Genomic DNA, 54,838 nt, shown 5'->3' with positions numbered 1-54,838 from the left:
CAGCGCCGCCAATGCCAGGCCCGCGCCGCTGAAGGCGGCCATGATCAACATAGCCAGCAGCGCCAGGCGCGCGCCCTGTTTCCAGTGGCGCAGGGCCGCAGTCATGCCGTCGCGGTCGGCCAGAAACAGCGCGCGCGTTTCGATACGGGCCGCCAGGTCGCCGCCGGCCTGGCGGGCGTGGCGGTTGGCCTCCTGGTCTTCCAGGGGGCCGGCATGTTCCTCGCGCAGGCGTACCGCTTCGGTGAGCCAGCGTTTGTCCAGTGGCGTTGGTCCAGTCACAAGGTCTTCCATTGCACAGGTCAGGGCAGAAGCATAACCCACGGCGGGTTTGCTATCCTCGCTGGCATGACTAGCACACTCCCCCTCAGCCTGATCGCGGCCCTCGCCGAGAACCGCGTGATTGGCATCGACAACTCCATGCCCTGGCACCTGCCGGGGGATTTCAAGTACTTCAAGGCCACGACCCTGGGCAAGCCGATCATCATGGGGCGCAAGACCTGGGACTCGCTGGGCCGGCCTTTGCCGGGGCGGCTGAATATCGTGGTCAGCCGCCAGCCGGGGCTGACGCTTGCCGGTGCCGAGGTGTTCCCCTCGCTGGAGGCGGCGCTGGTGCGGGCCGATCAGTGGGCGCGTGAGCAGGGGGTCGATGAGCTGATGCTGATTGGCGGGGCGCAGCTGTATGGGCAGGCGCTGGAGAAGGGGCTGGTGAGCCGCATGTACCTGACCCGGGTCGAGTTGTCGCCGGAGGGGGATGCGTGGTTCCCTGCGTTTGACGAGGGGCAGTGGCAGCGGGTGAGCAGTCAGCCGCAAGCGCCTGAAGGGGCGGGGCCGGTGTATCACTTCGATGTTTGGGACAAGGTTTGAGATTTTTGGGGGCGCTTTGCGCCCCTATCGCGACGCACAGATAACATTGGTCATTGTGGGAGCGCCCATTGTTCAGATTCGGCGCTGGCCTGTGGGAGCGGCCTTGCGCCGCGAAAGGGGCGCAAAGCGCCCCCAGCGATCTCAGCTATGACTCAGCTCTGCATGCTGGTCACCCGCTAACACGTCCTTGTCAGTCTCTTTCAACAGCTGGCTGGTCACCACCCCGGCCGTCATCGAGCCATTCACGTTCAACGCCGTACGGCCCATGTCGATCAACGGCTCCACCGAAATCAGCAGCGCCACTAGTTCAACCGGCAAGCCCATGGCCGGCAGCACGATCAGCGCGGCGAAGGTCGCACCACCGCCCACCCCGGCAACCCCGGCCGAGCTCAGGGTGACGATGGCGACCAGGGTCGCGATCCACAGCGGGTCGAAGGTGTCGATCCCCACCGCAGGCGCAACCATCACCGCCAGCATCGCCGGGTACAGGCCCGCGCAACCGTTCTGGCCAATGGTGGTGCCGAACGAGGCGCTGAAGCTGGCAATCGACTGCGGCACACCCAGGCGGCGGGTCTGCGCTTCGATATTCAGCGGGATGCTGGCGGCGCTGGAGCGGCTGGTGAAGGCGAAAGTCAGCACCGGCCACACCTTGCGGAAGAAGCGCAGCGGGCTCACGCCGGTCGCCGCCAGGATGGCGGCATGCACCACGAACATCAGCCCCAGGCCGATGTACGACACCACCACGAAGCTACCCAGTTTGAGGATGTCGTCCAGGTTGGAGCTGGCCACCACTTTGGTCATCAAGGCCAGCACGCCATAGGGGGTAAGCTTCATCACCACGCGCACCAGGCGCATGACCCAGGCTTGCAGGGTGTCGATGGCCGACAGGGCGCGCTCGCCCTTCTCGGCATCGTCCTTGATCAGTTGCAGGGCGGCCAGGCCGACGAACACGGCGAAGATCACCACGCTGATGATCGAGGTCGGCTTGGCCCGCGCCAGGTCGCCCACCGGGTTGCTGGGGATGAACGACAACAGCAGTTGCGGGATGTTGAGGTCGGCGACCTTGCCCGCGTAGTCGCTGTGGATCGCTTGCAGCCGCGCGCTTTCCTGCACGCCGGCCACCAGGCCGTCCGCTGTCAGGCCGAACAGGTTGGTCAGGACGATGCCGATCAACGCGGCGATGGCGGTGGTCAGCAGCAGGGTGCCAATGCTGAGCACGCTGATGCGGCCGAGCGAGGAGGCATTGTGCAAGCGGGCCACGGCACTGAGGATCGAGGCGAAGATCAGTGGCATGACGATCATCTGCAGCAGGCCGACGTAGCCGTTGCCGACCAGGTCGAGCCAGGCGATGGTGGCCTTCAGGACCGGGTGGCCAGCGCCATAGAGCGTGTGCAGCACCAGGCCGAACACCACGCCCAGCACCAAGCCCAACAAGACCTTCTTGGCCAGGCTCCAGTCGGTGCGGCGGGTTTGTGCCAGGCCCAGCAGCAGGGCCAGGAATGCCAGCAGGTTAAGAGACAGCGGCAGGTTCATTGAAGCTCCAACAAAAACAGAAGAGGCATCGCCTCTGTGAGCGATTACGAACGGAAATGCTAACAGCCTGAAAACAAACGAATTTATACCCAAATGGAATGTGCTTAGTCGTTTATGGAATAACGACGTGTCGCAAATAGCAATGAACACGGCGTTTCAAGCTGCCTTAACGTCGTTGTCAGGGCTTGCCGGCGCGCAATGTTGGACTAGCGTTTCCCGGTCATTTCAGGAGATTCGCACATGAAGTTCGCTCCGAAAGCGCTCGCCCTCGGCCTGTCCCTGTTGTTCGGTGCCCAAACCTGGGCCACCGAACTCAAGCATTGGCCCGCCGAGGCGGCCAAACAGCTCGACAGCATGATCACCGCCAATGCCAACAAAGGTAACTACGCGGTGTTCGACATGGACAACACCAGTTACCGCTACGACCTTGAAGAGGCCTTGCTGCCGTTCATGGAAAACAAGGGGCTGCTGACCCGCGACAAGCTCGACCCTTCGTTGAAGCTGATTCCGTTCAAGGACACAGCCGAGCACAAGGAAAGCTTGTTCAGTTACTACTACCGCCTGTGCGAAATCGACGACATGGTCTGCTACCCGTGGGTGGCACAGGTGTTCTCGGGCTTTACCCTGAAAGAGCTGAAAGCCCAGGTCGATGCCTTGATGGACTCCGGCAAGCCCGTGCCCAGCACTTATTTTGAGGGTGACCAGGTCAAGGCCATCGAGGTGCAGCCGCCCAAGGTGTTTGCCGGGCAGGCCGAGCTGTTCAACAAGCTGATGGAAAACGGCATCGAGGTGTATGTCATTTCTGCCGCGTCCGAAGAGCTGGTGCGCATGGTCGCGTCCGACCCCAAGTACGGCTACAACGTCAAACCGCAGAACGTCATTGGCGTCAGCCTGTTGCTCAAGGACCGCGCCAACGGTCAACTGACCACGGCGCGCAAGCAGATCAGCGCCGGCACCTATGACCCCAAGGCCAACGAAGGCCTGGAGCTGACGCCGTACCTGTGGACCCCAGCGACCTGGATGGCAGGCAAGCAGGCGGCGATCCTCACCTACATCGACGAGTGGAAAAGACCGGTGCTGGTGGGCGGCGATACGCCGACCAGTGATGGCTACATGCAGTTCCACGGGGTGGATGTGGGCAAGGGGGGCATCCACCTGTGGATAAACCGCAAGGCCAAATACATGGACCAGCTCAACGGCATGATCGCCAAGCACGCCGCAGCACAGGCCAAGGAAGGGCTGCCGGTGACTGCGGACAAAAACTGGGTGATCGTCACGCCGGAGCAGATCCAGTAACAGCGCGCATGTCAGCCGGTGCGGCCGACAATCAAGGTCCGGGCCTCTTGCTGGTCGATGTTCTGCGCCAGCAAGGTCACGGCTTCAAGGGCGCTCGCACGGATGCTGGCGCCTGCAGGGCCAAGCGTCTGTTCGGCCACGATGCTGTGTACCTGGTTGATACCGACGAAGCGGAACCACGCATCGAGGAAGGGTTTTTCCAGGCCAAATGCCTGGTCGGGGGTTTGTGAGTCGGGGCCATAACCTAGCCCGCGGGTGTAGATGGCGACTGCCCGGCGCCCACCCAGCATGCCGTTCAACCCCTGCTCGTCGAAGGTGAACAAAACCCCTTTGTGCGAAATGGCGTCGATCAGGTGCTTGAGTTTGTAGGGGATGCCGAAATTCCACAGCGGTACGCTGAACAATACCGTGTCGGCCCGGTGGAACCGTTTGGCGAGCGTGCTGATCTGCGCCCATGCAGCGTTTTGCGCGGGCGAAAGCGGGGCATCGACAAGCCCTGCGTACTTGGCCGCGAGCAGGTCGCCATCCACTTCGGGAAGCTCGCATTCCCAAGGGTCCAGGCGGTCAACCTCCACGGCTTTGCGCTCAGCCAGCGCCGCCAGGAACACTTCGGCAATCTGAGCGGAAACCGAGCGCTCGCCTCTCGGTGAGGCGCAAACATACAAGACACGTTCAACCACGGGGCTTCTCCTTGGCAGCATTGAGGGCACGTCCCCTGGCGCTTGAGTGCTCAGGAGGGCAGCGCAAAGTCTGATTCAGGATGCTCTGTTATAGAAATGACGTATGCTCGCTGTATTGAGTGCGATAGGTGATCAATCAGTGTTCGATACAGTCCTTCTGCGCAGTTTGCTTGCCGTTGCCGACAGCGGTGGTTTCACGCGTGCCGCCGAGCGGCTGCACCTTACTCAATCGGCGATCAGCGCTCACATTCGTCGGCTTGAGCGCGAAGCCGGGCACAAATTGCTGGAGCGAACGACCCGCTCGGTGAGCCTGACGCCAGCAGGCGCCCGCTTGGCAGGCTATGCCCGCAGCATCCTGGCGCTGCATGACGATGCCCGCGCCAGCTTGGGCGTGGGCCGGCGGGTTTCTGGCATGGTGTCCGTGGGGTTGAGCGAGGAGATGGTCAAAGCGCCGATCATCGATTGCCTGCGTCGATTCTCGGTGACGCACCCTGATGCAGAGGTTGTCCTGAACGTCGGCCTGACCGGGGAGCTGCTCGCACTCATGCAAGCGGGTGCGCTGGATATTGTGCTGGGCAGCCGCTGCGGCGGTGATGAACATGGCGAGGTACTGTGGTCCGAGCCGTTGATCTGGGCGAAAGGGCCGCTTGCGCTGGCCAGCGATGATGCGACCTCAGCCGTACCCTTGGCGGTGTTTTCCGATCAATGCCCGTACCGTGCTGCTGCCATCGAAGCGCTGGCGCGTGCGGGGCGACAGTGGCGCATCGTTTGCCAGAGCCCAAGTGCCGGGGGGCTGATGACCGCCGTCAACGGTGGGCTTGGGGTGACGCCTGTTACCCGCTCATCTGCCCTGGCTGCGGGCCTGCAGGAAGTGACGGCGTTGCCAGCCCTGCCTCACGCGCAATTCGTGCTGTCCTCGACGGCGAAACCGAAGCGCTCGGCTGCTCTGCTGCTGGCGCAATTGCGCCAATCGGCTTCGAGGGGTGAGCTTTGATCCGGCTTTTATCCACAGGCATAAAAAACCGGCGCACAGGGCGCCGGTTTTGCAAACGCTAGAAAGCCTTACAGCCCTTCAAGCATTGCCTTGTTGCGTACCGCACCTTTGTCGGCACTGGTCGCCAGCAGGGCGTAGGCCTTGAGCGCGGTGGTCACTTTGCGCGGGCGCACTTCGACCGGCTTCCAGCCTTTTTTGTCCTGCTCGATGCGGCGCTCGGCCAGCTCTTCGTCGCTGACCAGCAGGTTGATCGACCGGTTGGGGATGTCGATCAATACCTTGTCGCCGTCGCGCACCAGGCCAATGGCGCCGCCAGCAGCGGCTTCCGGCGAAGCGTGGCCGATCGACAGGCCCGAAGTACCGCCCGAGAAGCGGCCGTCGGTGAGCAGGGCGCAGGCCTTGCCCAGGCCCTTGGACTTGAGGTACGAGGTCGGGTAGAGCATCTCTTGCATGCCTGGGCCGCCCTTCGGGCCTTCGTAACGGATGATGACGATATCACCGGCCTTCACTTCGTCGGCGAGGATGCCGCGCACGGCGCTGTCCTGGCTCTCGAAGATCTTCGCGCTGCCTTCGAACACGTGGATCGACTCATCGACACCGGCGGTTTTCACCACGCAGCCGTCGAGGGCGATGTTGCCGTACAGCACGGCCAGGCCGCCCTCTTGCGAGTAGGCGTGCTCGAAGCTGCGGATGCAGCCGTGTTCACGGTCGTCGTCGAGGGTTTCCCAACGGGTCGACTGGCTGAACGCGGTCTGGGTCGGGATACCTGCCGGGCCTGCCTTGAAGAAGGTGTGCACGGCTTCGTCGTCGGTCTGGGTGATGTCCCACTTGGCGATGGCTTCTTCCATGCTGCGGCTGTGCACGGTCGGCAGGTCGGTGTGCAGCAGGCCGCCACGGGCCAGCGAGCCGAGTATGCTGAAGATGCCGCCGGCGCGGTGGACGTCTTCCATGTGGTACTTCTGGATGTTCGGCGCCACCTTGCACAGCTGCGGCACCGTGCGCGACAGGCGATCGATATCACGCAGGTCGAACGCCACCTCGCCTTCCTGGGCCGCAGCCAGCAGGTGCAGGATGGTGTTGGTCGAACCGCCCATGGCGATGTCGAGCATCATGGCGTTTTCGAACGCCTTGAAGTTGGCGATGCTGCGCGGCAGGACCGACTCATCGTTCTCGCCGTAGTAGCGCTTGCACAGTTCGACGATGGTGCGGCCAGCCGTGAGGAACAGCTGCTCGCGGTCAGAGTGGGTGGCCAGGGTCGAGCCGTTGCCCGGCAGGGCCAGGCCAAGTGCTTCGGTCAGGCAGTTCATCGAGTTGGCGGTGAACATGCCGGAGCACGAACCACACGTCGGGCAGGCGCTGCGCTCGTACTCGGCGACTTTCTCGTCGGAGGCCGAGGAGTCGGCGGCGATGACCATCGCATCGACCAGGTCCAGGCCGTGGCTGGCCAGCTTGGTCTTGCCGGCTTCCATCGGGCCGCCGGAGACGAAGATCACCGGGATGTTCAGGCGCAGGGCGGCCATCAACATGCCGGGGGTGATCTTGTCGCAGTTGGAGATACAGACGATGGCGTCGGCGCAGTGGGCGTTGACCATGTATTCCACGGCGTCGGCGATGATCTCGCGGCTCGGCAGCGAGTACAGCATGCCGTCGTGGCCCATGGCGATGCCGTCATCGACCGCGATGGTGTTGAATTCCTTGGCCACGCCACCGGCGCGCTCGATCTCACGGGCAACCAGTTGGCCCAGGTCCTTCAGGTGCACGTGGCCCGGGACGAACTGGGTGAACGAGTTGGCGATGGCGATGATTGGTTTCTTGAAATCTTCGTCCTTCATCCCGGTGGCGCGCCACAGGGCACGAGCGCCCGCCATGTTGCGGCCTTGGGTGGAAGTCTTGGAACGATAATCAGGCATGAAGCACTCCTGGCGGCTTAATCAGGTCACAAAAAGGGGAGTGAGCTTCTCTTGGTCCTATGCGCCTTAGGCCGGTTGCCACTGGCACGGATGGGGCCGAAGACACCACGGGATCGCCGCGTGCTCGACCAGAGCTCATAAACCCGCCGGGGATGACTGGCGATGAATAGCCCGATTCTACACCGCTGGCGCGGCGAGGGAATGGCGATGTGTCTGGGCGGTGGCGTTGGCCTAATGGCCGGTAGTTTGTAGGACGCTTCCGAAACGTCGGTCCAAGGGCTGACCTGCCCGCCCAAGCTGACTATGATCCGCCCGCCGCATGTGCGGCTTCACGAGATACACCCTCAATGGACCTTCCCAGTTTCAGTTCAAACCGAACTCGCAAATTGGCACTGAGCGCGTCGTCGCCAGGGCTTCCGAAGGCTTGAGCCCGCGTGGCTGAGGTGTGCGGGTGCCTGCGTCGGCGCCTGGAGAACCTCATGCAGCACACTTCCGATACCCTCGTTTCACCTCTCGACCTGCGCCAGGCTGCCCAGGCCCGTCGTGACGACCTGCTTCACCCGCAAGGCTACCGCGAAGGCACGGCCGGTTACCTGATGACCAGCGAATACTCGTGCCTGGATGCCGGCCTCAGCGCAAGCCAGGCCATCGACATGCTGCGCCGCGAGGCTGCCGATGCCGAAACCATCTATCAGTCTTATGTACTCGACGAGCAGCGCAACCTGCGCGGTACGTTGTCCCTGCGCGAGCTGATCCTGGCCGCCCCCGAGGCGCCGATCGAGCAGATCATGGTGCACAAGGTCATCTGCGTTTGCACCACGACCCGCCAGGAAGAAGTGGCCCGCCTGATCCGCGAGCACGACCTGCTGGCCGTGCCGGTGCTGGACGAGGTTGGGCGATTGGTGGGCCTGGTGACGTGCGACGATGCACTGGATGTGGTGGTCGATGAGGCCACCGAGGACTTCCACAAGGGCGCCTCCATCACCAACCACGTGGGCAACCTTAGGGATGCCACCGTCAGCCTGCTGTACCGCAAACGGGTGCTGTGGCTGGTGCTGCTGGTGTTCGGCAACCTGTTCTCGGGGGCTGGCATCGCGGCGTTCGAAGAGACCATTGCCGCGCATATCGTGCTGGTGTTCTTCCTGCCGCTGTTGGTGGACAGCGGTGGCAATGCCGGGGCTCAGTCGGCGACCTTGATGGTGCGGGGCCTGGCGACGGGCGAGGTGGCCATGCGTGACTGGCTGCGGATGCTGGGGCGTGAGTGCGGGGTTGCGCTGGCGCTGGGGGCGACCATGGCGGTGGCGGTGGCATCGCTGGGGGCACTGCGGGGTGGGATGGACATTGCCCTGATCGTGGCCAGCAGCATGCTGGTGATCGTGTTGCTGGGCAGCCTGATCGGCATGAGCCTGCCGTTCATGTTCACCAAGCTCAAGCTCGACCCGGCGACGGCCAGTGGCCCGCTGGTGACCTCGATCGCCGATGCGGCGGGGGTGCTGGTGTATTTCGGGATTGCTTCGTATGTGCTGGATATCTGAGGTGCCGTTTGGGGCTGCTTTGCAGCCCATCGCGGGCAAGCCCGCTCCTACAGGGGTCGGGTACCTGTGTAGGAGCGGCCTTGTGTCGCGATGGGCTGCGCAGCAGCCCCGGCATTCTTAATCAGCTGTTAGGCAGCAACCGGCAGGTAATGCTCTTGATGTAGCGGGTTTCGGCGATGGCCGGGTGCACCGGGTGGTCCGGGCCCTGGCCGCCGCGCTCGAGCAGCTGCAGGTTGCGGTCCAGGTGGCGGGCGCTGGTCAGCAGGATGTTGTTCAGGTCATCCTCGGGCAGGTGCATGGAGCACGAGGCGCTGACCAGAATGCCGTCCTTGTTGAGCATGCGCATGGCCTGTTCGTTGAGGCGACGGTAGGCCGCTTCGCCGTTTTTCAGGTCTTTCTTGCGCTTGATGAACGCGGGTGGGTCGGCAATGATCACGTCAAAGCGCTCTTCGGCGGCCTTCAGCTCACGCAGCGCTTCAAATACGTCGCCTTCGATGCAGGTCAGTTTCTCGCTGATACCGTTGAGCGCGGCATTGCGCTCAACGCCGTCCAGGGCGAAGCCCGACGCATCGACACAGAACACTTCGCTGGCGCCAAATGCGCCGGCCTGCACACCCCAGCCACCGATGTAGCTGAACAGGTCGAGCACGCGCTTGCCTTTGACGTAGGGGGCCAGGCGCGCACGGTTCATGCGGTGGTCATAGAACCAGCCAGTCTTCTGGCCTTCGCGTACCGGGGCTTCAAACTTGACGCCGTTTTCTTCCAGCGGGACCCAGTCCGGCACTTCGCCGTAGACGGTTTCGACGTAGCGCTGCAGGCCTTCGGCATCACGCGCGGCGGAATCGTTCTTGAACAGGATGCCGCTTGGCTTGAGCACCTGGACCAGGGCGGCGATCACGTCGTCCTTGTGCAGCTCCATGGTCGCCGAGGCCAGCTGAACCACGAGGATGTCGAAGAAGCGATCGACCACCAGGCCTGGCAGCAGGTCGGAGTCGCCGTAGACCAGGCGGTAGCACGGCTTGTCGAACAGGCGCTCACGCAGCGACAGGGCGACGTTGAGGCGGTGCACCAGCAGCGATTTGTCCAGCGGCAGCTTGATGTCGCGCGACAGCAGGCGGGCGCAGATCAGGTTGTTCGGGCTCAGTGCCACGATACCCAGCGGCTTGCCGTTGGCGGCTTCGAGAATCGCCTGCTGGCCGGCCTGAAAGCCTTGCAGCGGGGTCGTGGCGACGTCGACTTCATTGCTGTAGACCCACAGGTGGCCGGCGCGCAGGCGGCGGTCGGCATTGGCTTTGAGGCGAAGGCTGGGCAGGGACATGACGTCGCTCCGGGAAAAAAGAGCGGGAGTATACCGTGTTGGCCCTGTGTTCGGGGTCAGGCGCGACAAAGTGCTGGCCAGGCCTAAAGCTAGACGATCCGGTGTTAGAATTCGCTGTCCTCAACGAGTGTGTACGCATGTCCCAAGAACTCAGCGCCGAACAGATCCAGCAAGCCTTGCAAGGCATCACCATCCCGCCGCAACCGCAGATCATGGTCGACCTGCAGTTCGAGCAGTACATGCCTGACCCGGACCTGGAAACCATCGCCAAGCTGATTTCCCAAGACCCAGGCTTGTCCGGCGCGTTGCTCAAACTGGTCAACTCCCCGCATTTTGGCCTTTCCAACAAGATCGGCTCGATCCAGCGCGCGGTGAACCTGTTGGGCAGCCGTTCGATCATCAACCTGATCAACGCCCAGTCGATCAAAGGCGAAATGAGCGACGAAACCATCGTCACCCTGAACCGCTTCTGGGACACCGCGCAGGACGTGGCAATGACCTGCCTGACCCTGGCCAAGCGTACCGGGATGCAGTTGGCCGACGAGGCGTACACCCTTGGCTTGTTCCATGATTGTGGCGTGCCGCTGATGCTCAAGCGCTTCCCCAACTACATGGACGTGCTGGAAGAAGCTTATGCCAAGGCCGACGGCGAAACGCGGGTGGTCGATACGGAAAACCGTGCGTTCAATACCAACCACTCGGTGGTGGGCTATTTCACCGCCAAGTCCTGGCGCCTGCCCGAGCACCTGACGGGGGCCATCGCCAACCACCACAACGCCTTGGCCGTGTTCCGCGACGAGTCTTCACGCAATACCCAGAGCCAGTTGAAGAACCTGCTGGCGGTGCTGAAGATGGCCGAGCACATCTGCGCGTCCTACCGTGTGTTGGGCAGCCAGAGTGTCGACCACGAATGGGAAGTGGTGGGGCCACTGGTGCTCGACTACATTGGCTTGTCGGACTACGACTTCGAAAACCTCAAACAGAACATCCGAGAGCTGGGCGGGCACTGACACATGCCGGAACTACCCGAAGTAGAAACCACCCGGCGGGGTATCGCACCCCATCTGGTAGGCCAGCGGGTCAGCCGCGTGGTGGTGCGTGACCGGCGCCTGCGCTGGCCAATCCCCGAAGACCTGGATGTGCGGTTGTCGGGGCAGCGTATCGTTAGCGTCGAGCGGCGCGCCAAGTACCTGTTGATCAATGCCGAGGTCGGCACCTTGATCAGCCACCTGGGCATGTCGGGTAACTTGCGCCTGGTCGAATTGGGCCTGCCGGCGGCCAAGCACGAGCACGTCGATATCGAGCTGGAATCGGGGCTGATGCTGCGCTACACCGACCCGCGCCGTTTCGGCGCCATGCTCTGGAGCCTCGACCCGCTCAACCACGAGTTATTGCTGCGTCTGGGGCCAGAACCGTTGACCGACCTGTTTGATGGCGACCGCCTGTTTCAGCTGTCGCGCGGGCGCTCGATGGCGGTCAAACCGTTCATCATGGATAACGCGATAGTGGTGGGGGTAGGCAACATCTACGCCACCGAAGCATTGTTTGCTGCCGGGATTGACCCACGCCGGGAGGCGGGCGGTATTTCGCGGGCGCGGTACCTGAAGCTGGCCATCGAGATCAAACGGGTGCTGGCGGCGGCCATCGAGCAGGGCGGCACGACCTTGCGCGACTTCATTGGCGGGGATGGGCAGCCGGGGTACTTCCAGCAGGAGTTGTTCGTCTACGGGCGGGGTGGGATGCCGTGCAAGCTGTGTGGCACGCCCTTGCGCGAGGTGAAGCTTGGCCAGCGGGCAAGCGTGTTCTGCCCGCGCTGCCAGCGCTGAGTCTGGGGCCGTTTGGCGGCCCATTCGCGGGGCAAGCCCGCTCCCACAGGATCTAGCAGGCTCTAGACAGCTTACAAGCGGCCCAATCTGTGGGAGCGGGCTTGTCCCGCGAACAAGGGCGCAGCCCTTGCAATTATTCAGTCCTTGCCAGTAATCCGACGGTATTTGGCCATCAGCTGTTCTTCGCTTTCCGGGTGCGCTTCATCCAGTGGGATGCAGTCGACCGGGCAGACCTGCTGGCACTGCGGCTCGTCGTAGTGGCCCACGCACTGGGTGCACAGGTTAGGGTCGATCACGTAGATCTCTTCGCCTTGAGAGATGGCCTCGTTCGGGCACTCGGGTTCGCAGACGTCGCAGTTGATGCAATCGTCGGTGATGATCAGGGACATGGGGACTCCGGCCGGGGCTCACCGCCCGGGCATGTTCAACGCTGTGGGCACAATTGTGCCGCATTCGCGCCCGCAGTGCACGCGGGCGCGATAATCAGGCGTGCAGGCTTACTTCTTGAACCGTTCGGTCAGCGCCTCTGCCACCACGGGGTGGACGAATTTGCTGATATCGCCGCCCAAGGCGGCGATTTCCCGGACCAACGTCGAGGAAATGAACGAATAGCGCTCCGACGGCGTCAGGAACAGGCTCTCGACATCGGGGGCCAGTTGCCGGTTCATGTTCGCCAGCTGGAACTCGTACTCGAAGTCGGAGACCGCGCGCAGGCCACGCAGGAAGACGTTGGCGCCCTGTTCCTTGGCAAAGTGCGCCAAAAGGGAAGAGAAGCCGATGACTTCGACATTGGGCAGGTGCTTGGTGACCTCACGCGCCAGCGCCACCCGTTGTTCCAGCGGGAACAGGGGGTTTTTCTTGGGGCTGGCCGCCACTGCGATAATCACATGGTCGAACAGCCGCGAGGCGCGCTCGACCAAGTCGCCATGGCCTTTGGTAATGGGGTCGAAAGTACCCGGGTACAACACTCGGTTCATCGCGTCATCCTGGCTGGAGTGCGTTGGGGAGTCGGATGGTAGCGCAGCGATAGCGCCCGGCCAAGTCGTGCGGCCGGCTGATGGCACTATAGACAGTGGGTGCATTCGTTGTCATGCGTTGTGTGCCAGGCGGGCAATCAGGGCATCGGTGAGCTTGGCGCTGATGGCGTACACCGACAATTGCGGGTTGGCGCCGATGCTGGTGGGGAACAGCGAGCCGTCGTGAATCGACAGGTTTGCCAACTGGTGATGCTGGCCCAGGCTGTTGCACACCGCCTGTCGTGGGTCTTCGCCCAGGGCGCAGCCCCCCATCACGTGGGCGCTGCCCAGGCGCGTGCGGAATAGCGCCAGGGGCAGCTCGTCGATCATCGTCAGGGCTTCGCCCAGGTTGTTGGCGTAGCGGGCATCGCTATGCACCGGCAAGACCCGCTCGGCCCCGGCGGCGAACTGGATCTGCGCCATGCTGCGGTAGGCGCGGCGCAAACCGTCGCGCAGGTAGTCATTGACCGGGTAATCCAGCACGGGTGAGCCATCGCCCCGCAGCTCGACCGCGCCACCCTGGCTTTCAGGGTGGAAGCCGTCGCGCAGCAACGCCAGCATCACGTGGGTATGCGGCAGCTCGGCCATGCGCTGGGCATTCTCGTTGCCGTAGCCACCCAACAGGGTGCTGGCCAGGGCGGGGTGCAGGGGCGGCACTTCAAGCTTGTAACCGATTGGGCCGTCGGTACCGCCGAGCCATTGGAAGTGGTCGCTGTAGATGGACTGCGGGGCACCGTAGTAGGGGTCGATGCGCGTGTTGAAACGTGCCGCGCTGAAGTTGACCAGGTGCAGGAAGGTGCGTTTGCCCAGGCGAGCGTGCGGGTCGGGGGCGTTGGAACGCAGCAACAGGGCAGGGCTGTTGATACCGCCCCCAGCGAGAATGTAGTGGCGGGCGCGCACGCTGATCTGCCTGCCGGTGGGGTTTATCCCGTGGGCATCCAGGGCAGTGCACTGCAACTGGGCGATCCGCTCGCCGTTGTGCTCGAAGCGCATCGCACGCGCTAGGTAGAGCAGCTCGCCGCCCTGGTCGAGGGTGGCCGGAATGCTGGTCACCAGCATCGATTGCTTGGCGTTGACAGGGCAGCCCATGCCGCAATAACCAAGGTTCCGACAATCGCGCACGTTGCGCGGTATCACCGCCCAACGATAGCCGAGCTGTTCGCAGCCACGGCGCAGCACCTCGTTGTTGGCGTTGGGCGGCAAGGCCCAAGGGCTGATGCCCAGCTGCTGTTCGATGCGCTCGAACCAAGGGCGTAGCGCATCGGTGTCCAAGCCGGTGACCCGGTGCTCCTTGGCCCAATGGGCCAGGGTCTGTGGCGGCGTGCGAAAGCTCGAGGTCCAGTTGACCAGCGTGGTACCGCCCACGGCGCGGCCCTGCAGGATGGTGATGGCGCCATCCTTGCTCATCCGCCCCAGGCCCTCCTGGTAGAGGCTGGCGTAGGCCTCGCTTTCCAGCAGGTGGAAGTCGCTGCTGGTCTTCAGGGGGCCTTCTTCGATCAGCAGTACTTTGAACCCGGCGGCGCTGAGCAACTGGGCACTGGTGGCGCCGCCGGCACCGCTGCCGATCACGGCGATATCGGCCTGCAGGGTCAGGTCTTGCGCCAGGCGCGAGCCATCGTGGGTGATCCAGCCGCGTTCGAGGCCTTGGCGAAATGGGTCGATTACAGGCATTGGCGATGCTCTTGTTGTCGTCAGATCTTCGGTGGCCCTGGGTAGCCGCAGGCGGCCCAGGCTTCCGGGCGTTCATACCAGGCCATCTGCAGCAGTTGCAGCAACGAGGCGTGCCCCATGCGCAGCAGGTTCATCGAACTGTCCTGCCAGCGCTGCAGAAACGCGCTGATCTGCTCGCTGCTGGCCTGCTGCCAGGCGCCCCAGATGCCGGTCAGCGGGCCCCGAGTCAGTGGCAGGCTGAGCACGTCGAACAGTTGCCGGGTGAGTTTGAGCATTTCTGGCGACAACGCCGCCAGCTTGTGATCGAGGCTGTGCAGCACCAGCGCATCGACGGCCTGGGTGCCGGCAAGCACCACTGGGATCAGCGCACTCAACAGTGGCAGGTCGTCATTGCGCAACGCCTGGTAGCCGGGCGCGGCCGACTGTGCCGTGCAGCCGACGAGGCTGGTGGTGGCGAGGAAGGCGCTGGCGCCCAGGCTGAAGCGGAGCAAGTCGCGGCGCTGCATGGGCCTGGGCTCAGCGGATGAACAGCTTGTAGACCAGGCGCTGCAAGGCCTTGCCGTACGGTGGGTAGATCAGGCGTGCGGCGTTCAGGCGCTGTTTGGCCAGCACGGCCTTGGCTTTGCTGAAGGTCAGAAAACCCTCGTGGCCGTGGTAGTGGCCCATGCCGGAAGGCCCGATGCCGCCAAAGGGCAGGTCGTCCTGTGCGACATGCAGCAGGGTGTCGTTCAGGCACACACCGCCGCAATGGCTGTGACGCAGCACGTGTTCCTGCTCTGCGCGGTCGTAGCCGAAGTAGTAAAGGGCCAGTGGGCGAGGGCGCTGGTTGATGTGGGCCAATGCCTGGTCGAGGCTGTCGTAGGGCACCAGCGGCAGCAGTGGGCCGAAGATTTCGTCCTGCATCACCTGCATCTGGTCGTTCACGTCCAGCAGCAGGTGAGGGGGCAGGCGTCGGCCTTGGCGTGGCTCGCCTGGGTACAGGTCGAGCACCTGGGCGCCTTGGTCGCGGGCGTCGTCCAGCAGGTGCTGCAGGCGCTGCAACTGCCGCGGGTTGATGATGGCGGTGTAGTCGGGGTTGTCGGCGATACGCGGGAACATGCGGTGGACGGCGGACTGGTAAGCGTCACTGAAGGCTCCCAGCCGCTCGCGCGGCACCAGTACGTAGTCGGGGGCAACGCAGGTCTGGCCGGCGTTCAGGGTCTTGCCGAAGGCGATACGTTCGGCTGCGCTGTGCAGAGGCACACTGGCCGAGACGATGGCCGGGGATTTGCCGCCCAGCTCCAGGGTGACCGGGGTCAGGTTGTGCGCTGCGGCCAGCATGACCTGGCGGCCCACGCTGGTTGCCCCGGTGAACAGCAGATGGTCGAACGGAAGGCGGGCAAAGGCCTGGCCAACCTCGACCTCACCCAGCACCACGCTGACCAGGTCCTCAGGGAACACCCGCTCCAGCAACTGTTTGAGCACCTGGGCGCTGGCGGGCGTTGCTTCGCTGAGCTTGAGCATGACCCGGTTGCCTGCCGCCAGGGCACAGGTTAGCGGGCCGATGGCGAGCAACAGCGGGTAGTTCCACGGCACGATGATGCCGACCACGCCCAACGGCTGATAGCGCACCTGCGCGCTGGCGGGCTGGAAGGCCAGGCCGACGCGGCGCCGGCTGGCGCGCATCCAGCGTTGCACGTGCTTTTCGGCGTGGCGCAGGCCCTGAACGGAGGGCAGCAGTTCCGCCAGCAGGGTCTCATCGGCGCTGCGCCCGTCAAAGTCCTGGTCGATGGCTTCTATGAGCCGCGCCTGGTCCGCCAGCAATGCCTCGCGCAGGCTCTTCAGCCACTGTCTGCGCTGGGCGGCCGGGGGCGCGGGATTGCCAGCAAATGCCAGGCGTTGGGCGGCGAACCTCGCCGTCAGGTCGAGGTCGCAATGCACAGGAGACACGTCAACGGGCGAGGTCATATCGGCTCGAATCCGGGCAGGGAATCCCTAGAGCCTATACTCTAATCCGAACGATCGTGCGAATTTTTCCGTGGCGTCGAGCGGTGCATTCCACACCAGATACGCCGTAAGATGACCCTTTGACCAAGGCCCGCAAACTGGGAGCTGAGCATGGCCCCGCGCATGAAGACCCGAGAGCGCATCGTGCAGAACAGCCTGGAGCTGTTCAACCAGCAGGGCGAGCGTAGCGTCAGTACCAACCACATTGCCGCGCACATGGAGATCTCGCCCGGCAACCTGTATTACCACTTCCCCAACAAGCAGGCGATCATCGCCCTGTTGTTCAGCCAGTACGAAGAGCTGGTGGACAGCTTCTTGCGCCCGCCTCAAGGGCGCTGCGCAACCGTGGAAGACAAACGTTTTTACCTCAAGGCCCTGCTCGCGGCGATGTGGAACTACCGCTTTCTGCACCGCGACCTGGAGCACCTGCTGGACAGCGACCCCGAGCTGGCCGCCCGTTACCGGCGCTTTTCCGAACGCTGCCTGCGTCAGGGCCAGGCGATTTACCGTGGCTTCGTCGATGCTGGGATCCTGGCCATGGCGCCGGCGCAGATCGAATCGCTGACCATCAACGCCTGGATCGTGCTGACGTCATGGGTGCGTTTTCTCAGCACCACGCGTGAGCATTCCGCGCACCTGGGTGAAGAAGCCTTCAAGCGCGGCGTCTATCAGGTACTGGTGCTGGAGCTCGGCTTCGTCACCGCAGGCGCGCGCAGTGCCGTGGACGCGCTGTGTCAGGAATTTCATGTACCGTTCAATCAGGCCCTGGAACTGTAAACCAGGGTACGAGTGCTATCGATCAGGAGATTGTCATGCCCCTTGCGCAATTGATCACCCCGCAACAGCTGGCCGAGCGTCTGGACTCGCCCGACCTGGTGATTCTCGACTGCCGCTTTGCCCTTGAGGATGTGGATTATGGCCAGCGCAGCTATGCCGATGGGCATATTGCCGGGGCGCACTTCGCTGACCTGGAGCGCGACCTCAGTGGCCCGGTCAGCAAGGGACGTACCGGGCGCCACCCTTTGCCCGATGCGGGGCGGCTGGTCGAGCGCCTGCGTGAGTGGGGGCTGGACAATGACAGCGACGTGGTGCTTTACGACGATGGCCCTGGCGCCTTTGCTGCCCGTGCCTGGTGGTTGCTGGCCTGGCTGGGCAAGCGCAGTGGCGTATCGATTCTCGATGGCGGGCTCAAGGCATGGCATGCAGCGCACCTGCCGCTGAGCCTGGACCCGCCGCCCCGCCGCGAGGGCACTTTCAGCGGTGAGCCGGACGCTAAGCTACTGATTGATGCCGAACACCTGGCCAAGCACCTGGGCGATGCTGAACTGACGTTGATCGATGCCCGGGCCTTGCCGCGTTTTCGTGGCGAAGTCGAGCCGATCGACCCGGTCGCCGGGCATATTCCTGGCGCACAGTGCGCGGCGTTCACCGATAACCTGGGTGCCGACGGGCGTTTTCTGCCGGCCGACGCACTCAAGCAACGGTTCGCCGAAAAGCTGGCCGGGCGCTCGCCGGAGCAGTTGGTGGCCTATTGTGGGTCGGGCGTGACCGCTTGCCACAATCTGTTTGCCCTGGCACTGGCGGGCTATCCGCTGGGGCGTTTGTATGCCGGGTCGTGGAGCGAGTGGATCAATAACCCAGCGCATGGGGTGGCTACCGGGGATTGATCCGGGCCGCTGCTAAAGGCCTTCTAGCAGCCACTGCGGAATCCGCCGTTCCAGGTAATACCCCGGATTGCGCAGGCTGCCATCGACAAAGCCCACATGGCCACCGCGGTTGTGCAATTCAAACTGCGTCTGCGCTGCCAGTTCACTGGCCAAGGGCACGCTGTGGCTGGAGACGAAGGGGTCATCGCTGGCATGGATGATTAATGTCGGCGTGCGGTTTTCGCCCAGGAAGTAGCGGCTTGATGAGCGGCGGTAGTAATCGTGCGCATCGTTGAAACCGTTGAGCGGCGCGGTGACCTTGCCGTCGAAGTCCCAGAAGGTGCGCAGCCTGGTCAGTGGCCCCAGCCGTTCGAGTGCCGCCAGCCGCTCATGCTCGCCCTTGTCATGGAAGTGACGCTGCTTGAGCTGCACATAGGCCAGCATCTCGCGCATGAAATGTGCCTGGTAGACCTTCGAAAACCCCTGGCCGATACGGTCGGCACACTGGTCCAGCCGGAACGGCACCGACACCGCGACCGCAGCTTCCAGCTGGCTGGCCGAGCCGCTTTCGCCCAGGTACTTGAGCAACACATTGCCACCCAGCGAATAACCCACTGCGTAAAGCGGCGCCAATGGGCGCTGGGCGCGCAGGTGCGCGACGATTTCGGCCAGGTCCTCGCTGGCACCGGAGTGGTAGCTGCGCGGCAGCAGGTTCGGCTCGCCCGAACAACCGCGCCAATTCACCGCCACACTGGCCCAGCCGCGTCCTTGCAAGGCTTGCTGCAGGCCTTTGACGTAGGGCGAGTGGGAGGAACCGGTCAGCCCATGCAGTACCAGCACCAGCGGTGCATCCGGTTGGTGCGGGTCGTGCCAGTCGAGGTCGATGAAATCGCCATCGGCCAGCCACAGCCGCTCGCGGTCGCGCTGCAGTTCAGGCAACTTGCGCCAGAGTGGGCCCCACAAGGTTTGAAGATGGGGGTTGGACAGGCCGACGGCCGGGCGGAAAGTGGCAGTGAGACTGGGCATGCTGGGCGACTCGTGATGTGCCTGCCTAGAGTGCCATGAAACGCTGCCGCTGTACCTGCGCTATTGGTCGATGGCTGGCAGCGGCTGCTGATCGACACGTGGGCCGACACTGACAAGCACCTTGCGTGTGAGGTCGAACCTGCGTTGCATGACTTCGCGGACCCCCTCTGGGGTCAGGGCGGTCAGGCGATCGATGTAGGTATTTAGATGGTCATCCGGTTGTCGCTGATGGGTGTTTTGGGTGAGCAGCGTGGCCAGGCTGTTGTTTTGGGCAACATCGCGCAGCAGCTGGCCTGCCAGCTGTTGGCGGGCCAGTTGCAGCTCGGCTTCTGTCGGCCCCTGGTGGATGAAGTCGCCAAGCACCGTCGCGACCAGGTCCTGGGAGCCGGTTACGTGCTGCGGGGCAATCTCCCATTCGATCGCGAACAGCCCTCCTGCACTCAGGGGGACCAATTGACTGCGGATGTCGTAGGTAAGCCCTCGGCGTTGACGCAGCTCTTTCATCAAGCGGGAGTCCAACCCCGAGCCCAGCACTTCACTGGCCAGTACCAGGGCAAGGAACTCGGGGTTGTTGGCCGGTACATTCATTGGCAGCGCCAGAAGGATCGTGTTGCTCGCCCCGGCCTGCTCGACGTTGATCGTCGTACCCGTTGTTTCAGGCGCGGCCGGCAAGTCAGCGGCGGCCCAGCCTTGAGGCAGTGCCTGGCTGATACGCTGGGCAATGCCCTGCGCCTCTCTGCGCGACAGGTCGCCGACAATGACCATTTCCAGGTTGTTGGCGGAGTAGGCGCGTTGATGAAACGCTTTCAGGTCGTCGGTCGTGACTGCATCGAGTGCCTGCTCTGTGCTGCCCTGTGGGTGGCCATAGGGATGACCGCTGAACAGGTGATGATAGGCCTCGCTGCGCGCCCTGAGTACCGACAGGCTGGCGCGGGATGCCTCATGCAGCACTAGCTGGCGTTTGATCTTCTCCAGCATGGCGTTGTGAAAGGCCGGCTTTGCGACGAGCTCGGTAAATAGATCGATGGCAGGGTCGAGCAATGCCTGGGCGCTCAGACTGCGCAGGCTCAGGGTCGTGTGCTCACGGCGTATTTGCCTTTCGACCACCGTACCTAGCCGCTCCAGACGCTCGGCATGCTCGATCGCATCAAAACGCTGGCTGCCCTCGTCGAGCATGTACAGCGTGAGGGCGGCCAGGCTGGGCGGGTCACTTAGGGCGGTGCCTGCCTTGAAGCGCAGCTTCACATCGACGATAGGCAGGCCGCGAGCTTCGACGAACTTAACGCCTGAGCCAGCGTCGGTTCTCCAGGCGTGCACCGGCGTCTTGATGGCTTCGAAATGGTCAAGCTCCAGACCTTGGGCAGATACCAGGCCGCCGTAAATGCTGTTAGCCGCCAGAGGGGCCAATACGTTATCAGTCATGTTCGCGCTCCTGGTTGTGCATGAAGGTGATCGCCACGCGGGATGCTGTCAGGTAGTCACGTGCGGCTCGGCGAATGTCCTCGCTGGTCACGGCTACGATGGCTTCTCGGTCATCATCCAGCACGATGGGGTCCAGGCCGCAGACGGCCTGCCTGCCGATGGCATTGGCCTGTTCCGCGATGTCGTCCTGTGCAAACAATTGCCTGGCCAGCAGGCGTGCCTTGGCGCGCTGCAACTCGTCGTTGCTGGGTAATGTCTGGCTAAAGGCTTCTATCTCTGACATTAACCTGTTGGCTGCGGCCTCGGGCGCGACAAGCGCGCTGCAGTAGGCATAGACGGTTAGCAGGCTGTCGCCACGCCGATACGGCTCGTAGGTTGACTTCAGGGCTTGCAGTACCTGCTCATCTATCAGCAGCCGGCGTTGCAGCTTGGCGGCCTGGCCTTCGGTAAGCAGGTCGGGCAGCAGCCGAAATGCGTGGGCCTGGGTAGTGGAGGTGGCGGTGCGTTGGCTGGGCAGGTTGAAGCTGAGGATCACACCAGGCCTGAGGCCCGGCAGGCGCAATATTTGCGTGCGCCGCTCCAACTTGGGGTCTTCGATGGGCGTTTGCCGGGGCGGCAGGCGACGGGCGGGGATGGCAGTGAAATGTCGCGTCATCAGTTCCTGCAGTCGTTGCAGATCGATATCGCCGGCGACTGAAAGGGTGGCGTTATTGGGGTGATACCAGGTCTGGTACCAGGTGCGGGCCGCCGCTGGCGTCATGTGCTGGAGATCGCTTTTGTGGCCGATAACCGGCGTGGCATAGCGGCTGCAGCCATGGGCCAGTAACTGGTGCTTTTCCAGCGCCAGCGCCCAGGCGTTGTTGTCGACATCCGCGCGGCGCTCGGCCATGACCACCGCCAACTCGCGGGCGAACGGTGCATCGCTCAGGGTTGCAGTGGCCATGGTGTCAGCCATGGCTTCCAGGGCGATCTCCAGCCGGCTGGCTGGCAAGGTCAGTGGAAAGACCGTGGCATCTTCTTGGGTGAATGCATTCGGGTCACCGCCGAGGCGGGTCATCAGGGTCGAATATTGCCCGCTGGCGAGTTTGCTGCTGCCTTCGAACAGCAGATGCTCCAGGGCATGGGAAAGGCCTGTGTGGCCGTCAGGTTCGTAGCTCGAACCTACGTGATACCACAATTGCACGCTGACCAGAGGGGCTCGGTGGTCTTCGCGCAGGTAGACGCGCAGGCCATTGGCGAGGGAGAAGAACTGTACCGAAGGTGGGTGCTCGGTCATGGCTGAAGTGCTCCTGCAAAAATCGAAGGAGCAGCTTCAGTCAGAGGCCAGGTGCGTGTGCGGTAACTAAATAGGCCAACGCTTTACGCTGGCCTGACGCCAGGCGGTCAGCCTCGTTGCCAAAGTGCGTAATACACCTGCCCGGTCTTTTTCTCCCGGTGCAGGCGCCAGTTCCCCGGCATTTGCATGGCCGATGGCGCGGTCTCGCTTTCGGTGTAGACCCACGCCTGCTCGCGCAGCCATTGGTTTTGTTCCAGCAGGTTGCAGGTGTTGGCCAGCAGGTCCTGATGGAAGGGTGGGTCGAGGAACACGACGTCGAACTGCTGCTTGGCCGGGTTTTGCAGGTAACGCAGGGCGTCGGTCTGCAGGATCTGCCCGCGCGGGCAGCGCAGCAGCTCAAGGTTGTCCTTGAGGTTACTGATGGCGGCGGGGTTGCTGTCCAGTGCCACGGCGTCTTCGGCGCCGCGCGACAAGGCTTCGAGCACCAGGGCGCCGCTGCCGGTGAAGGCGTCCAGCACTCGGGCGCCTTCGATGTAGGGCGCGAGCCAGTTGAACAGGGTTTCGCGCACGCGATCAGGCGTTGGCCGCAGGCCGTCGCCTTCAGGCACCGCCAGGCGACGGCTGCGCCACTCGCCGGCGATGATGCGCAGGTGGCCCTGGCCCTTGCTTTGGCCCGTTTGAGGGCGGGCGGGAGGGGTGGATCTTGGCATTAGTGCTCCGGTACGCCGAGCGGTTGCTCGGCGGGCTTGTCAGTGGGGGCTGGCAGCGGCTTTTGCGGCACGTTCGGGCCAGCGGTGACGATGACCAGTTTATCGGCTGACAGGTGTTTGTTCATGGCGGCTTTGACCTGTTCGACGGTGAGGGCCTGGGACTGTTGCATGAAGTCCTCAAGCCAGGTCAGCGGCAGGTTGTAGAAGCCAATGGCGCCCAGTTGGCCGACGATGCTGGCGTTGCTGGCATTGGACAGCGGGAAGCTGCCGGCCAGCTCGCGCTTGGCGTCGTCCAGTTCTTGCTGGGTGGGGCCGGTCTTGAGGTAGTCGGCAAGGATGCCCTGGACCAGTTTGAGGGTACCCTCGCTGAGTTCGGCGCGGGTCTGCAGGTTGATCATGAACGGGCCACGCACCTGCATCGGGCTGAACACCGAGTAGACGCCGTAGGTGAGGCCGCGCTTTTCACGCACTTCGCTCATCAGGCGGGTGCCGAAGGCGCCGCCGCCGAGGATCTGGTTACCCAGCGACAGGGCCGGCCAGTCCGGATCCTGACGGTCGATACCCAGCTCGGCCAGCATCAGGTGGGTCTGCTTGGACGGGAAGTCGATGTGGGTCAGGCCCGCCTTGGGTTCAGCGGGCTGGGCCGGTACCGCCAACGCCGGGCCCTTTGGCAGGCCGGCGGATACCTGGGCCGCAATGGCTTCAGCTTCGGCGCGGCTGAGGTCGCCGACCAGGGCGATGACCGCGTTGCCGGCTGTGTATGCCTTGGCGTGGAAGGCGCGCAGCTGTGCCAGGGTGATGCCGTTGATGCTTTCGGCGGTGCCGTCGCTCGGGTGGGCGTAGGGGTGGTCGCCGTAGAGCTTGCCGAACAGGGCCTTGCCAGCGATCTTGCCGGGGTTCTGCTTGTCGTATTCGAAGCCGGCCAGCATCTGGTTCTTGATGCGTTTGAGGGCGTCTTCGGGGAAGGTCGGCTTGCCTGCTACCTCGGCGAACAGCTTGAGCGCCGGTTCGCGCTTGTCCTTGGTGCTCAGGCTACGCAGCGACGCCACGGCCATGTCGCGGTAGGAACCGTTGCCGAAGTCCGCGCCCAGGCCTTCGAAGCCTTCGGCAATGGCGGTTACGTCCTTGCCGGCCACGCCCTCGTTGAGCATGGCGTTGGTCAGGGCGGCCAGGCCTGGCGTGCCGCTGTCCTGGCTGCTACCGGCGGCGAAGGTGACGCGCAGGTCGAACATCGGCAGCTCACGGGCTTCGACGAACAGCACCCGGGCGCCTTCGGCGGTGGTCCAGTTCTGGATGTTCAGTTGGCGCCGGCTGGGCGCCTTGCCATCCAGCTCAGCCAGGGACTGCAGGGTATTGGCCGGGCGGGCTGCATTGCTGTCGGCTTTGACCGCGTTGTCGGCGAGGGCCGGGGCCGCCAGCACCGTCGCCAGCGCCAGGGCGCGGATGCCCGTAGCCAGCAGGGTGTGGCGTGGTGCGCTGCGATCACTCATGAGCGGACTCCTCGGGCAGTACATGGGCAACGCTCAGGCGTTCGCGGGTGAAATAGGTGCGCGCAGCGTTCTGGATGTCTTGCGGGGTCACGCGCTTGAGCTCGTCCAGCTCGCTGTCGATCAGCTTCCAGGACAGGCCCACGGTCTCCAATTGGCCGATGGTGGTGGCCTGGCTGCTGATGGAGTCGCGGTCGTAGACCAGGCCGGCGATCACCTGAGCGCGTACGCGTTCGAGCTCTTCGGCGCTGGGTGGCGTGGTCTTGAGCTCTTCCAGCAGTTGCCAGATGCCCTTTTCCACGTCTGCCAGGGTCTTTTGCTTCTGCACATTCGGCGTGGCCGAGATCAGGAACAGGCTGTCGCCACGGGCGAAGGCGTTGTAGCTGGAGGACGCACCGGCCACCAGCTCCTGGCCGCGTTCCAGGCGTGCCGGCATGCGCGCACTGTAGCCACCGTCAAGCAGGGCCGAGATCAGGCGCAGAGCGTGTACCGTGCTTGGCTCCTTGGCAGTTGCCAGGCCGGGCACGTTGAAGCCGTAGATCAAGCTCGGCAACTGGGTGCGCACGTGCAGGGTCAACTGGCGTTGGCCTGGCTCGGCCACTTCCAGCGGTAACTTGGCGGGCGGGACCGCACGCTTGGGAATGCCGGCGAAGTACTTTTGCGCCAGGCCCTTTACCTCATCGACGGTGACATCGCCGACGACCACCAAGGTGGCGTTGTTGGGTGCATACCAGGATTCATACCAATGGCGCAGTTCCTCGACCTTCATGCGGTCAAGGTCGGCCATCCAGCCGATGGTCGGGGTGTGGTAGCCGCTGGCGGGGTAGGCCATGGCGCGGAACAGCTCGAACGCCTTGGCGTTGGGCTGATCGTCGGTGCGCAGGCGGCGCTCTTCCTTGATAACCTCGATTTCGCGGCTGAATTCGTCGGCGGGCAGGCGCAGGCTGGCGAGGCGGTCGGCCTCCAGTTCCAGGGCCACCGGCAGGCGGTCGCGGGCCAGCACCTGGTAATAGGCCGTGTAGTCGTCGCTGGTGAAGGCGTTTTCTTCGGCGCCCAGGTCCCGCAGGATGCGCGAGGCCTCGCCGGGGCCGATTTTGGCGCTACCTTTGAACATCATGTGTTCAAGGGCGTGGGACAAACCGGTCTGCCCCGGGGTCTCGTAGCTGGAGCCCACCTTGTACCAGATCTGCGAGACCACCACCGGTGCGCGGTGGTCTTCGCGCACGACCACTTTGAGGCCGTTGTCGAGGATGAATTCGTGAGTCGGTTGCACATCGGCGGCGAAGGCCACGAGCGGCAGGCAGAGCGTGCCGAGCAACAGGCCAGCGGCGCGGCGGGCTAGAGCATTCATACGGTGTTTAACCTGTTCGGCGGCCCGCAGGGTTTAGCGTCGGCGGGCCAGGAGGTGCTAGGATACTGATCCGGTTGCCTGGCGACCATGCCTGTCGCCGTTCTGGCCCACAGGACACTAAGACAAAACGTTGCGCATGAACCAGCCGGCTTCAAGATAGTCTGTTCTGCGTATAGAGAATTCCCGATGCGCCATTGCTGGCGCATCGCTACCCTGAGATAGCCGTCCTCCATGTTTGGTTCCAACGACGACAAAAAAGCGCCGGCCGAGTCTGGCGAAAAGAAAGGCCTGTTCAGCTGGTTTCGCAAGAAGCCGCAGCAACCTGTCGCCGAACAGCCGCAAACGCCCGAGCCACAGGCTGAAGAGCCGCTAGCGGCGCAGCCTGCTGTCGAGCAGCCTGTCGCTGCGCCGGTCGAGCCGGTGGCCGTACAAGCCCCTGTTGCTTATGAGCCGCCTGAGCCGGTGCCAGCCGTGGCTGATCATGCGCCCGCTCAGCCTGCCCAGTCCCCTGCGGGCGAGGGCTTGCCTGCGAACGCGCAAGCCGCCGCACCGCAGGTCGAAAGCCCAGCACCGGTGGGGCTAGCCACGCAAGCTTCGGTCATTCACGCCGTAGAGCCGCCTGTCAGCAATTTGGTGCTGCCGGTTGCCGAGGAACCCGTAGCCCTGGTGCCGGACCTTGAGCCCACGGCCCCGCCAGCGATTCCTGAGCGACCAGCGGTCGAGCCCCCAGCGCCCGTGGCAGTCGCACCTCAGCCAGCGCCAGTGGTTGCCGAGCCTGCCCCGGTCGCTGCTCCGGCTCCGGCTCCGGCTCCGGTCGAACCCGAACCCGTTGCCGCGCCGGTCGTCACCGAACAACCCAAGGCCGGCTTCTTCGCCCGCCTCAAACAGGGCCTGTCCAAGACCAGTGCCAGCATCGGCGAAGGCATGGCCAGCCTGTTCCTGGGCAAGAAGGTCATCGACGATGACCTGCTCGACGAGATCGAGACCCGCCTGCTGACCGCCGACGTCGGTGTGGAAGCGACCTCGACCATCGTCCAGAACCTGACCCAGAAGGTCGCCCGCAAGCAGCTGGCCGATGCCGATGCACTGTACAAATCGCTGCAGGAAGAACTGGCCGCACTGTTGCGCCCGGTCGAGCAGCCGCTGAAAGTCCAGGCACAGAACAAACCCTACGTGATCCTGGTGGTCGGCGTGAACGGCGCCGGCAAGACCACCACCATCGGCAAGCTGGCCAAGAAGCTGCAACTGGAAGGCAAGAAGGTCATGCTGGCCGCCGGCGACACCTTCCGTGCCGCAGCGGTGGAACAGTTGCAGGTCTGGGGTGAGCGTAACCAGATCCCGGTCATCGCCCAGCACACCGGTGCCGACTCGGCCTCGGTGATCTTCGATGCCGTGCAGGCCGCCAAGGCCCGTGGCGTGGATGTGCTGATCGCCGATACTGCGGGTCGTCTGCACACCAAGGACAACCTGATGGAAGAGCTGAAGAAGGTTCGCCGGGTCATCGGCAAGCTCGACGCCGATGCGCCTCATGAGGTGCTGCTGGTGCTCGACGCCGGTACCGGCCAGAACGCCATCAGCCAGGCCAAGTACTTTAACCAAAGCGTCGAGCTGACCGGCCTGGCCCTGACCAAGCTGGACGGCACCGCCAAGGGCGGGGTGATCTTCGCCCTGGCCAAGCAGTTCAGCATCCCGATCCGTTTCATCGGTGTCGGTGAGGGTATCGACGACCTGCGCACCTTCGAAGCCGAGCCGTTCGTCAAGGCTCTGTTCGCCGAGCGAGAGCATCCATGATCCGATTCGAACAGGTTGCCAAGCGCTATCCCAATGGCCATGTAGGCTTGCATGAGCTTAGTTTTCGGGCGCGCCGGGGCGAATTCCTGTTCGTCACCGGGCACTCAGGTGCCGGTAAGAGCACCTTGCTGCGTTTGCTGCTGGCCATGGAGCGTCCGACCAGCGGCAAGTTGATGCTGGCAGGGCAGGACTTGGGCCAGATCAGCAATGCGCAGATCCCGTTCTTGCGTCGGCAGATCGGTGTGGTGTTCCAGAACCACCAGTTACTGTTCGACCGCACGGTGTTCAACAACATCGCCTTGCCGCTGCAGATCCTCGGCCTGTCCAAGGCCGAGATCAGCAAGCGCGTGGATTCGGCGCTGGAGCGTGTGTCCCTGGTCGACAAGGGCGAACTGTTCCCGGCGGACCTGTCCACGGGGCAGCAGCAACGGGTTGGTATTGCGCGTGCCATCGTCCACCAGCCAGCCTTATTGCTGGCCGACGAACCCACCGGCAACCTGGACCCGCGCCTGGCCGCAGAGATCATGGGGGTGTTCGAGGACATCAACCGCCTGGGCACAACCGTATTGATCGCCAGCCACGACTTGGCACTGATCGCGCGCATGCGCCATCGCATGCTGACGCTGCAGCGCGGTCGTCTGATCGGCGATGGGGAGGCCGGGCAATGAGCACTACACGTACGCCGAAGGTTTCCGAGCGGGTTGCGCCGAAACCCGCCGATCCGACGCCTGAGAAGAAAAAACGCGACGACGATGATGGCCCGGACTTCCGGACATTGCTGCATGCATGGCTGGAAAGCCACCGGGCGAGCATGGCCGACAGTTTGCGTCGCCTCGGTAAGCAGCCGATCGGCAGCTTCTTCACCTGCCTGGTCATGGCTGTGGCGTTGAGCATGCCCATGGGCCTGTCCTTGCTGTTGAAGAACGTCGAGAAACTCGGCGGCTCCTGGCAGCGCGCCGCGCAGATCTCGCTGTATCTGAAGCTTGACGCGGGCAGCAAGGAAGGCGAGGCCCTGCGCGACGAGATCAAGGGCATGCCTGGGGTGGCTGATGCGTTGTATGTCAGCCGCGACCAGGCACTGGAAGAATTCCAGCAGCAGTCCGGCCTGGGCGAGGCCTTGCGCGAGCTCCCCGAGAACCCGCTGCCTGGTGTGGTGGTGGTGACCCCGACCGAGGTCGACAAGCCCGCGCTGGAGGCCCTGCGTCAGCGCCTGTCGGAACTGCCAAAGGTCGAAGTGGCGCAGCTGGACCTGGTATGGGTCGAGCGCCTGGCGGCGATCCTCAAGCTGGGCGACCGCTTTGTCTTCGGTCTGGCTGTCATGCTGATTTCTGCGCTGCTGTTAGTAATCGGTAACACAATTCGTCTACATATTGAAAACCGTCGTACCGAGATTGAAGTGATCAAGCTGGTAGGCGGCACCGACAGCTACGTGCGCAGGCCTTTCCTGTACATGGGCGCCCTGTATGGCCTGGGCGCAGGGCTGTTGGCCTGGGGTATCCTGGCGTTCGGCCTGAACTGGCTGAACCAGGCGGTTGTCGGGCTTTCCGGGTTGTATGGCAGCAACTTCGCCCTGGGTGGGGTGCCGGCGTCCGATGGTCTGTCGCTCTTGATCGGAGCGGTGCTGTTGGGGTATATCGGTGCATGGATCGCGGTCGCTCGCCATTTGAATGAGCTGGCGCCTCGATAGTTTTTCCCGTGCCAGCATTGACTTTATTACCGTTTTGGGAACTTGTTTACCGGTTTCCGGTCAATGTTGGCAGTGCCCACAAGGCACGAGTCTAGTAAGTCGGAGGTTCTTGAATGACCACATCGTTGCAACCTGCCTATGCCTTGGTACCCGGTGCAAACCTGGAAGCCTATGTGCACACGGTCAACAGCATCCCGCTGCTGACGGTCGAGCAGGAGCGTGATCTGGCCGAGCGTCTCTATTATGAGCAGGATCTTGAGGCCGCTCGGCAAATGGTGATGGCCCACCTGCGTTTCGTTGTACATATCGCTCGTAGCTATGCAGGTTATGGTCTGGCCCAGGCCGACCTGATCCAGGAAGGCAACGTCGGCCTGATGAAGGCCGTCAAACGCTTCAACCCTGAGATGGGTGTGCGCCTGGTGTCCTTTGCCGTGCACTGGATCAAGGCTGAAATCCACGAATTCATCCTGCGCAACTGGCGCATCGTCAAGGTGGCGACCACCAAGGCCCAGCGCAAATTGTTCTTCAATCTGCGCAGCCAGAAGAAGCGTCTGGCCTGGCTGAACAACGATGAAGTTCATCGTGTGGCCGAGAGCCTGGGCGTTGAGCCGCGTGAAGTGCGCGAGATGGAAAGCCGCCTGAGTGGCCAGGACATGGCCTTCGACCCAGCGGCGGAAGCCGACGACGACAGCGCGTTCCAGTCGCCTGCGCATTACCTGGAAGACCACCGCTACGACCCGGCGGTACAGCTTGAGGATGCCGACTGGAGCGACAACTCCACCAGCAACCTGCATGAAGCGCTGCAAGGTCTGGACGAGCGCAGCCGTGACATTCTCTACCAGCGCTGGTTGGCGGAAGAGAAGGCGACGTTGCATGAGCTGGCGGACAAGTACAGCGTTTCGGCTGAGCGTATTCGTCAGTTGGAAAAGAATGCGATGAACAAGGTGAAGGCGCTGATCACAGTGTGATCGAGCCTTAGTTGCATTGAAAAGCCGCTGGCCCGAAGAGGGTTGGCGGCTTTTTTGTTTGAGTTGGCTTTACGGGCTCTTTCGCGGGTAAACCCGCTCCCACAGGATATCGAGGCCCCTGTGGGAGCGGGTTTACCCGCGAAGAGGCCAGTTCAGCTAACGAAAGGCTTAAAGCCTGCGCGAAGCATCCAGCTGCATCAGGTAGCTCGGCCCACCCAACTGGCTCATCTGCCGCCGAATCCACCCGGCCCGACTGGCCACATAGGCGCTGGGCCGGCTGGCGCTCCACTTGATCGGGCTGGGCAACACCGCGGCCAGTTGCGCGGCCTGTTGCCGATTGAGTCGGCTGGCATCGACGCCGAAGTGGTAGCGCGCCGCCGCCTGGGCGCCGAACACGGCATTGCCCCATTCGGCGCTGTTCAGGTAGACCTCAAGGATCCGCTCCTTCGACCAGAACAGCTCGATCAGCGCCGTGAACCAGGCCTCCAGGCCCTTGCGGAACCAGCTGCGCCCCGACCACAGGAACAGGTTCTTGGCCACTTGTTGGGTCAAGGTGCTGGCGCCGCGAATGTTGCCACCGCGTTCGTTATAGGCCAGTGCCGCCTGAATGGCCGGTATATCGAAGCCCCAGTGGTTGGCGAACTTCTGATCCTCACCTGCAATGACCGCGACCTTCAGATCATCGGAGATGTTCTCCCACGGCTCCCAGTCGCGCTGCAGGTCGATCGGCTCGCCACTCACCCAGGACTGGACCTTGCGCTCGACCATCAATGCCGTACCAGGCGGTGGCACCCAGCGAAACACTAGCACCACTACGATGCTGCCGGCAGCGAACCAGAGCAGGGCGCGGGCGAGGCGGCGGATAAGGGATGGCAGCATGTCGATGGCTTGGCCGGACCGGTGGAAGGGGCCATTATACAGACCCGATACAAGGAGTCGTCCCATGCTTCGCAGCTTCCTGATGCTTGCCGCCTTTTTCGGCTTTACCGGTGTGGCCCTTGGCGCATTCGCCGCCCATGGGCTGAAGAACCGTCTTACGGCAGACTACCTGGCCATCTTCCATACCGGTGTGACCTATCAGTTGGTGCATGCCCTGGCGATTTTCGGTGTTGCCGTGCTGGCGGCGCATTTGCCGGGGCGTCTGCTCGGTTGGGCCGGTGGTCTGTTCACACTGGGCATCGTACTGTTCTCCGGTAGCCTGTACCTGCTGACCCTGACGGGCGTGGGCAAGCTTGGCATCATCACGCCCATCGGCGGATTGTGCTTTCTCGGCGGTTGGCTGTGCTTGGGTCTGGCAGCCTGGCGGTTGGGCTGACCGAGCGGTCCACAATCACGACTAATGGCGTGCACCGCCCTTGGGTTAAAGGGTTGTTCGGCGCTAGAATGCGGGCCCCAAAGAACAATGGTGGCCGTGCGCATGCGCATTCAACTGAACGGTGAACCTTACGAACTGCCCGCTGGCGAAAGCGTCGCGGCCCTGCTGACCCGTCTGGAACTGACCGGGCGCCGGGTGGCGGTGGAACTCAACCTGGATATCGTGCCGCGTAGCCAGCACGACAGCACGCTGTTGAACGACGGTGACCAGGTCGAGGTGGTCCACGCCATCGGCGGCGGCTGATAGCGGCTCGGCGGTTCACATGAAAGCCCAGTAACCTTTTCCCGAGGAACAACGATGAGCAACGTTCGTAGCGACAAGCCCTTTACCCTGGCCGGGCGCACTTTCCAATCGCGCCTGCTGGTCGGCACCGGCAAATACCGTGACATGGACGAAACCCGTCTGGCCATCGAGGCCTCGGGTGCCGAGATCGTCACCGTCGCCGTGCGTCGTACCAACATCGGTCAGAACCCGGGCGAGCCGAACCTGCTCGACGTGCTGCCACCCGACCGCTACACCATCCTGCCGAACACTGCGGGCTGCTACGACGCAGTCGAAGCCGTGCGTACCTGCCGCCTGGCCCGCGAGCTGCTGGATGGTCACAATCTGGTCAAGCTGGAAGTTCTGGCCGACCAGAAGACGCTGTTCCCGAACGTAATCGAGACCCTCAAGGCCGCCGAGGTCTTGGTCAAGGACGGTTTCGACGTGATGGTCTACACCAGCGACGACCCGATCATCGCCCGTCAACTGGCCGAAGTAGGCTGCATCGCGGTCATGCCGCTGGCAGGCTTGATCGGCACCGGGCTGGGCATCTGCAACCCCTACAACCTGCAGATCATCCTGGAAGAATCCAAGGTGCCGGTGCTGGTCGATGCCGGTGTGGGTACCGCCTCCGACGCCACCATCGCCATGGAAATGGGCTGCGAGGCAGTGCTGATGAACTCGGCCATCGCCCATGCCCAGCAACCGGTGCTGATGGCCGAAGCCATGAAGCACGCCATTGTGGCAGGTCGCATGGCCTACCTGGCCGGCCGCATGCCGAAGAAACTCTATGCCAGCGCCTCTTCGCCGCTGGATGGTCTGATCAAGTAAGAGCTCCTGATGACTGAATCGCAAGAAACGCCGATCACCGCCGAAGGCGAAGAGCGCCCACACCGCCGTATCAAAAGCTTCGTGATGCGCGCCGGGCGCATGACCGAAGGCCAGCAACGCGGCCTGGACCAGGGTGGGCCACTGTTCATCCTGCCGCTGGCCGACAGCCCGGTGGATTACGACCAGGTGTTCGACCGCTCGGCACCGCGCACGTTGGAGATCGGTTTCGGCATGGGCCACTCCCTGCTGGAGATGGCCGCTGCCGCGCCAGAGCAGGACTTTATCGGTGTCGAAGTGCACCGTCCGGGCGTTGGCGCGCTGCTCAACGGCGTGCTGACCCAAGGGCTGAAGAACCTGCGGGTGTATGACTGCGATGCCATCGAAGTGCTCAACCGCTGCGTGGCCGACAACAGCCTCGACCGTTTGATGCTGTTCTTCCCGGACCCTTGGCACAAGGCGCGCCATCACAAGCGCCGCATCGTGCAGCTGGAGTTCGCAGAGCTGGTACGCCGCAAGCTCAAGCTGGGTGGTGTGTTCCACATGGCGACCGACTGGGAACCGTATGCCGAGTACATGCTGGAAGTGATGAGCGCGGCGCCGGGTTACCGTAACCAGGCGGCGGATGGTGCGTATGTGCCGCGTCCGCTAGAGCGTCCGATCACCAAGTTCGAGCGCCGTGGTGAGCGCTTGGGGCATGGGGTTTGGGATTTGAAGTTCGAGAAGGTGGATTGATTGGTCGCTTGAGCCTTTCGAGCCGAGCCTGCCGAAATGACAGACGAAAAAACCGCCTTGAGAAGGGCGGTTTTTTTATTGAAGCGATCGGACTGAGGATCCATCGCTTCGGGCTTTCACTGAAAGACCCCGTACGATGCAGAGATCATAGGTAGCCCCTGGCGATGCGTCAATGTTCCGAAAGATGTGGCATCACGTGTGTCGGCGTCGTTAAGGGATTTCTGTGGGAGCGACTTTACTCGCGAAGAATGCGACGCGGTGCCTGGCACGGGCTGCGCCCGTGTTCGCGGGTGAACCCGCTCCCACAGAAGTAGTGCAGTGCTGTAGACGTGCGTTACCCCCGCCGATCAGCCACGACGCCGATCAACACCAGCACCACCAGCAGCACCGGTGCCAACGCATAGTTATTGAACTGGCCCAGCCCCTTCACCACCCACGGCGTGGCATAGATCAGCGCTGCACCGCTGCCGATCATCACCAGCAGGGCCATGAACGGCACCCGCAGGGCGCCAGCCAGGCTGCCCAGGCGTTGTTCCACCGTGGCTTTGATATCGGTGCCGAACAGCACCAGCAGGCAGCCTACCAAGGCCAGTGAAATCTCCGACAGGTTACTGCGGCTCCAGCGAGAAGCCGTTGCAAGCAGATCAAGTACCAGATCCATGGGTCATCCTTAGGTCAAGAAATACTGCAGCAGGTCATTGAGGAACAACTGGCCGCGTGGTGTGGCCGCCAATCGATCCGGTTCGACCCGCAAAAGGCCCTTTTGTTCGGCGGCGCGGCGTGCCTCGACCAGTTGCGCCAGCGGCAGGCCGGTGCGCTGGGTAAACAGTTCAGCTTCCACGCCATCGGTTAGGCGCAACGCGTTCATCAGGAACTCAAAAGGCAGCTCGTCGGGTGGCAGCAGCTTCTCACCGGCCTTGAACGGTTTGGCCAGATTGAGGTAGTCCTTGGGCAGGCGGGTTTTCCAGGTACGCAGGATGCGCCCGTCGGCGAAGGTCAGCTTGCCGTGGGCGCCGGCACCGATACCGATGAAATCCCCAAAGCGCCAGTAATTGAGGTTGTGCTTGGCAGCACGGCCTGGCTGGGCATAGGCCGACACTTCGTACTGGCGGTAGCCGTGCTCGGCCATCAGGGTCTGGCCAGCCTCCTGAATGTCCCAGAGGATGTCGTCTTCGGGCAGCTCGGGCGGCTGGTTCCAGAACACCGTGTTGGGCTCCACGGTCAGCTGGTACCAGGACAAATGGGTAGGCCCCAGCGCGATGGCCTGGCGCAAGTCACCCAGCGCGTCGTCCAGCGACTGGTCGGGCAGGCCGTGCATCAAGTCCATGTTGAAGTTGTCGAACCCTGCGGCGCGCGCCATGTCGGCAGCGCGGATCGCTTCGTCGCCATTATGGATACGCCCAAGTGCCTCAAGCTTGGCAGGCTGGAAGCTCTGTACGCCGATGGACAGGCGATTGATGCCTGTTTGCCGGTACGCCTTGAACTTCTCCTGCTCGAACGTGCCTGGGTTGGCCTCCAGGGTGATTTCGATGTCCGGCGCGAACGGGATGCGTTGTTCAACGCCACGCAGCAGTCGGCCAAGGGCGTTGGCGCTGAACAAGCTAGGCGTGCCACCACCAAAGAAGATCGAGCTGATCGGGCGGCCTTGTACGGCGGCCAGCTCCTGGTCGAGGTCGTCCAACAGGGCTGCGACGTAGGCGTCTTCCGGTAGATCAGGCCCGGCGGCGTGGGAGTTGAAGTCGCAGTAAGGGCATTTGCGTACGCACCACGGGATGTGGATGTACAGCGCCAGCGGCGGCAGGCTGGTAAAGCTCGCCGCGCCGGGGGTGGACAACGTTTCGATCATGCCAGGCCCAGGCGTTGACGCAGCAGGACCATGGCGCGGGCGCGGTGGCTGAGCTGGTTCTTGTCGACAGGGGTGAGGTCGGCGCTTGAGCAGTTGCGCTCTGGCACCCAGAACAGTGGGTCGTAGCCAAAGCCGTGCTCGCCGCTGGCCTCGAACATGATGCGCCCGTGCCACAGGCCTTCGCACAGGATCGGCAGCGGATCGTCGGCGTGACGCACCAGCGCGAGCACGCAGACGAACTGCGCACCACGCTCGGCTTCAGGCACGTCTTTCAAGGCGTCGAGCAGTTTGGCGTTGTTTGCCGCATCACCCTTGCCATCGGCATAGCGAGCCGAGTAGATGCCCGGCGCACCGCCGAGGTAATCCACCGCCAGGCCCGAGTCGTCGGCCAGCGCCGGCAGGCCGGAAATGCGCGCGGCATTGCGTGCTTTGAGAATAGCGTTCTCGACGAACGACAGGCCGGTTTCCTCTGGCTCGACCTGGCTGAATTCGCCGATCGAGCGCAGCTGTACGGAGGCGCCAAGCATGGCTTGGAGTTCCTTGAGTTTGCCGGCATTGTGGCTGGCCAATACGAGTTGCTGGAAATTCATCATTCGCCTGGGAACACTTCCTGGTTGAAGCTGAGAGAGTTACTGATGCCACCGGTTTCGATATTCAGGTCGAAGGTCACGGTTTCTGGCTGTTCGATCTTGAACTGGGCGATGTAGTACACCGCGCCCTGTTCAGTGATCTGCTTGAAAGACAGCGGGCTGCTGCGCCCGGTCAGGTCCTTTACCGTGCCGCTGACGACCGCCATGGCCGGCTTGTTGGCCTTGAGCACGGCAATGTTGAGCACGCCTTGATTCTTGCTGCGCACCAGACCGGTGGCCGCGGCCACCTCCGGTGTCAGCATGCTCGACGTGAAAGCGCTGTAGTGTACCGTCACGTCGCCAAACACTTCCTTGCGCTCGGGACGGGCGGCATCGGCAGCCAGTACGGGCAGGGCCAGGCACAGGCTGATCAAGAACAGGGCTAGGCGACGCATGGGGCGATTCCTCCGGTAGGCGTCAGACCGCGAGCTGGTGCTCCTGCAGGCCCGGGCTGCTGACGCGATAGATGCCGATCTCACCTAGAAGATTAGGCCATAGCCGGCCGCCCCACCCATTACGGTGCAAATGGTCGACGGCCAGGCGGTCGAGTACCTTGGCATGGCGTTCGTGGCACAGCTCTTCAAAGTCGGCGAAGGTGCAGAAGTGGATGTTCGGCGTGTTGTACCAGGTATACGGCATGAAGTCCGACACCGGCATGCGGCCTTTGGTCGCCAGGTACCAGCGGCAGCGCCAGTGGCCGAAATTGGGGAAGGTGATGATGCACTGACGGCCCACACGCAGCATCTCGTCGAGGATGCGGTCGGGGTACTCCACGGCCTGCAGGGCCTGGGTCATGATCACCACATCGAAACTGTTGCTGGCGAAGTTGCCCAGGCCTTTGTCCAGGTCCTGTTCGATGACGTTGACGCCCTTGGCCACGCACGCGGCGATATTGTCGGCGTCGATCTCCAGGCCGTAACCGGTGACCTGCTTGCGGTCACGCAGCGAGGCCAGCAGTTCGCCACTGCCGCAGCCCAGGTCGAGTACCCGGCTGCCGGCGGGAATCCAGTCGTGGATGATTTCCAGATCGGCTCTCATGCTGTCCTCAGATGGCGATGCGGTTCATGTAGTTCGAGAAACCCTGCATGTAGCGAGGTGTGGGGATCAGGAAGGCATCGTGCCCGTAGGGCGAGTCGATCTCCAGGTAACAGACGTTCTTGCGCGCGGCCATCAGTGCATCGACGATCTCGCGCGAACGGGCTGGCGAGAAGCGCCAGTCGGTGGTGAACGACATGATGCAGTAGTCTGCCGTGACAGGGGCCAGGGTGGCGGCAAGGTCGCCGCCGTGGGCCGCGGCCGGGTCGAAATAATCCAGAGCCTTGGTCATCAGCAGGTAAGTGTTGGCGTCGAAACGGCCGGAAAACTCTTCGCCCTGATAGCGCAGGTAGCTTTCGACCTGGAACTCGACGCTGTGGAAGTCGTAGTTGAGCTTGTCGCTCTTGAGCTCACGGCCGAATTTTTCACCCATCGAATCATCGGACAGGTAGGTGATGTGGCCCACCATGCGCGCCAGCATCAACCCGCGCTTGGGGATCACGCCCTGGTCCTGGAATGAACCACCGTGGAATTCCGGGTCGGTGAGGATGGCCTGGCGTGCTACTTCGTTGAAGGCGATGTTCTGCGCCGACAACTTGGGCGCCGAGGCGATATCGACGCAGTGGCGCACGCGATCAGGGTAGGTGATGGTCCATTGCAGCGCCTGCATGCCGCCAAGGCTGCCGCCGACGACTGCGGCCCATTGGCCAATGCCCAGGCGGTCGGCCAGGCGAACCTGGCTGTGCACCCAGTCTTCCACGGTCAACACTGGGAAGTCGGCGCCATAAGGCTTGCCGGTGGCGGGGTTGAGGCTGCTCGGGCCGGTACTGCCATTGCAGCCGCCGAGGTTGTTCAGGCTGACCACGAAGAAACGGTTGGTGTCGATCGGCTTGCCGGGGCCGATGCAGCTGTCCCACCAGCCCGGCTTGCGGTCGGTGGCGGCATGGTAGCCAGCAGCATGGTGATGGCCGGACAAGGCATGGCAGATCAGCACAGCATTGCTTGCGCTGGCGTTCAGGGTGCCATAGGTCTCATAGACCAGCTCGTAGCTGATCAGGGAACGGCCACAGGCCAGTGCCAGCGGCTCTTCGAACCGGGCTGTTTGCGGTGTAACCAGACCGACGGAATCTTCGGGAAGGACAGTGGACATCGACCCTGCTCACGCTTGACGGAGGCGTAAGTCTAAAGAGCGCTACCCCCTGCGGCAAGCAAAGGCTTGCCGCAGGGGCGTCGATGCTCAAGGGCGTTGAATCAGATCATCCGCCACAGTTCTTGTGGCATGCCGGCATAGGCAGCCAGTGGCGGCATGACGAACGACTGGATCACCTGGATCGCCAGGAACGCGAAGATCGGCGAGATGTCCATGCCGCCCAGGTTGGGCACGAGGCGACGGAACGGCGCCAGCACCGGTTCGCTGATCTGGTAAGCAAGCTCTGCGGCCGGGTTGTGGCTGTTTGGCGCGACCCAGGAGACGATCACCATGACGATCATCGCGACCCAGAAGATCTTCAGGAACAGCGAGGTGATGCCGATGATGGCCCACATCAGCAGGTGCAGGACATCGCCAAAGGTGCCGTAGGTAACCATCAGCACAAAGGCCATCAGCAGCGCCTGGATGAGCACTGCGAGCAGCAGGGACGAGGTGTCCAGGCCACCGATGCTGGGGATGATACGGCGGATCGGCTTGAGCAGCGGCTGGGTGGCGCGTACTGCGAACTGGCACAGCGGGTTGTAGAAGTTGGCCTTGACCAGCTGCAGCACGAAGCGCAGCAGGACGATCACCAGGTACAGGCTGACCAGGGTTTGCACCACGAAAATCGCGGCGCCTGACAGTGCATTCATCTAGAGCTCCTTATTTGCCCAGTTGTTCGGCCAGTTCGGCGGAGCGTGTCGCTGCGGCTTGCAGCGCTTGCTCGACGATGGCTTCGAAGCCGTTGGCCTGGAACGACTTGATCGCAGCTTCGGTGGTGCCGGCTGGCGAGGTGACGCGGCGGCGCAGCTCGGCGGCGTCGACATCGCTGGCAACGGCCATGCGCGCAGCGCCCAGTGCAGTTTGCAGGGTCAGCTGGGAGGCGGTTTCGCGGGGCAGGCCAAGTTTTTCACCGGCGGCGGTCATGGCCTCGATCAGCAGGAAGAAGTACGCCGGCCCGCTGCCGGATACGGCAGTCACCGCATCCAGTTGTTGCTCCTGCTCCAGCCACAGGGCGGTGCCTACGGCGGACAGCAGCTGTTCGGCCTGTTGACGCTGATCTGCGCTGACTTCCTCGGTGGCATACAGGCCGCTGACGCCTTGGCGCAGCAGCGCGGGTGTATTGGGCATGCAGCGCACTACCGGGCGGGCGCCAACCCAGCTCTGCAGGCTGGCGCAGGTAATGCCGGCGGCGATCGAAACGATCAGCTGGCCGTCTTGCAGGTGGGCCTGCAGGGCCTGGCAAACGGCTTTCATGACCTGTGGTTTGACCGCTAGCACGATCACGTCGGCGCCGGCGATTGCCTGGGCATTGTCTTCGAAGGTTTCGATGCCGTGCTCGGCCTGGATGCGGGTGCGGGTCTCGGCGCCCGGGTCGCTGGCGCGGATCTGCGATGCCTCCAGGCCCTGGGCACGCAGGCCGCCGATCAGGCTGGCGGCCATGTTGCCGGCGCCGATAAAGGCAATACGTGTCTTGCTCATGTCAGGTCCTTGTGGGAAAGAGTGAGTAAAGCATGGAATCAGACGGGCCCGTAATCACGCGCGCCGAACAAGGCGGTGCCGATACGCACCCAGGTCGCTCCCTGGGCAATCGCCGCCTCCAGGTCGTGGCTCATGCCCATGGACAAGGTGTCCAGGCCAAGGCCCAGGCCCTGTTGCAAGTCGCGCAGGCTGGCGAACGCGGCTTCCTGTACGGCGCGGTCATCGGTGGGCTCAGGGATCGCCATCAGCCCGCGCAGGCGCAGGTTGGGCAGGCTGGCGACCGCCTTGGCCAGCGCCGGGAGGTCGGCGGGTGCGCAGCCGGACTTGCTGTCTTCGCCACTGACATTCACCTGCAGGCAGATGTTCAGCGGCGCCAATGAGGCAGGGCGCTGCTCCGACAGGCGTTGGGCGATCTTCAGGCGGTCCACGGAGTGTACCCAGTCGAAATGCTCGGCAATGGCTTTGGTCTTGTTCGACTGAATGGGGCCGATGAAGTGCCAGATCAAGGGCAGGTCGCGCAACGCGTCCTGCTTGGTCAGTGCTTCCTGCAGGTAGTTCTCGCCGACATCGCGCACGCCAGCGGCGTGGATTTCACGGATGGCGCTGGCGGGCTTGGTCTTGCTCACAGCCAGCAACTGGATGCTGGCCGGATCCCGCCCGGCAGCCTGGGCGGCGCTGGCGATGCGGGCGGCGAGGGCGGATAGGTTGTCTGCTATGGTGGACATGGATCAATGCCGGCGGCGAAAGGTCTGCGGCATTCTACCTGCTTGATCGCCTTTGGGGAGTCTCATGGATGTGACCGACCTGTTGGCCCGTGCGATGGATGCGGGGGCTTCGGACCTGCACCTGGCGGCGGGCCAGATACCGATGCTGCGCCTTGATGGCGAGCTGCAACGCATGGGCCTGCCGCCACTGATGTCGGCAGCCCTGAATGATGCGATGGCGCCCTTATTGAGTGATGACCAGCGCCGGCAATGGGCGCAGGGAGACGCGCTGGATATCGCCTTGCAGTTGCCTGAGCTAGGCCGCTTTCGCCTGAACCTGTTTCGTCAGTTGAATGGCCCAGCGGCAACCTTTCGCTTGATCCCGAAACGTATTGCGACACTCGATGAACTCGACCTCGGGGAAGTGTTTCAGGCTATTTCACAATGCGCTGATGGCCTGGTTCTGGTCGGCGGGCCAACCGGCAGTGGCAAATCCTGCACCCTGGCGGCGTTGCTCGATCAGCTCAACCGCGAACGGGCGGTGCACATCATCACCCTTGAAGACCCTGTTGAAGTTATCCACAGCAGCCAGCGCGGCCTGGTCAATCAGCGCGAGATGGGGCGCGATTGCAGCGGGTTTGCCCAGGGGCTGCGCAGTGCGCTGCGCCAGGATCCGGACGTGATCATGATGGGTGAATTACGGGATCTGGAGACGATTCGCCTGGCGTTGCGGGCGGCGGAAACGGGGCATCTGGTGCTGGCGACAGTGCATACGCGCTCGGCTGCAGGCAGCATTGACCGGTTGGTGGAGGTGTTTGCCGCCGAGGAGAAGCCGCTGGTGCGGGCGATGCTGGCGGAGTCGCTGCGGGTGGTGGTGGCGCAGGTACTGGTCAAGCGCGTGGGCGGCGGGCGAGTGGCGGCGCGCGAAGTGCTGGTGGCCAACACGGCAGTGCGTAATTTGATTCGCGAAGGGCGGATGGCGCAGCTGAGTTCAGTGATGCAGACGGGCGCGTCGGAGGGGATGCGGACGATGGAGGGGGCTATGCGGGGTTTGAGGGATAAGGGATTGATCGAAGCGTTGTAGCGTTTGTTCCGGCCTCTTCGCGGGCAAGCCCGCTCCCACAGGTATCGCGTAATCCTCAGAATTAGCGCTGTCTGTGGGAGCGGGCTTGCCCGCGAAGAGGCCAGAACAGAGTGGCGCGCAATTATCAGCGCTTGGCCAGTGCCAGCTGCTGTTCCTTCGGCAACACCCGCTTGGCCACGACATAATGCTTCTGCCAGTAAGGCTTGCTCAGGGTATCGATGCTCACCCGCTTGCCGCGACGCGGGGCATGGATGAAGCGGTCGTTGCCCAGGTAGATGGCAACGTGGTTGACCCGTCGGCTCTTGATGTTGAAGAAGATCAGGTCACCCGGCTTGAGGTCACCCTTGGCTACCTTCACGCCGTGGCCCTGGGCCATGGCATTGGAGGTGCGCGGCAGGTCGACATCGGCCACATCGTTGAACGCGTATTTGACCAGCCCACTGCAGTCGAAGCCCTTTTTCGGGCTGCTGCCGCCCCAGACATAAGGCGTGCCGAGTACATTGACCGCACGGCTGAGCACATCGCTGCTCTGCTTCGGCGACATCGCGGCGACGGGCAGGGCGCGGCTGCTGGCGGTATTGCTTGGGCGTGCGCGCAGCGTGGTGTGCTTGGCAGGCGCGTGTTTCACCGAGGCATTGGTGGTATAGCCGGTGAAACCGTTGGGAAGACGTTGCTCACGATTGGTGGCGTGGGCGGCCAGGGGCAATAATAGACAGAGGGTCAGCCATGTCTTGAGTAAAGGCGGCATAGATGAAGCTCTTTATGAATAGTTATGTGTTGGGCGCGCAACTTTATAACAGCTTTTTGATCAAATTCTGATCCGTTTGTCGATTGGCAGGGTGCCATACGTCGGCCAGCAACGAGAAAGTCACATTTTTTCTTAGAAAATTTTCGGATAACCCACGAGGGCTATGAATGAACAGTTATCAACAGGGTGAGCCGCTCCACGACACCCACAGCAAGGTCATCGGTTACCTGTTGTGGATTTTCGGCTTCACCGGCTCGCACCGTTTCTACTACGGCAAGCCTATCACCGGGACAATCTGGTTCTTCACCCTGGGCCTGCTGGGTATCGGTTGGCTGATCGACCTGTTCCTGATTCCGTCGATGGATCGCGAGGCGGACCTGCGCTTCCGGGCCGGGCGAATCGACTACAACATCGCCTGGATTCTGCTGACGTTCCTGGGCATCTTCGGCGTGCACCGTCTGTACCAGGGCAAGTGGATCACCGCGATCATCTACTTTTTCACCGGTGGCCTGTTCCTGGTCGGCGTGCTGTATGACTTCTGGACGCTGAACAGCCAGATTTCCGAAGCCAACAGCGATCGGCGCTGAGTGAAAAAAGGCCTTGGCGCAAGATTGCGACAAGGCCTTTTTCTTTACTGGCGCGTCTGGCGCTGTTGCAGCAACAGGTTGCTGAAGCCAGCGCCGGCGAGCTGCTTCTGCGCCCCGGTCAGTTGTTCGCGATTGCTGAACGGGCCAACCAGTACGCGGTACCAGGTCTCGTCCTTGACCGTCCCCGACTCCACCTTCACCGACTGGCCGAGCAGGATGATCTGCGCACGGACCTTGTCGGCATCAGCCTGCTTGCGGAACGAGCCAGCCTGCAGGAAGAACTGGGTGGTCGCCGCGGGCTTGATCACGGGCGGGGCCGGTGGTGGCGTCTGGCCCAGCAAGGCGGCCTGGGCGCGCGCTGTGTCAATTTTCGCCGCTTCCGCCGGGGTGACCGGGGTCACCGGCTGGGCCGGGACCGGCGGCGTTTTCTCTGGCACGGCTTCCGGCGGCACGATGACCTCGGACTCCGGCAGCAGGGTGTAGAAGTCGTACTTCGGCTTCACCGGCTGCTGCGGGGTGGTCGGGGTGGTTGGAGTGGTCTTGCTGGCTTCGGCGACCTTTTCCGGCTTCTGCTGCTCAGGCTTGGTGCGCGTGATGTCACCGCCACCCGGTTCCAGCTTCATCAAGAAGACGATGAATGCGCCCACGGTCAGCCCGACCGCCAGCCATACCCAGCCTGGAATCGGCTGTTTGGCCGGCGCCTGTTGGCGGCTTGCGCCGCGTTTTGGAGCAGGTTTTTTCTTGGCAGCCAACTTACATGCGCTCCAGGGTTTCCAGGCCGAGCAGTTCCAGACCTTGCTTGAGGGTGCGACCGGTCAGTGCAGCCAGGCGCAGGCGGCTCTGTTGCTGCTCCGGGGTATCGGCGGCGAGGATCGGGCAGTTCTCGTAGAAGCTCGAGAACAGCCCAGCCAGGTCGTACAGGTAGCTGCACAGCACGTGCGGGGTACCCTTGTCGGCCACGTTGTTGAGCACTTCGCCAAATTGCGCCAGGCGCGCAGCGAGGTCCTGTTCCTTCTCGGCCTGCAGCACGATCTGGCCATCGACTTCGTCGAAGCCCTTGCCCAGCTTGCGGAACACGCCCGCTACGCGGGTGTAGGCATACAGCAGGTACGGGGCGGTGTTGCCTTCGAAGTTGAGCATCAGTTCGAAGTTGAAGCTGTAGTCGCTGGTACGGTGCTTGGACAGGTCGGCGTACTTCACGGCGCCGATGCCGACCACTTCGCCGATGTGGCGCAGTTCGTCTTCGGACAAGCTCGGGTTCTTTTCCTTGACCAGGGCGTAGGCACGCTCCTTGGCCTCGGTAAGCAGGTCGATCAGCTTCACGGTGCCGCCGTCACGGGTCTTGAACGGGCGGCCATCGGCGCCGTTCATGGTGCCGAAGCCCATGTGCTCCATCTGCATCGGGTGGCCGACGAAGCCGGCGCGGCGGGCCACTTCGAACACCTGGTTGAAGTGCAGAGCCTGGCGCTGGTCGACAAAGTACAGGGCGCGGTCGGCCTTGAGCACATTGCTGCGGTAGCGCACTGCGGCCAGGTCGGTGGTGGCGTACAGGTAGCCACCGTCGGCCTTCTGCACGATCACCGGCAGCGGTTCGCCTTCGCTGTTCTTGAATTCTTCAAGGAACACGCACTGCGCACCTTGGTCCTCGACCAGCAGGCCCTTGGCCTTGAGGTCGGCGACCACTTTGGCCAGGTCGTCGTTGTAGGCGCTTTCGCCCATGACGTCGGCCATGGTCAGTTTGACGTTGAGCAGCTCGTAGGTTTTTTGGCAGTGGGACAGGGAAATGTCCTTGAAGCGTGTCCACAGGGCCAGGCATTCAGGGTCGCCAGCCTGCAGTTTGACCACCAGGCCACGGGCGCGGGTGGCGAATTCTTCGGACTCGTCGAAGCGTTTCTTCGCTGCCCGGTAGAAGTTCTCCAGGTCCGACAGCTCATCGCTGGTGATCGGGTTTTCCTGCAGGTAGGCCATCAGCATGCCGAACTGGGTGCCCCAGTCGCCTACGTGGTTCTGGCGGATGACGTTGTCACCGAGGAACTCCAGCACACGGGCAACGCTGTCACCGATGATGGTCGAGCGCAGGTGGCCGACGTGCATCTCTTTGGCAAGGTTCGGTGCCGACATGTCGATCACCACCTTTTCGGTGGCGCCCGCCTTGCGCACACCCAGGTGGCCGTCGGCCAGGGCGGCGTCCAGGCGGTTGGCCAGGGCGCTGGTGTTCTGGAAGAAGTTGAGGAAGCCTGGGCCGGCGATCTCGACCTTGCTGATGTCGGCGCTGGCCGGCAGCGCGGCGATCAGCTTTTCTGCCAGGTCGCGTGGCTTCATGCCGGCCGGCTTGGCCAGCATCATCGCAATGTTGCTGGCGAAATCACCGTAGGTCTTGTCCCGGGCGTTTTCCACCTGGATCGCCGGCGACAGCCCTTCAGGCAGCACACCGTCGGTGACGAGTTGGGTGAGGGCTTGCTGGATCAGCTGGCGAATGGTGTCTTTCATGGGGTTCTCTTTTCGACCGCAAGCGCGGTGGAGCGCTTCGATGCGCAGGTGGAAAAACTGGGCATTATCCGTTGCCGGGAGCAGGTTGCCAACCTTTGCCAAGGTTCGGCATGTCAGTAAAGGTCCACCGGGTCCACATCCAGCGACCAGCGAACCTGTCGGCCGCTCGGCATCTGCTCCAACACTAGCAACCAGGCGCTGATCAGTCGATGCAGAGGTGCCCGGGTGTTGGCCTGTATCAATAACTGGGCGCGGAAGCGGCCCGCGCGGCGCTCCATGGGCGCTGGCACGGGGCCCAGCAGTTCAATGCCTGGCAGGCGTTGTTCGGCCACCAGGCGCTCCGCCGCGCTGCAGGCTTCGTCGAGGAAACCCTCGGCCTGGCCCGGTTTGTGCGCTTCGGCGCGCAGCAGGGCCAGGTGCGAAAAAGGCGGCAAGCCCGCCGCGCGGCGCTCGTCCAGGGCTTGCTCGGCGAAGGCGAAATAGCCCTGTTCGGTCAGCTGGACCAGCAACGGATGGTCGGCCAGATGGGTCTGGATGATGACCTTGCCGGGCTCTTCCGCGCGTCCGGCGCGCCCGGCAACTTGCACGATCAATTGCGCCATGCGCTCGCTGGCGCGGAAATCACCAGAGAACAGCCCACCGTCGGCGTCGAGGATGGCCACCAGGGTCACGCGTGGGAAGTGGTGCCCCTTGGCGAGCATCTGGGTGCCCACCAGGATGCTCGGCTGGCCACGCTGGATGGTGCCGAACAGGTTGTGCATGGCGTCTTTGCGCGCGGTACTGTCGCGGTCCACGCGCAGAATCGGGTAGTCCGGAAACAGCACTTTCAGGCGCTCTTCGGCACGCTCGGTGCCTGCGCCCACCGGGCGCAGGTCGACATGGTTGCATTGCGGGCACTGGTGCGGCAGGCGTTCGTCATAGCCGCAGTGGTGGCAACGCAGCACGCCGGAACGCTGGTGCACGGTCATGCGCGCATCGCAGCGAGGGCATTCGGACAACCAGCCGCAATCGTGGCACAGCAAGGTCGGGGCAAAGCCGCGGCGATTGAGGAACACCAGCACTTGCTGGCCTGCTTCAAGGGTCTGGCGGATGGCCTGTTGCAGCGGGCCGCTGATGCCACTGTCCAGCGGCAGGCTTTTCACATCCAGGCGCAGCATGCGCGGCGGGCGGGCGCCGCCGGCGCGCTGATTCATGCGCAGCAGCTTGTAACGGCCAGTTTGGGCGTTGTGCAGGGTCTCCAGCGAAGGCGTGGCCGAGCCGAGCAGGATCGGGATGTTCTCCTGGTGGGCGCGGACCAAGGCCAGGTCGCGGGCGTGGTAACGCAGGCCTTCCTGCTGTTTATAAGACCCGTCGTGCTCTTCGTCGATGATGATCAGGCCGGGGTTTTTCATCGGTGTGAACAGCGCCGAGCGGGTGCCGATGATGATGTCGGCCTCGCCATCGCGGGCTGCCAGCCAGGCGTCCAGCCGCTCACGGTCGCCAACCGCTGAGTGCAGCAAGGCGATCCGGGCGTTGAAGCGCTGCTCGAAGCGCGCCAGGGTCTGCGGGCCGAGGTTGATTTCCGGGATCAGCACCAGTGCCTGCTTGCCGGCTTCCAGGGTTTCGCGGATCAGTTGCAGGTAGACCTCGGTCTTGCCGCTGCCGGTAACCCCGGCCAGGAGGTACGCGTTGAAACTGCCGAAGCCCGCGCACACGGCATCGAAGGCGTTGCGCTGCTCGTCATTGAGGGGCAATTCTGGCTGCGCCAGCCAGTGCTCGTGGCGCTGCGTCGGCAAGTGGCGGCGCACTTCGACGGTGACCAGTTCCTTGGCCAATAGCAGGTCGAGGCTGTCCTTGTTCAGGTTGAGCTTGCCCAGCAGGCTGTGTGCCACACCATGTGGGTGCTGCGCCAGGGTCTTCAGGGCCTCGCGCTGACGCGGGGCCCGGGCGATGCGTGGGTCGTCGTGGCGGGCATCGGCGGCCACGTGCCAGAACCGTTCCTGGCGCATCTCTGCCGGTTCGCCCTGGCGCAGCAAGGTCGGCAACGCCCAGTTCAGGGTGTCGCCCAGGCTGTGTTGGTAGTACTGGGCGGTCCACAGGCACAACTTGAACAGTGCAGGTGGCAATGGCGACACCGGGTCCAGCAGCGCAGTGGCCGGCTTGAGCTTGTCGGCGGGCACTTCGCTCTGGTCGCACACCTCCACCAGCACCCCGATCATCTCGCGGCGCCCAAAGGGCACGCGAATGCGCATGCCGGGTGTGAGGGGCTGGCGCGCCAGGCTCGCCGGCGCCCTGTAGTCGAACAGGCGACGCAGCGGGGAGGGCAGGGCAAGGCGCAGGATGACGTCGGACACGCGGAAGGTCTCGCAAGGGCGTTTCAAAGACTGGCGAGCCTAGCAGACGACAGTCGGTGCAAGCGACAACTTGCGCTGAGGCTGAGCTCTGGTATTATTCGCCGCCTAATTACGTGCGGTATTCAACAATTGGTGTTGGGTGGCGGCACGCAGCTCGAGGAAGTGACCATGAAAGCAAATATTCATCCGAACTACGAAGTAGTTGCAGTCACCTGCAGCTGCGGCAACAAGTTTGAAAGCCGTTCGACCCTGGGTAACACCCTGTCGATCGACGTTTGCAACCTGTGCCACCCGTTCTACACCGGTAAGCAAAAAGTCCTGGACACCGGTGGTCGCGTACAGAAGTTTGCCGATCGCTTCGGCATGTTCGGTGCCAAGAAGTAATAATGCGCATGGCGAATCCTTCGGGTTTCGCGCTGTTGCACAAAAAAGCGCCCCTTGTGGGCGCTTTTTTTGTGGGCGCGATCTGGCATTTCCCGGCCCTGGCGTTTTGCCCGTTGCCGGCCAACCCGCAGGCGGTGGCGGTGCGGCAGGTGGTGGATGGCGATACCCTGCGCCTGACCGATGGTCGCAGTGTGCGCATGATAGGCATCAATGCACCGGAGATCGGGCGCAAGGGGCGCACCAGCGAGCCCTATGCCGAAGCTGCCAAGCGCCGCTTGCAGGCATTGGTCAAAGCCAGCGACGGGCGTGTCGGGCTGGTGACGGGGGCTGAGGCCAAAGACAAGTACGGCCGTACGCTGGCGCATATCTACGGGCGCAATGGCAACAATCTTGAAGCGCAGCTGCTCAGCGAGGGGCTTGGCTACCGCGTTGCCGTTGCCCCCAATGTGCGCCTGGCGAGTTGCCAGCAATTGGCCGAGCAAGCGGCGCGCAAGGCGGGTGCCGGCCTGTGGCGCAGTTCGCCAGTGGTGCGCGCGAAGGATGTCAGGCAGTCCGGGTTTGCCGTCATCGGTGGCAGAATCCAGGGTGTCGAGCGTAATCGCGGCGGCGTCTGGCTGACCCTGGATTCCACTGTCGTGCTGCAGGTTCCCGCTCGTCTGCAACGCAACTTCCCGCCCAGCTTCTTCGATAACCTCAAAGGACGCCAGGTCGAGGCGCGTGGCTGGGTGCTGGATCGTTCCCGCAAGGGTGGCCTGAAGCCTGGGCAGCGACGCTGGGTGTTGCCATTGACCGATCCGAGCATGTTGGAGCGCATTTCAGGCTGAAAAGATGTAGACATTTCGCTATTAGATTGTACACACTGTCAGTCGTATGCCCCGTGGGTTATAGCGTAAAGTCGTAGGCTAAAGGCCTTGACACAAGTGACCGACCAGTCTTGTGACTCCCCGGCTCTTTGCGTATCCTCGGCGGTCCGTCAGAACAGTAAATAGCGGAATGCCCACCATGTCAGACCTGAAAACCGCCGCTCTCGAATACCACGCTCAACCTCGTCCGGGGAAACTGAGCGTCGAGCTCTCCAAGCCCACCGCCACCGCCCGCGACCTCGCCCTGGCTTACAGCCCAGGTGTTGCCGAACCCGTGCGCGAAATTGGCCGTGATCCAGAGCTGGCCTACAAGTACACCGGCAAAGGCAACCTGGTTGCGGTGATCTCCGATGGTACCGCCATCCTCGGTCTGGGTGACCTCGGCCCACTGGCCTCGAAGCCGGTGATGGAAGGCAAGGGTGTTCTGTTCAAGCGTTTTGCCGGTATCGACGTGTTCGACATCGAAGTCGAGTCGGAAAGCCCACAGGCCTTCATCGACACCGTTCGCCGCATTTCGATCACCTTCGGTGGCATCAACCTCGAAGACATCAAGGCGCCAGAGTGCTTCGAGATCGAGCGCACCCTGATCGAGCAGTGCGACATCCCGGTCTTCCACGATGACCAGCACGGCACCGCGATCGTCACCGCCGCCGGCATGATCAACGCCCTGGAAATCGCCGGCAAGAAGCTGGAAGACGCCAAGATCGTCTGCCTGGGTGCCGGCGCTGCCGCCATCTCGTGCATGAAGCTGCTGGTCAGCATGGGTGCCAAGATCGAGAACATCTACATGATCGACCGCACCGGCGTGATCCACGCTGGCCGCGACGACCTGAACCAGTACAAGGCGCAGTTCGCCCACGCGACCGACAAGCGTACCCTGGCTGACGCCCTGAACGGTGCCGACGTGTTCGTTGGCCTGTCCGGCCCGAACCTGCTGAGCGCAGAAGGCCTGAAGTCGATGGCGGCCAACCCGATCGTGTTCGCCTGCTCGAACCCCGATCCGGAAATCGCCCCAGAGCTGGCTCACGCCACCCGCAACGACGTGATCATGGCCACCGGTCGTTCCGACTACCCGAACCAGGTCAACAACGTACTGGGCTTCCCGTTCATCTTCCGTGGTGCCCTGGACGTACGTGCCAAGCGCATCAACGAAGAAATGAAGATCGCCGCCGCCAACGCCCTGAAAGACCTGGCCAAGCTGCCAGTGCCTAAGGAAGTCTGCGAAGCCTACGGCGTCGAGGGTCTGGAATTCGGCCGTGAGTACATCATTCCGAAGCCTCTGGATGCCCGCCTGATCACCGTCGTTTCCGATGCCGTCGCCAAGGCTGCCATCGAGTCCGGCGTAGCGACCCTGCCGTATCCGAAGCACTACCCGCTGAACAGCGTGGATGAAGTGTTCAACGGCTGATTCTGGTCGTAAGCGGTATAAAAAAGCCCCGGCTCGCGAGAGTCGGGGCTTTTTGTTTGTCGGTGTTTTTTGTGCCTATGTAGAGCCTCTTCGCGGGCAAGCCCGCTCCCACAGGTTGGTGCAGGCCCTGTGGGAGCGGGCTTGCCCGCGAAGAGGCCTGCGGTCAGAACAGATCCATCGGCGCTGCTTCGTCTGCTGGCAGCGGGCTCCCCGGTGCCGCACCGTTGCCCAGTTCATCCACCGACGGTGGCGAGTCTTCGGCCTTGAACAGCTCGAAGTAGGCGTTGGGCGTGCTCGGCGAGGCTGCACGGCCGCTGACCGGGTCGACCCGCAGGCTGAGGATGCCCTCCGGTTCTGCGGGCACGTGGTTAGGTTTGTCCTTGAGGGCGGCGCCCATGAAACTCATCCAGATCGGCAGTGCCGCTGTGCCACCGTATTCGCGACGGCCCAGGGTTTCGGGTTGGTCGAAACCGACCCATACCGTGGTCACGTAATCGGCGTTGTAGCCAGAGAACCAGGCGTCCTTGGACTCGTTGGTGGTACCCGTCTTGCCTGCCAGATCGGTGCGGCCCAGGGCCAGTGCACGGCGGCCGGTGCCCCGTTTGATCACGTCCTGCAGCATGCTGGTGAGGATGTAGGAGGTGCGCCCGTCAATGATCTGTTCAGCCACAACCGGCACTTGTGGTGCCGGCGTGATCTGGCCAAAGGCGGCCGGCGCCTCGCCTGGCATCGCGGCGATGCTGATCGGCTGTTCAGGCGCGGCAAGGCCGGCCTGGTCTTCGGCGACTTGAGGCACGCGGGCCGGGTTGGCGGTGAACAGCGTATCGCCGTTGCGGCTGTCGATGCGATCGATCAGGTACGGGCTGATCTTGTAGCCGCCGTTGGCGAAGGTGCTCCAGCCGGTGGCGATCTCCATCGGGGTCAGGGTCGCGGTGCCCAGTGCCAGCGACAGGTTGCGCGGCAGGTCCTGCTTGTTGAAGCCGAACTTGGCGATGTAGTCGATGGTGCGGTCCACGCCCATTGCCTGCAGCAGGCGGATCGATACCAGGTTGCGCGACTTGTACAGCGCCTCGCGCATGCGGATCGGGCCGAGGAAGGTGTTGGTGTCGTTTTTCGGTCGCCAGACCTTGTCCAGGTACTCGTCGACGAACACGATCGGCGCATCGTTGACCAGGCTGGCGGCGGTGTAGCCGCTGTCCAGTGCCGCGCTATAGATGAAAGGCTTGAAGCTCGACCCCGGTTGACGCTTGGCCTGCATGGCGCGGTTGTAGTTGCTTTGTTCGAACGAGAAGCCGCCGACCAGGGCGCGGATAGCGCCGTTGTACGGGTCAAGGGTGACCAGCGCGCTCTGTGCCCCCGGCACCTGGCTGAACTTGAGCTTGCCGTCCTCCAGGCGTTGCAGGCGTACCAGGTCGCCGACTTGCGCAACATCTGCCGGGCTTTGCGGTGCGCGGCCCTGGGAGTTGCTATTAAGGAACGGGCGCGCCCACTTCATGGTGTCCCAGGCGACGGTTTCTTCCTGGCCGCCACGGGTCAGCACCCTGAGCCCGCTCTTGTCGACCTGGGTAACGATGGCCGGCTCAAGGCCGCCCAGGGTGCGCTGCTTGCCCAGCTCCAGCAGCCAGGCGGCGTCGGTCTTGCCCGGGAAGCGCGACTCGGGGCCGCGGTAGCCGTGGCGCTCATCGTAGTCGGAGAGGCCGGTGAGAATGGCCTTGTTGGCCATTTCCTGCATGTCGCTCGGCACGGTAGTGGTGACGCGGAAACCTTCGGTGTAGGCGTCGCTGCCATATCGGCCAACCATCTCGGCACGGGCCATCTCGGCGACATACGGGGCGTTCACCTCGGGTGTCGGCACGTGGTAGCTGGCGTTGAGCGGCTCGGCCAGGGCGGTCTGGTAGCTGGCCTGGTCAATCTTGCCGAGCTTGTACATGCGGCCAAGAATCCAGTCGCGGCGCTCTTTTGCGCGCACCGGGTTGGCCAGCGGGTTGAAGCGCGAGGGGGCCTTGGGCAGGCCGGCGATCATCGCCATCTGTGCCAGGCTCACATCGCGGATCGACTTGCCGTAGTAGACCTGTGCGGCAGCATCGATGCCGTACGCCCGGTTGCCCAGGTAGATCTTGTTCACGTACAGCTCGAGGATTTCGTCCTTGGTCAGCTCACGTTCGATCTGCAGGGCCAGGAGAATCTCGTTGGTCTTGCGCGAGAAGCTGCGTTCGCTGGTGAGAAAGAAGTTCTTCGCCACCTGCATGGTGATGGTGCTGCCGCCCGTCTGGATATGGCCGGTTTTCACCAACTGGGTCGCGGCGCGCATCAGGCTGCTCGGGTCGACGCCGTAGTGATTGAGGAAATTGTCGTCCTCGGCTGACAGAAGCGCCTGGATAAATTGTGGGGGAATTTCCGCGAAGCGGATCGGCGAGCGGCGCATCTCGCCGAACTCGGCAATCAGCTTGCCGTCGCTGCTGTACACCCTGAGGGGGATCTGCAACTGGATGCTTCTGAGGGAATCGACCGAGGGCAGGCTAGGGCTAAGATACAGAAACGCACCGCTCACACCGAGTACGAGCGCGCTAATGACTGCGACGGAAGACCACCAGAAGAACTTCAGCAGACGTATCAAGGCTTTTGGGCGTCCAGGTTGATAAGTGAATTGCGTACGGGTCCGGCGGACCAAAAACGCTGGGCATTATAAGCATTTTTTCGCCTTGCCGGGTGACCGGCCAGGTGGCCCGTCGATCCGTTCGGCCGCTGAGACCTAGGGTTGACGCGGGTTTGCGGCATACAGCAAGGGAACAGCGATGCTTGGACGTTTGGGCATGGATGCCGGTTCATTGATGGGGGTGGAAATCGCCCCCGACTCGGTTCGGATTGTGCAGCTGCAACGACGCAATGGGCGCTGCAAGGTGGCGGCATGGGTGCACGAGCCGTATGAACCGTACACGGGCAGCGACTGGGCAAGTGACCCGGCGCGCGTGGTGGCTGCCTTGCGGCGTGCCTACAAGCGCAGTGGCAGCCGGCAGCGGCGTGTCGCGGTAGCGCTGCCGGCGAATCAGGTGATCTGCAAGTCATGCCAATTACCGGCAGGCCAGCGTGAAGCCGACATGGAGGCGCAGCTGTTGGCCGAGGCCGATCGGCTGTTTCCTTTTCCGCTTGAGGACTTGGCCTTGGACTTTCAGGTGCTTGGCCCTTCCGAGGCTCAGGCCGGCTGCCTGGAGGTCATGGTGGCGGCCTGTCGCGAGCGTTCACTGGAGCCCGTCGAAGCCCTGATTGCTGCCGCCGGGCTGCACCTGGAGGCGATGGAGGTCGACAGTATCGCCTTGCAGCGCATGTTGCCGCAGAGCAACCCTGCGGCTCGGGCATTGCTGCGCCTGGAGGCGCAAGGCGCGACGCTGCATTGCTGGCGACAGGGCGTGCCCGTGCAGCGCCGCGAGCTGCACTTCGAGCAAATGCCTGGCCAACTGCAAGCACTTTTGTCCGACGAAACTCAGCTTGATGGCTTGCTGGTCGCCAGCAGCTCGGTGATCGAGCCGGGTTGGCTTGAAGGGTTGAGCGCACAGATGCAACTGCCCTGTCGGCGGCTGCCTGTTGTGGCTGGGCTGGAGCCTGGTGAAGGTGGGATGCTCCTGGCATGCGCCTTGTCGCTCGGAGGCCTGCGTCCATGATGCGCCTGAACCTATTGCCGTGGCGTGAGCGGCAGCGCCGGTCGATGCTTCGGCGCTTTCAATGGATGTTGTTGGGCAGTGCAGTGCTGGCGCTTTGTTGCGTGATGTTGATCGACCAACTGGCGCGCCAGCGCGCGCAGCAGCAAGCCTTGAGTAATGTCAGCCGCCAGTCCGACCTTGCGCTGTTCGACCAGCGATTGGAGCAGCACGCCGGTGTGCGTGCGGCCCACGATGCCGCGCAGCAACAGGCTGTGGTGTTGGCCCGCCTGCGTGCCGATCAAGGGGTGCTTCCTGCCTTGTTCGAAGATCTGGAAGCCGCGTTGCCCACAGGCCTGCAGCTCACAGAGCTGAAACTTGCGGACGGCCGCTTGCAAGTGACAGGCCTGGCCGTGTCCGGCGCCGTGGTCGCCCAGTTCATGCGCGACCTGGAGCGATCCGCTGTGTTGCAAGGCCTGGAGCTCAAGCACGTGAAGAGCATGCCCACGGGCGATCAGTTCGTCCTGACCGCGCACGTGTCGGCGTTCTGGTCGTGAGTGCAGTATGGAGGATGGGCTGGCAACGAATGGCCGAGCGTTCCAGCCGCTTCAGGTGGAGTGCTTCGGTCAGTCTTGGTGTGCTGTTGCTGGCGTTGGGATGTGGCATCCGCTTGCCGGAGTTACGGCATTCCCAAGGGCAGATAGATGCACAGCATGAGCAATTGAACGAGGAACACTCGGCCAAGGCGGCACAAGTACTGGAGCTGACGCATCTGGAGGATTCGCTGGCCGCCGCACAGCAGGCACTTGAGGCTACCCGATGGCGCCTTTCGGCGGGGGAGCGCATGAGTGACCTGCTCGATTTCCTAGCCGCCTCGGGGCATGAACATGGCCTGTTGTTCGAGCGGCTCGACGTCCATGACGAAGTGAGTCAACCCGATTACCGGACAATCCCGCTGGATGTGCATGTGGTGGGGCGCTATGCAGCATTGCGTGTCTGGCTGGACGAGTGGCTTGGCCAGACCCGGTTGCTGCGTGTCGGTGACATGAACATGAGCCAAGCCGATGGGCGGCCTGGCTTGTTGCGTTTGCGCCTGAAGGTTGATGCCTATCATGCCGATGCAACACCTCCGGCTCCTGTAGTGCTGGCGCATGTGCCCGCGCGGGCAGCGGCCATGCCGCCTTCGCTTGACCCCTTCTCCTCTTCAGCAGTGCGGATGCCGCCTGGCG

At 63.2% G+C, this 54,838-nt stretch carries 55 protein-coding genes (2 of these 55 only partly in view); 24 read left to right on the top strand and 31 right to left on the bottom strand.

Features of this window, described 5'->3' with window-relative positions:
• Positions 1–291 carry the beginning of a DUF2868 domain-containing protein gene (locus ACSSU5_RS09340; RefSeq protein WP_492561055.1) on the bottom strand. Its footprint begins 1,101 nt before the window's first position, so the window shows 291 of its 1,392 coding nt (coding positions 1–291); the start codon lies at positions 289–291; its stop codon lies off the left edge, out of view.
• A 54-nt stretch (positions 292–345) separates the two neighbouring features.
• Between ACSSU5_RS09340 and ACSSU5_RS09335 the strand changes: the two genes are divergently transcribed.
• Positions 346–864 (top strand): dihydrofolate reductase, encoded by a 519-nt coding sequence (locus tag ACSSU5_RS09335; RefSeq protein ID WP_492561054.1) that lies wholly within the window; start codon positions 346–348, stop codon positions 862–864.
• A gap of 141 nt (positions 865–1,005) precedes the next feature.
• On the opposite strand, the gene ACSSU5_RS09330 is transcribed toward ACSSU5_RS09335, so the two are convergent.
• Positions 1,006–2,397 carry an L-cystine transporter gene (locus tag ACSSU5_RS09330; RefSeq protein WP_492561053.1) on the bottom strand — a complete coding sequence of 464 codons (1,392 nt, stop codon included), beginning with the start codon at positions 2,395–2,397 and terminating at the stop codon, positions 1,006–1,008.
• Positions 2,398–2,637: 240 nt separating this feature from the next.
• On the opposite strand from ACSSU5_RS09330, the gene ACSSU5_RS09325 reads away from it, so the two are divergent.
• Positions 2,638–3,693 (top strand): HAD family hydrolase, encoded by a 1,056-nt coding sequence (locus ACSSU5_RS09325; protein WP_492561052.1) that lies wholly within the window; start codon positions 2,638–2,640, stop codon positions 3,691–3,693.
• An 11-nt stretch (positions 3,694–3,704) separates the two neighbouring features.
• On the opposite strand, the gene ACSSU5_RS09320 is transcribed toward ACSSU5_RS09325, so the two are convergent.
• Positions 3,705–4,373, bottom strand: a complete 669-nt coding sequence (locus tag ACSSU5_RS09320; RefSeq protein ID WP_264311153.1) for an FMN-dependent NADH-azoreductase — start codon at positions 4,371–4,373, stop codon at positions 3,705–3,707.
• 139 nt (positions 4,374–4,512) lie between these two features.
• On the opposite strand from ACSSU5_RS09320, the gene ACSSU5_RS09315 reads away from it, so the two are divergent.
• Positions 4,513–5,367, top strand: coding sequence for a LysR family transcriptional regulator (locus ACSSU5_RS09315; protein WP_492561051.1), 855 nt, complete (start codon positions 4,513–4,515; stop codon positions 5,365–5,367).
• Positions 5,368–5,435: 68 nt separating this feature from the next.
• Here ACSSU5_RS09315 and ilvD read toward each other — a convergent pair whose 3' ends face one another.
• Positions 5,436–7,277, bottom strand: coding sequence for a dihydroxy-acid dehydratase (gene ilvD, locus ACSSU5_RS09310; protein WP_264311155.1), 1,842 nt, complete (start codon positions 7,275–7,277; stop codon positions 5,436–5,438).
• A gap of 479 nt (positions 7,278–7,756) precedes the next feature.
• On the opposite strand from ilvD, the gene mgtE reads away from it, so the two are divergent.
• On the top strand, positions 7,757–8,812 hold the full coding sequence (gene mgtE, locus ACSSU5_RS09305; RefSeq protein ID WP_264311156.1) for a magnesium transporter: 1,056 nt from the start codon (positions 7,757–7,759) through the stop codon (positions 8,810–8,812).
• 121 nt (positions 8,813–8,933) lie between these two features.
• On the opposite strand, the gene ACSSU5_RS09300 is transcribed toward mgtE, so the two are convergent.
• Positions 8,934–10,130 carry a class I SAM-dependent rRNA methyltransferase gene (locus tag ACSSU5_RS09300; protein WP_264311157.1) on the bottom strand — a complete coding sequence of 399 codons (1,197 nt, stop codon included), beginning with the start codon at positions 10,128–10,130 and terminating at the stop codon, positions 8,934–8,936.
• 191 nt (positions 10,131–10,321) lie between these two features.
• Between ACSSU5_RS09300 and ACSSU5_RS09295 the strand changes: the two genes are divergently transcribed.
• Positions 10,322–11,140, top strand: coding sequence for an HDOD domain-containing protein (locus ACSSU5_RS09295; protein ID WP_264314003.1), 819 nt, complete (start codon positions 10,322–10,324; stop codon positions 11,138–11,140).
• Between the two features lie 3 nt (positions 11,141–11,143).
• Positions 11,144–11,956, top strand: coding sequence for a bifunctional DNA-formamidopyrimidine glycosylase/DNA-(apurinic or apyrimidinic site) lyase (gene mutM / locus ACSSU5_RS09290; RefSeq protein WP_264311158.1), 813 nt, complete (start codon positions 11,144–11,146; stop codon positions 11,954–11,956).
• A 137-nt stretch (positions 11,957–12,093) separates the two neighbouring features.
• On the opposite strand, the gene ACSSU5_RS09285 is transcribed toward mutM, so the two are convergent.
• The 5 genes from ACSSU5_RS09285 to ACSSU5_RS09265 all read right to left on the bottom strand — a co-directional run bounded on the left by ACSSU5_RS09285 (position 12,094) and on the right by ACSSU5_RS09265 (position 16,590).
• Entirely contained in the window at positions 12,094–12,345 is a 252-nt protein-coding gene (locus ACSSU5_RS09285; RefSeq protein WP_016502084.1) for a YfhL family 4Fe-4S dicluster ferredoxin, read from the bottom strand.
• A 108-nt stretch (positions 12,346–12,453) separates the two neighbouring features.
• Positions 12,454–12,933, bottom strand: coding sequence for a pantetheine-phosphate adenylyltransferase (gene coaD, locus ACSSU5_RS09280; protein ID WP_016489662.1), 480 nt, complete (start codon positions 12,931–12,933; stop codon positions 12,454–12,456).
• A gap of 111 nt (positions 12,934–13,044) precedes the next feature.
• Positions 13,045–14,643: a GMC family oxidoreductase gene (locus ACSSU5_RS09275; RefSeq protein ID WP_492561050.1), complete on the bottom strand. Its 1,599-nt coding sequence runs from the start codon at positions 14,641–14,643 to the stop codon at positions 13,045–13,047.
• Positions 14,644–14,663: 20 nt separating this feature from the next.
• Positions 14,664–15,149 (bottom strand): twin-arginine translocation pathway signal protein, encoded by a 486-nt coding sequence (locus tag ACSSU5_RS09270; protein WP_264311160.1) that lies wholly within the window; start codon positions 15,147–15,149, stop codon positions 14,664–14,666.
• Between the two features lie 10 nt (positions 15,150–15,159).
• Complete coding sequence (locus ACSSU5_RS09265) at positions 15,160–16,590, bottom strand: coniferyl aldehyde dehydrogenase (protein WP_492561049.1); 1,431 nt, start codon at positions 16,588–16,590, stop codon at positions 15,160–15,162.
• Between the two features lie 150 nt (positions 16,591–16,740).
• Here ACSSU5_RS09265 and ACSSU5_RS09260 point away from each other — a divergent pair, with 150 nt between their 5' ends.
• Positions 16,741–17,406 carry a TetR/AcrR family transcriptional regulator gene (locus ACSSU5_RS09260; RefSeq protein WP_264311162.1) on the top strand — a complete coding sequence of 222 codons (666 nt, stop codon included), beginning with the start codon at positions 16,741–16,743 and terminating at the stop codon, positions 17,404–17,406.
• A gap of 35 nt (positions 17,407–17,441) precedes the next feature.
• On the top strand, positions 17,442–18,296 hold the full coding sequence (locus tag ACSSU5_RS09255) for a sulfurtransferase (protein WP_264311163.1): 855 nt from the start codon (positions 17,442–17,444) through the stop codon (positions 18,294–18,296).
• Between the two features lie 12 nt (positions 18,297–18,308).
• Here ACSSU5_RS09255 and ACSSU5_RS09250 read toward each other — a convergent pair whose 3' ends face one another.
• The 6 genes from ACSSU5_RS09250 to ACSSU5_RS09225 form a co-directional block, all read right to left on the bottom strand.
• Complete coding sequence (locus ACSSU5_RS09250; protein WP_492561048.1) at positions 18,309–19,301, bottom strand: hydrolase; 993 nt, start codon at positions 19,299–19,301, stop codon at positions 18,309–18,311.
• A 60-nt stretch (positions 19,302–19,361) separates the two neighbouring features.
• Entirely contained in the window at positions 19,362–20,723 is a 1,362-nt protein-coding gene (locus tag ACSSU5_RS09245) for a M16 family metallopeptidase (protein WP_492561047.1), read from the bottom strand.
• Entirely contained in the window at positions 20,716–21,999 is a 1,284-nt protein-coding gene (locus tag ACSSU5_RS09240; RefSeq protein ID WP_492561046.1) for a M16 family metallopeptidase, read from the bottom strand. The genes ACSSU5_RS09245 and ACSSU5_RS09240 overlap by 8 nt, the downstream gene beginning before the upstream one ends.
• 107 nt (positions 22,000–22,106) lie before the next feature.
• Positions 22,107–22,709 carry a 16S rRNA (guanine(966)-N(2))-methyltransferase RsmD gene (gene rsmD, locus ACSSU5_RS09235; RefSeq protein WP_264311167.1) on the bottom strand — a complete coding sequence of 201 codons (603 nt, stop codon included), beginning with the start codon at positions 22,707–22,709 and terminating at the stop codon, positions 22,107–22,109.
• A complete protein-coding gene (locus ACSSU5_RS09230; RefSeq protein ID WP_264311168.1) occupies positions 22,709–24,199 on the bottom strand; it encodes a M16 family metallopeptidase in 1,491 nt (496 codons plus the stop codon). The genes rsmD and ACSSU5_RS09230 overlap by 1 nt, the downstream gene beginning before the upstream one ends.
• Positions 24,192–25,547 carry a M16 family metallopeptidase gene (locus ACSSU5_RS09225; protein WP_492561045.1) on the bottom strand — a complete coding sequence of 452 codons (1,356 nt, stop codon included), beginning with the start codon at positions 25,545–25,547 and terminating at the stop codon, positions 24,192–24,194. Before ACSSU5_RS09225 ends, ACSSU5_RS09230 begins: the two co-directional genes overlap by 8 nt.
• A gap of 231 nt (positions 25,548–25,778) precedes the next feature.
• On the opposite strand from ACSSU5_RS09225, the gene ftsY reads away from it, so the two are divergent.
• The 4 genes from ftsY to rpoH all read left to right on the top strand — a co-directional run bounded on the left by ftsY (position 25,779) and on the right by rpoH (position 29,993).
• Positions 25,779–27,338, top strand: a complete 1,560-nt coding sequence (ftsY, locus tag ACSSU5_RS09220; RefSeq protein WP_492561044.1) for a signal recognition particle-docking protein FtsY — start codon at positions 25,779–25,781, stop codon at positions 27,336–27,338.
• The gene (gene ftsE, locus ACSSU5_RS09215; RefSeq protein WP_264311171.1) at positions 27,335–28,006 is read left to right on the top strand and encodes a cell division ATP-binding protein FtsE; all 672 of its coding nucleotides are present in this window, start codon (positions 27,335–27,337) and stop codon (positions 28,004–28,006) included. Before ftsY ends, ftsE begins: the two co-directional genes overlap by 4 nt.
• Positions 28,003–29,025 carry a permease-like cell division protein FtsX gene (gene ftsX / locus ACSSU5_RS09210; RefSeq protein WP_264311172.1) on the top strand — a complete coding sequence of 341 codons (1,023 nt, stop codon included), beginning with the start codon at positions 28,003–28,005 and terminating at the stop codon, positions 29,023–29,025. Before ftsE ends, ftsX begins: the two co-directional genes overlap by 4 nt.
• A 113-nt stretch (positions 29,026–29,138) precedes the next feature.
• A complete protein-coding gene (rpoH, locus tag ACSSU5_RS09205) occupies positions 29,139–29,993 on the top strand; it encodes an RNA polymerase sigma factor RpoH (protein WP_023378197.1) in 855 nt (284 codons plus the stop codon).
• 168 nt (positions 29,994–30,161) lie between these two features.
• On the opposite strand, the gene mtgA is transcribed toward rpoH, so the two are convergent.
• Positions 30,162–30,872, bottom strand: a complete 711-nt coding sequence (gene mtgA, locus ACSSU5_RS09200) for a monofunctional biosynthetic peptidoglycan transglycosylase (RefSeq protein ID WP_492561043.1) — start codon at positions 30,870–30,872, stop codon at positions 30,162–30,164.
• A 64-nt stretch (positions 30,873–30,936) separates the two neighbouring features.
• Here mtgA and ACSSU5_RS09195 point away from each other — a divergent pair, with 64 nt between their 5' ends.
• The 4 genes from ACSSU5_RS09195 (at position 30,937) to trmB (ending at position 33,192) form a co-directional block, all read left to right on the top strand.
• Entirely contained in the window at positions 30,937–31,308 is a 372-nt protein-coding gene (locus tag ACSSU5_RS09195) for a DUF423 domain-containing protein (RefSeq protein WP_492561042.1), read from the top strand.
• Between the two features lie 102 nt (positions 31,309–31,410).
• Positions 31,411–31,611 (top strand): sulfur carrier protein ThiS, encoded by a 201-nt coding sequence (gene thiS / locus ACSSU5_RS09190; protein WP_033692437.1) that lies wholly within the window; start codon positions 31,411–31,413, stop codon positions 31,609–31,611.
• A 54-nt stretch (positions 31,612–31,665) separates the two neighbouring features.
• Positions 31,666–32,460 (top strand): thiazole synthase, encoded by a 795-nt coding sequence (locus tag ACSSU5_RS09185; RefSeq protein WP_264311175.1) that lies wholly within the window; start codon positions 31,666–31,668, stop codon positions 32,458–32,460.
• A 9-nt stretch (positions 32,461–32,469) separates the two neighbouring features.
• The gene (gene trmB / locus ACSSU5_RS09180; RefSeq protein ID WP_492561041.1) at positions 32,470–33,192 is read left to right on the top strand and encodes a tRNA (guanosine(46)-N7)-methyltransferase TrmB; all 723 of its coding nucleotides are present in this window, start codon (positions 32,470–32,472) and stop codon (positions 33,190–33,192) included.
• A gap of 334 nt (positions 33,193–33,526) precedes the next feature.
• On the opposite strand, the gene ACSSU5_RS09175 is transcribed toward trmB, so the two are convergent.
• The 9 genes from ACSSU5_RS09175 to ACSSU5_RS09135 form a co-directional block, all read right to left on the bottom strand.
• On the bottom strand, positions 33,527–33,853 hold the full coding sequence (locus ACSSU5_RS09175; protein WP_027592335.1) for a DUF3392 family protein: 327 nt from the start codon (positions 33,851–33,853) through the stop codon (positions 33,527–33,529).
• A 9-nt stretch (positions 33,854–33,862) separates the two neighbouring features.
• Entirely contained in the window at positions 33,863–35,038 is a 1,176-nt protein-coding gene (hemW, locus tag ACSSU5_RS09170; protein WP_264311177.1) for a radical SAM family heme chaperone HemW, read from the bottom strand.
• Positions 35,035–35,631, bottom strand: a complete 597-nt coding sequence (rdgB, locus tag ACSSU5_RS09165; protein ID WP_492561040.1) for an RdgB/HAM1 family non-canonical purine NTP pyrophosphatase — start codon at positions 35,629–35,631, stop codon at positions 35,035–35,037. The genes hemW and rdgB overlap by 4 nt, the downstream gene beginning before the upstream one ends.
• Positions 35,628–36,062: a DUF4426 domain-containing protein gene (locus tag ACSSU5_RS09160; protein ID WP_264311179.1), complete on the bottom strand. Its 435-nt coding sequence runs from the start codon at positions 36,060–36,062 to the stop codon at positions 35,628–35,630. The genes rdgB and ACSSU5_RS09160 overlap by 4 nt, the downstream gene beginning before the upstream one ends.
• Positions 36,063–36,084: 22 nt before the next feature.
• A complete protein-coding gene (gene metW, locus ACSSU5_RS09155) occupies positions 36,085–36,705 on the bottom strand; it encodes a methionine biosynthesis protein MetW (protein WP_008092977.1) in 621 nt (206 codons plus the stop codon).
• A 7-nt stretch (positions 36,706–36,712) separates the two neighbouring features.
• On the bottom strand, positions 36,713–37,852 hold the full coding sequence (metX, locus tag ACSSU5_RS09150) for a homoserine O-succinyltransferase MetX (RefSeq protein WP_264311180.1): 1,140 nt from the start codon (positions 37,850–37,852) through the stop codon (positions 36,713–36,715).
• A 101-nt stretch (positions 37,853–37,953) separates the two neighbouring features.
• On the bottom strand, positions 37,954–38,544 hold the full coding sequence (locus ACSSU5_RS09145; protein ID WP_264311181.1) for a YggT family protein: 591 nt from the start codon (positions 38,542–38,544) through the stop codon (positions 37,954–37,956).
• Between the two features lie 10 nt (positions 38,545–38,554).
• The gene (gene proC, locus ACSSU5_RS09140; protein WP_264311182.1) at positions 38,555–39,373 is read right to left on the bottom strand and encodes a pyrroline-5-carboxylate reductase; all 819 of its coding nucleotides are present in this window, start codon (positions 39,371–39,373) and stop codon (positions 38,555–38,557) included.
• 38 nt (positions 39,374–39,411) lie between these two features.
• Positions 39,412–40,098 (bottom strand): YggS family pyridoxal phosphate-dependent enzyme, encoded by a 687-nt coding sequence (locus tag ACSSU5_RS09135; protein ID WP_492561039.1) that lies wholly within the window; start codon positions 40,096–40,098, stop codon positions 39,412–39,414.
• A gap of 64 nt (positions 40,099–40,162) precedes the next feature.
• Between ACSSU5_RS09135 and ACSSU5_RS09130 the strand changes: the two genes are divergently transcribed.
• Complete coding sequence (locus ACSSU5_RS09130; RefSeq protein ID WP_492561038.1) at positions 40,163–41,161, top strand: type IV pilus twitching motility protein PilT; 999 nt, start codon at positions 40,163–40,165, stop codon at positions 41,159–41,161.
• A 124-nt stretch (positions 41,162–41,285) separates the two neighbouring features.
• Here the strand turns inward: ACSSU5_RS09130 and ACSSU5_RS09125 are convergent, their stop codons facing one another.
• Positions 41,286–41,909: a C40 family peptidase gene (locus ACSSU5_RS09125; protein WP_492561037.1), complete on the bottom strand. Its 624-nt coding sequence runs from the start codon at positions 41,907–41,909 to the stop codon at positions 41,286–41,288.
• 167 nt (positions 41,910–42,076) lie between these two features.
• Between ACSSU5_RS09125 and ACSSU5_RS09120 the strand changes: the two genes are divergently transcribed.
• The gene (locus ACSSU5_RS09120; protein WP_492561036.1) at positions 42,077–42,496 is read left to right on the top strand and encodes an NINE protein; all 420 of its coding nucleotides are present in this window, start codon (positions 42,077–42,079) and stop codon (positions 42,494–42,496) included.
• A 44-nt stretch (positions 42,497–42,540) separates the two neighbouring features.
• On the opposite strand, the gene ACSSU5_RS09115 is transcribed toward ACSSU5_RS09120, so the two are convergent.
• The 3 genes from ACSSU5_RS09115 to ACSSU5_RS09105 form a co-directional block, all read right to left on the bottom strand.
• Complete coding sequence (locus ACSSU5_RS09115) at positions 42,541–43,248, bottom strand: SPOR domain-containing protein (RefSeq protein WP_264311187.1); 708 nt, start codon at positions 43,246–43,248, stop codon at positions 42,541–42,543.
• A 1-nt stretch (position 43,249) separates the two neighbouring features.
• Positions 43,250–44,986 carry an arginine--tRNA ligase gene (gene argS / locus ACSSU5_RS09110; RefSeq protein ID WP_264311188.1) on the bottom strand — a complete coding sequence of 579 codons (1,737 nt, stop codon included), beginning with the start codon at positions 44,984–44,986 and terminating at the stop codon, positions 43,250–43,252.
• 113 nt (positions 44,987–45,099) lie between these two features.
• Positions 45,100–47,319 (bottom strand): primosomal protein N', encoded by a 2,220-nt coding sequence (locus ACSSU5_RS09105; protein WP_492561035.1) that lies wholly within the window; start codon positions 47,317–47,319, stop codon positions 45,100–45,102.
• A 168-nt stretch (positions 47,320–47,487) separates the two neighbouring features.
• Between ACSSU5_RS09105 and rpmE the strand changes: the two genes are divergently transcribed.
• The 3 genes from rpmE to ACSSU5_RS09090 all read left to right on the top strand — a co-directional run bounded on the left by rpmE (position 47,488) and on the right by ACSSU5_RS09090 (position 49,974).
• On the top strand, positions 47,488–47,703 hold the full coding sequence (gene rpmE, locus ACSSU5_RS09100) for a 50S ribosomal protein L31 (RefSeq protein ID WP_264311190.1): 216 nt from the start codon (positions 47,488–47,490) through the stop codon (positions 47,701–47,703).
• Between the two features lie 2 nt (positions 47,704–47,705).
• Positions 47,706–48,527 (top strand): thermonuclease family protein, encoded by an 822-nt coding sequence (locus ACSSU5_RS09095; protein ID WP_264311191.1) that lies wholly within the window; start codon positions 47,706–47,708, stop codon positions 48,525–48,527.
• A gap of 178 nt (positions 48,528–48,705) precedes the next feature.
• On the top strand, positions 48,706–49,974 hold the full coding sequence (locus ACSSU5_RS09090; protein ID WP_264311192.1) for a malic enzyme-like NAD(P)-binding protein: 1,269 nt from the start codon (positions 48,706–48,708) through the stop codon (positions 49,972–49,974).
• A 163-nt stretch (positions 49,975–50,137) separates the two neighbouring features.
• On the opposite strand, the gene ACSSU5_RS09085 is transcribed toward ACSSU5_RS09090, so the two are convergent.
• Positions 50,138–52,588 carry a penicillin-binding protein 1A gene (locus ACSSU5_RS09085; RefSeq protein ID WP_492561310.1) on the bottom strand — a complete coding sequence of 817 codons (2,451 nt, stop codon included), beginning with the start codon at positions 52,586–52,588 and terminating at the stop codon, positions 50,138–50,140.
• A gap of 181 nt (positions 52,589–52,769) precedes the next feature.
• Here ACSSU5_RS09085 and pilM point away from each other — a divergent pair, with 181 nt between their 5' ends.
• The 3 genes in view from pilM to ACSSU5_RS09070 are tightly spaced (at most 29 nt apart) and all read left to right on the top strand, a layout consistent with a single transcriptional unit that may run on beyond the window.
• Positions 52,770–53,633, top strand: a complete 864-nt coding sequence (gene pilM, locus ACSSU5_RS09080) for a type IV pilus biogenesis protein PilM (RefSeq protein WP_492561034.1) — start codon at positions 52,770–52,772, stop codon at positions 53,631–53,633.
• A complete protein-coding gene (locus tag ACSSU5_RS09075; RefSeq protein WP_492561033.1) occupies positions 53,630–54,166 on the top strand; it encodes a PilN domain-containing protein in 537 nt (178 codons plus the stop codon). Before pilM ends, ACSSU5_RS09075 begins: the two co-directional genes overlap by 4 nt.
• 29 nt (positions 54,167–54,195) lie before the next feature.
• Positions 54,196–54,838, top strand: the 5' portion of a protein-coding gene (locus tag ACSSU5_RS09070; RefSeq protein ID WP_492561032.1) for a pilus assembly protein PilP. Its footprint extends 341 nt past the window's final position; only the first 643 of its 984 coding nucleotides appear in the window; the start codon lies at positions 54,196–54,198; the stop codon falls past the right edge of the window.

The organism is Pseudomonas sp. E1MeOHC2 (genome assembly GCF_058745025.1).
The sequence above is the reverse complement of the archived record's forward strand: the minus strand, read 5'-3'. Positions and strand labels throughout refer to the sequence as shown.

Excerpts from the sequence above, each read along its gene's own strand:
- ACSSU5_RS09335 (WP_492561054.1), top strand. The coding sequence starts at position 346 with ATGACTAGCACACTCCCCCTCAGCCTGATCGCGGCCCTCGCCGAGAAC.
- ACSSU5_RS09330 (WP_492561053.1), bottom strand. The coding sequence starts at position 2,397 with ATGAACCTGCCGCTGTCTCTTAACCTGCTGGCATTCCTGGCCCTGCTG.
- ACSSU5_RS09325 (WP_492561052.1), top strand. The coding sequence starts at position 2,638 with ATGAAGTTCGCTCCGAAAGCGCTCGCCCTCGGCCTGTCCCTGTTGTTC.
- ilvD (WP_264311155.1), bottom strand. The coding sequence starts at position 7,277 with ATGCCTGATTATCGTTCCAAGACTTCCACCCAAGGCCGCAACATGGCG.
- mgtE (WP_264311156.1), top strand. The coding sequence starts at position 7,757 with ATGCAGCACACTTCCGATACCCTCGTTTCACCTCTCGACCTGCGCCAG.
- ACSSU5_RS09300 (WP_264311157.1), bottom strand. The coding sequence starts at position 10,130 with ATGTCCCTGCCCAGCCTTCGCCTCAAAGCCAATGCCGACCGCCGCCTG.
- mutM (WP_264311158.1), top strand. The coding sequence starts at position 11,144 with ATGCCGGAACTACCCGAAGTAGAAACCACCCGGCGGGGTATCGCACCC.
- ACSSU5_RS09285 (WP_016502084.1), bottom strand. The coding sequence starts at position 12,345 with ATGTCCCTGATCATCACCGACGATTGCATCAACTGCGACGTCTGCGAA.
- coaD (WP_016489662.1), bottom strand. The coding sequence starts at position 12,933 with ATGAACCGAGTGTTGTACCCGGGTACTTTCGACCCCATTACCAAAGGC.
- ACSSU5_RS09275 (WP_492561050.1), bottom strand. The coding sequence starts at position 14,643 with ATGCCTGTAATCGACCCATTTCGCCAAGGCCTCGAACGCGGCTGGATC.
- ACSSU5_RS09270 (WP_264311160.1), bottom strand. The coding sequence starts at position 15,149 with ATGCAGCGCCGCGACTTGCTCCGCTTCAGCCTGGGCGCCAGCGCCTTC.
- ACSSU5_RS09265 (WP_492561049.1), bottom strand. The coding sequence starts at position 16,590 with ATGACCTCGCCCGTTGACGTGTCTCCTGTGCATTGCGACCTCGACCTG.
- ACSSU5_RS09260 (WP_264311162.1), top strand. The coding sequence starts at position 16,741 with ATGGCCCCGCGCATGAAGACCCGAGAGCGCATCGTGCAGAACAGCCTG.
- ACSSU5_RS09255 (WP_264311163.1), top strand. The coding sequence starts at position 17,442 with ATGCCCCTTGCGCAATTGATCACCCCGCAACAGCTGGCCGAGCGTCTG.
- ACSSU5_RS09250 (WP_492561048.1), bottom strand. The coding sequence starts at position 19,301 with ATGCCCAGTCTCACTGCCACTTTCCGCCCGGCCGTCGGCCTGTCCAAC.
- ACSSU5_RS09245 (WP_492561047.1), bottom strand. The coding sequence starts at position 20,723 with ATGACTGATAACGTATTGGCCCCTCTGGCGGCTAACAGCATTTACGGC.
- ACSSU5_RS09240 (WP_492561046.1), bottom strand. The coding sequence starts at position 21,999 with ATGACCGAGCACCCACCTTCGGTACAGTTCTTCTCCCTCGCCAATGGC.
- rsmD (WP_264311167.1), bottom strand. The coding sequence starts at position 22,709 with ATGCCAAGATCCACCCCTCCCGCCCGCCCTCAAACGGGCCAAAGCAAG.
- ACSSU5_RS09230 (WP_264311168.1), bottom strand. The coding sequence starts at position 24,199 with ATGAGTGATCGCAGCGCACCACGCCACACCCTGCTGGCTACGGGCATC.
- ACSSU5_RS09225 (WP_492561045.1), bottom strand. The coding sequence starts at position 25,547 with ATGAATGCTCTAGCCCGCCGCGCCGCTGGCCTGTTGCTCGGCACGCTC.
- ftsY (WP_492561044.1), top strand. The coding sequence starts at position 25,779 with ATGTTTGGTTCCAACGACGACAAAAAAGCGCCGGCCGAGTCTGGCGAA.
- ftsE (WP_264311171.1), top strand. The coding sequence starts at position 27,335 with ATGATCCGATTCGAACAGGTTGCCAAGCGCTATCCCAATGGCCATGTA.
- ftsX (WP_264311172.1), top strand. The coding sequence starts at position 28,003 with ATGAGCACTACACGTACGCCGAAGGTTTCCGAGCGGGTTGCGCCGAAA.
- rpoH (WP_023378197.1), top strand. The coding sequence starts at position 29,139 with ATGACCACATCGTTGCAACCTGCCTATGCCTTGGTACCCGGTGCAAAC.
- mtgA (WP_492561043.1), bottom strand. The coding sequence starts at position 30,872 with ATGCTGCCATCCCTTATCCGCCGCCTCGCCCGCGCCCTGCTCTGGTTC.
- ACSSU5_RS09195 (WP_492561042.1), top strand. The coding sequence starts at position 30,937 with ATGCTTCGCAGCTTCCTGATGCTTGCCGCCTTTTTCGGCTTTACCGGT.
- thiS (WP_033692437.1), top strand. The coding sequence starts at position 31,411 with ATGCGCATTCAACTGAACGGTGAACCTTACGAACTGCCCGCTGGCGAA.
- ACSSU5_RS09185 (WP_264311175.1), top strand. The coding sequence starts at position 31,666 with ATGAGCAACGTTCGTAGCGACAAGCCCTTTACCCTGGCCGGGCGCACT.
- trmB (WP_492561041.1), top strand. The coding sequence starts at position 32,470 with ATGACTGAATCGCAAGAAACGCCGATCACCGCCGAAGGCGAAGAGCGC.
- ACSSU5_RS09175 (WP_027592335.1), bottom strand. The coding sequence starts at position 33,853 with ATGGATCTGGTACTTGATCTGCTTGCAACGGCTTCTCGCTGGAGCCGC.
- hemW (WP_264311177.1), bottom strand. The coding sequence starts at position 35,038 with ATGATCGAAACGTTGTCCACCCCCGGCGCGGCGAGCTTTACCAGCCTG.
- rdgB (WP_492561040.1), bottom strand. The coding sequence starts at position 35,631 with ATGATGAATTTCCAGCAACTCGTATTGGCCAGCCACAATGCCGGCAAA.
- ACSSU5_RS09160 (WP_264311179.1), bottom strand. The coding sequence starts at position 36,062 with ATGCGTCGCCTAGCCCTGTTCTTGATCAGCCTGTGCCTGGCCCTGCCC.
- metW (WP_008092977.1), bottom strand. The coding sequence starts at position 36,705 with ATGAGAGCCGATCTGGAAATCATCCACGACTGGATTCCCGCCGGCAGC.
- metX (WP_264311180.1), bottom strand. The coding sequence starts at position 37,852 with ATGTCCACTGTCCTTCCCGAAGATTCCGTCGGTCTGGTTACACCGCAA.
- ACSSU5_RS09145 (WP_264311181.1), bottom strand. The coding sequence starts at position 38,544 with ATGAATGCACTGTCAGGCGCCGCGATTTTCGTGGTGCAAACCCTGGTC.
- proC (WP_264311182.1), bottom strand. The coding sequence starts at position 39,373 with ATGAGCAAGACACGTATTGCCTTTATCGGCGCCGGCAACATGGCCGCC.
- ACSSU5_RS09135 (WP_492561039.1), bottom strand. The coding sequence starts at position 40,098 with ATGTCCACCATAGCAGACAACCTATCCGCCCTCGCCGCCCGCATCGCC.
- ACSSU5_RS09130 (WP_492561038.1), top strand. The coding sequence starts at position 40,163 with ATGGATGTGACCGACCTGTTGGCCCGTGCGATGGATGCGGGGGCTTCG.
- ACSSU5_RS09125 (WP_492561037.1), bottom strand. The coding sequence starts at position 41,909 with ATGCCGCCTTTACTCAAGACATGGCTGACCCTCTGTCTATTATTGCCC.
- ACSSU5_RS09120 (WP_492561036.1), top strand. The coding sequence starts at position 42,077 with ATGAACAGTTATCAACAGGGTGAGCCGCTCCACGACACCCACAGCAAG.
- argS (WP_264311188.1), bottom strand. The coding sequence starts at position 44,986 with ATGAAAGACACCATTCGCCAGCTGATCCAGCAAGCCCTCACCCAACTC.
- rpmE (WP_264311190.1), top strand. The coding sequence starts at position 47,488 with ATGAAAGCAAATATTCATCCGAACTACGAAGTAGTTGCAGTCACCTGC.
- ACSSU5_RS09095 (WP_264311191.1), top strand. The coding sequence starts at position 47,706 with ATGCGCATGGCGAATCCTTCGGGTTTCGCGCTGTTGCACAAAAAAGCG.
- ACSSU5_RS09090 (WP_264311192.1), top strand. The coding sequence starts at position 48,706 with ATGTCAGACCTGAAAACCGCCGCTCTCGAATACCACGCTCAACCTCGT.
- pilM (WP_492561034.1), top strand. The coding sequence starts at position 52,770 with ATGCTTGGACGTTTGGGCATGGATGCCGGTTCATTGATGGGGGTGGAA.
- ACSSU5_RS09075 (WP_492561033.1), top strand. The coding sequence starts at position 53,630 with ATGATGCGCCTGAACCTATTGCCGTGGCGTGAGCGGCAGCGCCGGTCG.